We start from the raw sequence: 41,829 nt of genomic DNA, 5'->3' as shown, positions 1-41,829 counted from the left end.
AAAACTACCCCCACCCCTCAAACAACCACACCCCACGTGCCGGGGGGGGGGGGGCGGGGGGGCGCCCCCCCCCCCCCCCGCCGCCCCCCCCCCCCCCCCCCCCCCCCGCCGGGTGCCCCCCCCCCCCCCCCCCCCCCCCCCGGGGCTCCAACGTTTCACACCTCTGGGGGGGGGCAGACGCGTGCCACCGGAACCGGCACGCCATGAAAGTCTCACATGGCGTCAACCGCTCTGCGCGGGAGCCAGGATCGCCGTGACCACCCGGTGGAGCGCCCGGTCGAAGGCGGTGTCCGGGTCGGCCGGCGGGCCGGCGGTGGCGAACGCGGCGGCGAGGTGGGGGTAGTCGCCGCTCATGGCGGCCCTGGTGAGGTAACCCACCAGCTCGCCCTGCCACTTGGCCCCGGCGGCGGCCGTCCGCTCGTACTGCGCGTACTGGCAGACGAACCCGTTGAGCAGGGCCAGGGCCTCCATCCGGGTGGTGCCGTCCAGCCCGGTGGGGGCCGTGACGGCGAGGAAGTGGTCCGTGTAGCGCAACGCGTTCGGGCCGATGCCCGGGCGGGCGATCACCAGCGCGGGCAGCCAGGGGTGCCGCCGCATGATGGCGAGCTGCTGGTGGGCGAGCCGGTACAGGCCCTCGCGGCAGTCGTCGGCGGGGGTGGCCGGGGTCGCCGGGAAGTCGTACTCGGCGGTGGCCGCGTCGAGCATCAGGTCGAGCAGGTGCTCCTTCTTCGGCACGTAGTTGTACAGCGACATCGTCCCGGCGCCGAGCGCGGCCGCGACGCGGCGCATGGAGACCGCGTCCAGGCCCTCCGCGTCGGCGATCGCGATCGCGGCGGCGGCGATCGAGGCGCGGCTGTGGGCCGGCTTCGGGCCGCGCCCGGTGCGCTCGGGGCGCAGCCAGATCAGCTCGGGCGCCTCGGGTGGCTCGGGCGTGGCGGGTGCTGCGGGGGGCGCGGACTCACCGGCGGGGGGCTTGCTGGACGGCACTGGACGATCACCTCGGTTTCCCATCTTAGAGACGTACGGCGTACGTAGTAGGATGCGGTCGCGCGCACTTCTACGTACGATGTACCTAGAGAGGGGCAAGAGCCATGCCGGAAACCAGCCGGCCCGCCGTCGAAATGGTGGGCGTGGAGAAACGATTCGGAACCACCGAGGCCCTGCGCGGCCTCGACCTCGACGTCCCGGCCGGCACCGTCTGCGGACTGCTCGGCCCGAACGGCGCCGGCAAGACCACCGCCGTCCGCGTGCTCGCCACCCTCGTCGCCCCCGACCGCGGCACGGCCCGCGTCGCCGGCCACGACGTGGTGCGCGAGGCCGAGGCCGTCCGGCGCAGCATCGGGCTGGCCGGGCAGCACGCGGCCGTCGACGAGGGCATCACCGGCCGCGACAACCTGCGCCTGTTCGGCCGGCTGCACCACCTCGGCGCCCGCACCGCCCGGACCAGGGCCGACGAACTGCTCGAACGCTTCGGCCTCGCCGAGGCCGGCGACCGGCTCGTCCGCACCTACTCCGGCGGCATGCGGCGCCGGCTCGACCTCATCGCCAGCCTCGTCACCAGCCCGCCGCTGCTCTTCCTGGACGAGCCGACCACCGGGCTCGACCCGCGCAGCCGCCAGGAGATCTGGGACGCCGTCAAGGAGCTGGCCGCAGGCGGGACCACCGTGCTGCTCACCACCCAGTACCTGGAGGAGGCCGACCGGCTCGCCGACGACATCGTCGTCGTCGACCACGGCACCGCCATCGCCACCGGACCGCCGCACCGGCTCAAGGCGGCGATCGGCACCCGGCTCTCGGTCACCCTCGCGGACCCGGACCAGCTCGGCACCGCCGCCGTGGTGCTGTCCGCGCTCGCGGGCGGGGAGGCGGTGGTCGACCCGGCCGAGCGGACGGTCGCGGTCGTCACCGCGCCGGGGTCCGACGTGCTGCTCCCGGCCCTGGTGAGGGAGTTGGACGCGGTCGGGGTGGTGGCGCAGGACGTCGCGCTGCGCCCGCCCTCGCTGGACGACGTGTTCCTCGCGCTCACCGCCGACCGCGGCGCGGGCCGTGGCGCGGGCCGTTCGGCCGGCCGGGCCGGTGGCCGTACCGCCGAACGCGTCTCCGACCGCACCGCCGACCACTCCCCGGGGAAGGTCCTCTGATGGCCGTCTGCACCGCGCCGCCCGTCCTGTCCGCCCCGAGCCGCCTGGTGAGCGACACCTGGTCCTCGATGCTCCGGATCCTGCTCAACTACCGCCACTCGCCCGGCCTGCTGGCCGCCTCGCTGGGCGTGCCGGTGGTGATGGTGGTGGTGTTCGGGTACGTGTTCGGCAGCGCCATCGCCGTGCCGGGCGGCGGGAACTACCGCGAGTTCCTGATGCCGGGCCTGTTCGCGATGGTCGCCGTCAACGGCGTCATGCCCACCATGGTCGGCGCCGCCCGGGACGTCGGCCGCGGCGTGACCGACCGGCTGCGCTCGATGCCGGTCTCGCGCACCGGCCTGCTGCTCGGGCAGACCCTGGCCGACCTGCTGGTCAGCGTCCTGGTGCTGGCGCTGCTGGCCGCCGTCGGCCTGGCGGCCGGCTGGCGGATCCGGGGCGGACTCGCCGACGCCGCGGGGGCGTTCGGCCTGCTGCTGGTGTTCCGCTTCGTGATGACCTGGGTCGGGACCTGCCTCGGCCTGATGGTCGGCAAGGAGGAGGCGGCCGGCCAGCTCGCCGTCGCCGTCTTCCCGTTGGCCATGGTGACCAACGCGTACGTGCCGACCGGCGGAATGCCCGGCTGGCTGAGGGTGATCGCGGACTGGAACCCGGTCAGCGCGGTGGTGCAGGCCTGCCGCGAACTGTTCGGCAACCCGTCCGCGCCCGGGCCGTCCTGGCCGATGCAGCACGCGGTGCCCGCCACCGTGCTCTGGAGCGCGCTGCTGCTGGCGGTCTTCGGCCCGCTGGCCGTACGGAAGTTCGTCACGCACGGGCGGTGATCCGCCGGGCCCCGGCGTGGACCGACACGGAACTGACACGGAACTGACACGGATGGGCGGGGCGTTGGCGCGGAGGGGCGCGGATGGGCGCGCGGACCGGCGTGTTTCGGTACGGATCCGCCGCTGTTCCGCCGCTCCGGTGAAATGAGCTGGACAGCGGGGCCGGTGGGACAGATGGTGGGCGGCATGGAGTTCACCCATCTCGGCCGCACCGGCCTGACCGTCTCCCGACTGTGCCTGGGCACCATGAACTTCGGCCCGCACACCGAGGAGTCCGACGCCCACCTGATCATGGACACCGCCCACGAGCGGGGCATCAACTTCTTCGACACCGCCAATGCCTACGGCCGTGACAACGAGGGCAATCTCAAGGGTCGCACCGAGGAGATCATCGGGCGGTGGTTCGCCCAGGGCGGCGGCCGCCGCGAGCGGACCGTGCTCGCCACCAAGGCGTACGCCCCGATGGGGGACTGGCCCAACGAGAGCCGGCTCTCGGCCCTCGCCATCCGCCGCGCGGTGGAAGGCAGCCTGCGCCGGCTGAACACCGACCACATCGACCTCTACCAGATGCACCACATCGACCGGGACACGCCCTGGGAGGAGGTGTGGCAGGCGATGGAGGTGCTGGTCGCCCAGGGCAAGATCATCTATGTCGGCTCCAGCAACTTCGCCGGCTGGCACATCGCCCAGGCCCAGGAAGCCGCCCGTTCCCGCCACTTCCTCGGCCTGGTGAGCGAGCAGTCCCTCTACAACCTGCTCGACCGGGCCATCGAACTGGAGGTCATCCCCGCCCTCCAGTTCTACGGCCTCGGCCTGCTGCCCTGGTCCCCGCTCCGCAGCGGCCTGCTCGGCGGCGTCCTGCGCAAGGAACGCGAGGGCTCCCGGGTCCGCGGCGCCATGGCCCACGCGAGCGAGATCCTGGAGGAGAACCGCGACCGCATCCAGGCCTACGAGGACTTCGCCGCCGAACTCGGCGAGGACCCGGCCGACATCGCCCTCGCCTGGCTCCTCACCCGCCCCGCCGTCACCGCCCCCATCGTCGGCCCCCGCACCCTCGACCACCTCGACGGCGCCCTCCGCGCCCTGGACCTGACCCTGGACCAGAAGACCCTCGACCGCCTCGACGAGATCTTCCCCGGCCACCAGCCCGCCCCGGAGGACTACGCCTGGTAGATCCGGCGGACGCGCCCGGACCACCGGCCCACCCGGGCCGCGCCCGCACCCCGGGCGCGGCCCTTCCGGGCGCGGGCCGGCCGGGAGCCGGCGCCACTCGCAGCCGCTGCCGTCGACGTAGCGGACCGGAGCCCTGGAGAGACGCCACTGTCAGCCTGATCGACATGATCAGGGGGTTCAAGCAACGGGTACCCAGCGGGCCGGCCTCCGGTCCGCAGCGAGCTCTGATCATCGCCAGTTTCGTCAGCAGGGTGGGCAACGGTCTCTTCAACACCGCTGCCATCCTCTACTTCACGCTCGTGGTGCACCTGCCCGCCACACAGGTCGGAGCGGGTCTGACGATCGCCGGCCTCAGCGGCTTGGCGGCCGGCATACCGGCGGGGAATCTGGCCGACCGGTACGGACCACGCACGATCTGGCTGACGACCCTCGCCTTGCAGGCCGTCACCATGGCGGCTTTCGTCTTCATCGACAGCTGGCTCGCGTTCACGCTCGTCGCCACACTGGACCGGCTGGCTGCCACGGCAAGCGGCGCCGCGGGCGGTGCGCTCATCGCAAGGGTCGGCGGTGAACGCCCGGCCGCCTTCCGGGCCAGACTCCGCACGTTCGTCAATCTCGGCGTCGTCATGGGCACCCTGGGTGCGGCCTTCGCCATCCAGATCAACACTCGCCCTGCCCACACCGGGCTGATCCTCGCCAACGCCGCCAGCTTCGCCTGTGCCGGACTGATCGTGTTCATGGGCGTCCCGAACCACCGGCCTCTGCCCCGGCCCGAGGAGCACCGTCAGTGGTCCGTCCTGGCCGACCGGCCGTACGTGTCCTTCGTCGCGCTCTTACAGTGCCATGGGCCTGCAGTACCAAACCGTCTCCCTCCTGCTGCCGGTCTGGCTCACCGCCCACACCGACGCACCGCGCTGGACCGTGGCAGTGGTCTACGCGGCCAACAGCGGCGTCTGCGTGCTGCTGCAGAGCAGACTCGGCTCCAAGGTGGAGACCCCACGGCAGGGCGGCCGCGCATTCCGCCTCGCCGGGCTCCTGTTCCTCGTCAGCTGCCCGTTGACGGCACTGACAGCCGATGTTCCCGCCTGGGTCGCGCCGGCACTCGCCGTCCTTGCCGTGTGCATCCACAGCGTCGGAGAGGTGTGGGAGTCCTCGGCCGGCTTCGCGCTCGGCTTCGGCCTCGCACCCGACCATGCCCAAGGGCAATATCAGGGCCTCCTCGGTGTCGGCTTCGACGCAGGCCAGGCCCTCGCCCCCGTGATCCTGACCGGAGCGGTCCTTGCGCTCGGACACCCGGGATGGCTGCTCCTCGGCGCATTCTTCGCAGGCCTGGGCGCAGCAGGCCCCCCGGTGGCCGCCTGGGCCGAGCGAACCCGCCCCGGGTGGGCCGGAACCACCCAAAAGACTTCACAGATCGCCCACTTGGCCGACGGTACGACAGACGTGCTCATTCGGAGCCTGATCACTGACTGTTCGGGCCGCTGGGAACAGCGGTTGTGTCCACGGCTCCGACAGCCGTGATGTGCAGGTGGTTGTCCGAGGGGGTGCTGAATCACGGTGGCTGACAGCTGTCTAAGGTCACGTACATGTCGAGGACCACACCGCCGCGCCCACTCGATGTCGAGGCGCTCTTCCCGGAGCTGACGGCCTACCGAGGCGCCACCACCCGGCTCCATCCGAGCCCGGGGCGACCGGACGTAGCGGCGAGTTCCGTAGGTGGCCCGCTGCTGTGGCCGTCGAATGAACCCTGGCCGGTGTGCACCGAGCCTCACAGCCACGCACGTGGCCAACGGCCGGCTGACATCCACCAGCGACGCCGGATCCTGGCATCAGCATGGCGCCGTGAACCGAACCCCGGCCCCACCGACGAAGAACGGCAGCTGCTCAAGGAACTCGACCGGCGCCACCGTGTTGAGGAGGCTACTGCGGCCGATCCGCTGCCACTGATCGGCCTTGCGCAGCTGTACCGGAGAGAAATCCCCGACCTGCCGGCCGGGCCGGATGACTGCGATCTGCTCCAGGTGTTCTGGTGTCCATTCGACGCACACGGCCCAAGCGGTGCCGGCATGCTGCTCGACCTTCGCTGGCGCCGGTCGTGGGAGGTCACCGACGTGCTGACCGCACCGCCGCAGCCGCAGGTCGTCGGCTATGAGGGGTACGTGCCGGAGCCGTGCGTGCTGCATCCGGAGCAGGTGGCCACCTACCCGTTCGCCGGCCTCCTTCCGGAGGACCTGCGCGCCCGGATCGATGCCTGGGAGGAGGCCCTGGAGGAGGCCGAGGAATCGGCGGACGAGGATGCCGCAGCGGTGGTCGGCTACCAGTACGACCTGTCGATCCCACCGGGCTGGCGCGTCGGTGGCTTCGCCTCCTGGCACGCCACCGACCCGGCTCCCATGGACTGTCTCACCTGCGCGACACCGATGCACCTGCTGCTGACCATCGACAGTTCGGAGTGGGACGGCGGTAGCGGCAGCTGGAAACCGGTGGAGGAACAAGGCCTGCCCCCGCACCCGGACGCCAGTCCGACGGAGGTCACCGTGGGCCGCTGGGGCGAGCTCAACATCTTCGCTTGCCCCGGGAATCCCGACCACCCGCACCGCTGGAGCATCCAGTAGGACCCTCACGATCGGCGAGCGACTTCCGTCGCGTATGCGGTCCCGGCGGCCCCGGCGGCCCATCGTTCGGCAGCTGTTGGGCTGATACCGAGGAGACGTCGGAGGACCGCCGGGGGGGATCTGGGTGCAGAGGTCGAGGAGGGCCGCGCATCGGCCCGACTCGGGCGGGAGTCGATCGCCGGCGCCTTGCTGGTGTCGTTCGGAGTCCTGACCGAGCCCAGGGTCTTCGCCATCAACTGCGTGATCCGATCGTGGTTGTGCGGGCTGCTGGGAGTCGGGTGACCCGGCTGGCCGCCGCCGCTGACGGCAAGTCGTGATCCTTGGCGCTCGGGCGTCCTGCCGGCGATTCCGGATGCGGGACGGACTTCGACGGCCGACGAGGTCGTCCTCGGATTCGTCGGCTCCTCGCCGGTGGTGGCGCGGTGCCCTTGCGGAGGGCAGGCCGGCGAGGGCACTCCGGGTGAGTGGGTGTCGCGCGGTGGTGGTGCCCGGGGGGCGTGAGAGCGTCGGGGCATGGCAGATGGCAGCGGCGGGGCGGCGGTCGTGCACGACGTGCCGTACTACGCGCAGTGGGAGTCCGCGGGGCTGGTCCGGGAGATCGTGACGGGGGCGGTGAGCGCGGCCGACGATCCGCGGTGGGGGGAGTCGGGGGCGGCCACGCCGGAGGAGTACGAGTACTGGTCGTGGCGGCTCTGCGGGGTGGCCTGCCTGCGGATGGCGCTGGACCACTGGTGGGGGGTGGCGCCGGCGGCGGTCGGGCTGGTGGGGGAGTGCCAGGCGGCCGGGGCGTACGTCAGGGACGGGGAGCGGCTGCGCGGCCTGATCCACACGCCGTTCGCCGCGTACGCGCGGGATCGCTGGGGACTGGCCGCGCAGGCAAGGGAGTTGACGTCCGAGGAGATCGCGGCGGAGGTGGCCGGCGGGCGGCTCGTCATGGTGTCGGTGCACCCCGCGATCCGGAACCCGGACGGGCCGGAACCCGGACGGCGGGGCGGGCACCTGGTACTGGCGGTCGGCACCACGGGCACGGCGCTGGTGATCCACAACCCGTCCGGGTTCGCGGGCGAGTCGCAGGCCTTCGCGCACGTGCCGTGGCGGCGGTTCGAGCGTTTCTACGCGGGCCGGGGGATCGTCCTGGGCCCGCCCGAGGGCTGAGGGCCGCTGCTACGCCGAGGCGGCCGGCAGACCGATCGGGTTGATGGGCGGCATCGAGCCGCGACAGAGGGCCGAGATCGGCTTGAGGGCGGCGGCCAGGCGGTCGAGTTCGGCGCGCGGGTGGTGCTCCCAGACGCGGGCGGCGGCCAGATCGGTGGCGGCCTCCAGCGACTGGTGCCGGATCCGGCCGCACTCGGTGATCGTCCCGCGCTCGGTCAGCCAGCCGCGCTCGACCAGCCGGGCGGCGGCGGCCTCCCACTCCTCGTCGCTCCAGCCGCGCAGCGGTTGCAGGACCTCGCGGCGGACGTCCAGGGCGCAGCGCACCACCAGCGCCTCGCAGCCGTCCAGCCCGGCCGAGACCAGCGCGGCGACGTGCCCGTCACCCCGGTGCTCGCGCATCACCGTGGCGGCCTGCCAGAGCCGCCCGTACAGGCCCTCGGGCCGGGGGAGGGCGGTGTTGGCGGCGGCCAGCACCCGACCGGCGCAGTCCAGGCGGGCCACGGCCTGCTCCAGAAGGTCCGCCACCAGTTCGACCTGTTCCGGCTTCACGTGCTCCAGCAGCCGGGCGAGCGCCGCCGAGGAGCCGTCGAGCCGGGCGGCGAGCGCGGCGTCCGGTCCGGCCTGGGACCAGACGTCCGGCAGGGCGCGCTCGACCGTCGCGGGCGCGAAGCTGAAGAACGCGGCGATCACCGGTGCCGCGTCCACCGCGCCCAGCGGCGCCGAACGGCCGGCGAAGTAGCCGCGCCAGCCGCCGCGCAGGCCGGCCTCCTCGAACGCGGCACGGCCCTCGGGGGAGAAGTAGGTGACGGCGTGCACCGGCTCGAAGAGCCACCACAGGGCCCGGGCGGGATGGACCAGATCGGCCAACGGAAGACCTTCCTCGGGGGGACGGGGATGGGGCGGGGGTCAGGAACGGGAGGCGGGGTCGTTGTACAGGGCTGATGACCACGGCGGCGGTCACGATAACCCCGGGCGGGGTGTGACGAGGGTCACGGGGAGGTCTCACTGTTCACTTCGCGCCGGCGGCCCGCGAGATGATGGGGCCGGGTGCCAGCTCCCGGCACCCCTACCCTCCTGTGAAGGCAACGGAAATGGCGCAGATCAACCCCAGCATCCTGTCCGCGGACTTCGCCCGGCTCGCGGAGGAGGCGGAGGCCGTCAAGGGCTCGGACTGGTTGCACGTCGATGTGATGGACAACCACTTCGTGCCCAACCTGACGCTGGGCGTTCCGGTGGTCGAGTCGCTCGCCCGCGCCACCGACATCCCGCTCGACTGCCACCTGATGATCGAGGAGCCGGACCGCTGGGCCCCGCAGTACGTCGAGGCCGGAGCCGGGTCCGTCACCTTCCACGTGGAGGCCGCCGCCGCACCCGTCCGGCTCGCCCGCGAGATCCGGGCCAAGGGCGCCCGCGCCTCCATGGCGCTCAAGCCGGGGACGCCGATCGAGCCGTACGAGGACCTGCTGCCCGAGCTGGACATGCTGCTGATCATGACGGTCGAGCCGGGCTTCGGCGGCCAGGCCTTCCTGGACATCATGCTGCCGAAGATCCGCCGCACCCGTCAGCTGATCGACAAGCACGGCCTGGAGCTGTGGCTGCAGGTGGACGGCGGCGTCTCGGCGAGCACCATCGAGCGCTGTGCCGAGGCCGGGGCGGACGTCTTCGTGGCCGGCTCGGCGGTGTACGGCGCGAAGGACCCGGCGGGCGCCGTGCGCGACCTGCGCGCGCTCGCGGACTCGGCGACGGCGGAGGCCTGGTGGACCTGCGGGCACTGAGCGGCGGGGGCGGCGTCGCGCGGCTCCGTCTTCGTCTCCTTCTCCCCGGCCTGTGGCGTCGGGGTGTCGGGGTGTTGACCGACGGGGATGGACATGGTGAGGTGCCGGTCGGCTGAGGGTGGGGGAGGGGCGGCGTGGGCCTGGACGATGACGGTGGTGGTGGCCGCGGGAGCGGTGCGGCCGCAGACGGGGTGGGCCCGGGCGGGTTCGGCCCCGGGACGCCCGGGCGGCGCCGACTGCTGAGGGCCGCCCTCGGGACCGGCGGGCTCGCCGTGGCCGGTGCCGGGGCGGCCGTGGCGCTCTCCGCCGGTCGCCGGCCCTCCGGCCGCTTGCCCTCCGGCCCCGCTCCCTCCGGCCCCTCGCTGCGCACCGAGGAAGAGCGCTCGGCGGCCCGGGGCGGCGCCCTGGTCACGATGATCACGATCGTCCCGCAGGGCGTCGCCCGCCCCGCCGGCCTTCCGGTCTGCGTCGCCCTGCACGGCCGCCGTGCCACCGCCCGGGCGTGGACGGACCTCGGGCTGCCGGCGATCCTGGACGCGGCCTTCGCGTCCGGCGTCCCGCCGTTCGCGGTGGTCGCCGTCGACGGCGGCGACGCCACGTACTGGCGCCGCACAGCGTCCGGCGACGACCCGCAGCGGATGCTGCTGGAGGAAATGCCCGGTCGGCTCGCCCGGCAGGGCCTGCGCGCGCCGGACGCGGCGATGGGCATCTCCATGGGTGGCTTCGGCTCCCTGCGCTACGCCCGCAACCGGGGCGCCGGTTTCGGGCCGGTGGCGGTGCTCAGCCCCGCGCTGTTCCGCAGCTGGGCCGACGCCGACGCGGTGGGCGTGTTCCGGGACGAGGCCGACTGGCGCGCACACGAGCCGCTGCTCCACCAGGACCAGCCGCACGGCCGCCCGACCGGTGTCTGGTGCGGCACCGAGGACCCGTTCTGCGCCGCCGCCCGTGAGCTGACCGGCGACCCGGTCCAGGCCCGCTTCACCCCCGGCGGGCACGACGCGCCGTACTGGCGGAAGGTGCTCCCGGACGTCGTCTCCTTCCTCGGCCACGCGCTCGCCGCCCGAGGCGGTTGACCGCATGGCGCCTGACCGCATGGCGGCGGGGCGCGCGGCGGCCGGACGCGGGCCGCGGGTGGAGGAACGGGGCCGGCTGGTGGATGATCGTTGGCGACGACCCCCGGCCCCGGCCGGCCCCGATCCGTACGGTGGTGGACCCGCGACATGAGCAACCTCGATCTCAAGCCCGAACCGACCCGCTGCGGCGGTGAGGCCGGCACCGGTCCGGTGAAGGAACTGCTGACCGGTCGTCAGGTCAAGCTCGGCGAGAGCACCATGGTGCGCCGGCTGCTGCCCAACCTGGGCCGCCGGATGGTCGGCGCCTGGTGCTTCGTCGACCACTACGGCCCGGACGACATCGCCGACGAGCCCGGCATGCAGGTCCCGCCGCATCCGCACATGGGCCTGCAGACGGTGAGCTGGCTGCACCAGGGCGAGGTGCTGCACCGCGACAGCCTCGGCAGCCTGCAGACCGTCCGCCCCTACGAGTTGGGCCTGATGACCTCCGGCCGGGCGATCTCCCACTCCGAGGAGTCCCCGCGCGAGCACGCCCGCTTCCTGCACGGCGCCCAGCTCTGGGTCGCCCTCCCGGACGCCCACCGGCACACCGCCCCCGCCTTCGAGCACCACGCCGAACTGCCCGTCGTCGCCGCCCCCGGCCTGCGCGGCACCGTCATCATGGGCACCCTCGACACCGCCACCTCGCCCGGCACCACCCACACCCCCCTGGTCGGCGCCGACCTCGCCCTCACCGCGGGCGCCGACCTCAGGCTCCCGCTGGTGCCCGACTTCGAGTACGCCGTCCTCTCGATGTCCGGCAGCGTCGACGTCGACGGCGTCCGCGTCGAACCCGGCTCGATGCTCTACCTCGGCTGCGGCCGCCGCGAACTCCCCCTCCTCGCCCGCACCGACGCCGCCGTCCTCCTCCTCGGCGGCGAACCGTTCGAGGAGAAGATCGTCATGTGGTGGAACTTCATCGGCCGGTCCGGTGAGGAGATCCAGCAGGCGCGGAGCGACTGGGAGAACACCCCCCGCTTCGGCGAGGTGCACGGCTACGACGGCGATCGGCTTGCCGCGCCCGAGCTTCCCCAACTGCCGCTGAAGCCACGGGGAAGGGCACGCTGACCTGGGGCTATGCACCCAAGGCGGGCGCGCCGAGTCCCGGTGGATTGCTGTTTGGACGGTCTGCGATCCATCGCTCTGATGGGACGTCCCTGCCGCAGCGTGATGGCTCCGGTGATCGGCCGCGAGTTTCGGGTGCGGCCATCTGTAACCGGGTTCAGTCAGGCCGATGCTGACTCAATGCCCACTTTGCTGACGTCTCGTCAGGTGCGGGGTGGGGGATCGCGTTCTCGACGCGGCGTCGCCGCGGCTGGAACGGGCGCCGGTGGACAGGCGCCGGGCAGGGCTGCCGCCGCCGTGCTGCGGGCGGTGGAGGGGGCGTGGGTGAGAGCGTCTGGGGCCGTGCGGCGGATTTGTGTGTTGCCTACAACCGTGAGTCGAGGTGGTAGACGCGGATCCCTCGCTCTTGGCTTGGTGAACATTGATGCACACGTTCCGTGGGCGTCAGCCAGTTGCAGCCGGTGTCCTTGGTATCTGTGGATGCGACCTGTCCGACGTCCTATGGGCCCTGATCGAGCCGAAACTGACGGCCTGGAGGAAAGCTCGGCTCGACCGCAGGCCCACCGGACAGCCGGCAAAGGTCGAACTGCGCGACGTGTTCAATGCGATCCTCTACGTCAACCGAACGGGAATCCCCTGGAAGTACCTCCCACACGACTTCCCGAACCACGGCACCGTCTACGCCTACTACGCCGCCTGGCGCGACGAGGGAATCTTTGCCCAGCTCAACTACGACCTGACCGGCCTGGCCCGCGTGAAGGAGGGACGCAACCCCGAGCCGACAGCATCCGCCATCGACACCCAGAGTGTGAAGACCTCCACCAACATGCCCCTGACCAGCCAAGGAACCGACGCAGCGAAGAGAACGCCGTGGTCGAGCACGGAGCCAGCCTGGGAGTCGACGTCGAGGTCGTCCACCGCAAATCCGACGCCCCTGGATTTCAAGTGGCGAAAAGGCGGTGGGTGGTCGAACGAAGCCTGGGGTGGATCATGCTAAGACGGCGCCTCGCCCGCGACTACGAGACCCTGCCGGCCAGCTCCGAAGCCATGATCCACATCGCCTCGATCGACAACCTCGCCAAGCGCATAACGGACGAGACCACACCAACCTGGCGAGGGACTTACCAGGGTATAAAGGGCAATCCGCTCACATCAAACGCCCACTGAGTGCCTGACTGTAAACCGGTGACTGTGCAGATGGTCAGCGCCATTCGCCGACGACGAGGCCCGGGAGCGTCCAGGGAACTCCACCGCGCTGTACGGTCGGGCGAGTACCGCAGCTGTCGACACAGGAGCCGAGATGGGACCGGATCATGTTTCTGATTGGTTCTGGGAGGTCCTGGAAGCGACACGACCGCGTCTGTCTGCTCTGGAGTTGTGGTTGGAGTCCCACTCGCGGGAGGTGCTTGAAGCCTTCGCGCTCGCATACGAGTCCGCGGCGGAATCGCTGGCCGACTTCTCGGAAGGTGTGAGCGTGGATGGGGACGTCTGGTCCGAAGACAGCACCGAAGATCTGTGCATGTGGGTGGTCGGGCAGGGCTACGGGCTGTGGAGCTCGGTGGTTGTGGGAGAACTGCGGCTGGAAGAAGTCGCTCAGATGTATCTGGGCCGTGCTCCGCTGCTTCCAGAAGGCGTGGCGCCGTGGGACGGGGATGTCTCGGACCCTGAGCACAGGGGCTACCAGTCTCCCGGGGCCATCGTCCACGGCGTCTACCGGACGCGATTCGCCGAGGAGCTCCATGAACGGCTTGAGGGTATGTGAGGAGATTGCCCGGGCCGGGCGGGTAATGCGGGCGGGGCTCCTGGCGGATGCGGAGGCCCACTTCGGCCCGCTGCGGCAGTTCACCCTGGCCAACTCCCACCACCGCAGTCACCCCGCGCAAACCCAGGCACTGCACCGCTACCTGCGCTGGCGCAACACCAACGCCCGCCACCCCGACGTACTCGCCGCCCAACGCAAGGAACGGGCCCGCATCCGCAGCGAAAAGGGCATCCGCTGGGGCGGCGCCCCCTCAACACCGCAGCCTGACCAACCGCGAACAGCAGCCCCCGAACGCCGACGGGGCAGGTTCAGGAGAAGGACAAGCGACAGAAGGATGACTCAGGAGGCGAACGGCTCGATCTCCCCCGCAAAGACGATGACCTGGTCGATGAGGCTCCGCCGCAGATGGACGACATCCGTTCCCGCCAGGCGGGGGCCTCCATCGGGCGTGGTGAAGACCCACTGGTACCGGGCCCACTCGTCAGGCATGTCCACCGCTGAGCAGCGCAGCATCGTGCCGGTCCCCGCCGGGTGGCGCCGGATGTCCAGCACGAACCGCTCGACCGCCGCGATTCCTTCGATGCGGCCCAACGGCCCCCAGAAGACCACGTCTGAGGTCAGGGCCTGGGAGAGCAGGGCAGTCACATAGCTGTCGTCCGAGGCGTTGAACGCGGAGATGAACGTGTCGATCGCGGAGCGTGCGGTCTCTTCCTGCATGCCCCAGTAATACCAGCCGTTTCGCGTGCGCGCTCATCCCGCGAGCCGCCTTCCGATCACGGTGAACCATCCCGGTCACAGCACTAGGGCGGGTATCGGGTCGCGATCAATCTGTGGGAATCGCCCTCACGGCGAGGCCTGATCAGGTAGATCATGTCGCGTGACGCGAGTGCAACTGACGGATGCGGAATGGGAGTTCATCGAGCCGTACCTGCCGATCGGCGAGTACGGCCCGTACCCGGAGCGGCTGCGGCAGCAGTTCGGGGGCGTGATCTGGCGGTTCAGGACCGGAGGGCAGCGGCGGGAGATGCCGGCGGAGTTCGGCGCGTGGTCAACCGTCTCCGATCGCTTCCGGCAATGGCGTGACGCGGGCGTCTTCGAAGCCCTGCTGGAGGGCACGATCGCGGAGGCCGCGAGGCGGGGCGAGAACGACGACGTGCCCGGCGGCGGCGCAGGCTCCGGCTGAAGGCCGCCCTGCCCGGACGCTCCAGAGGCGGGCAGGCCAGCAGGATCCATGTCGCCGGTGAGCGGAAGTGCCGACCGCTGGTGTTCGTGCTGACCGAGGGACAGGCCGCCGACAGTCCGCAGTTCATCCCCGTGCTCAAGAAATTACGGGTTCACGGGCCGGTCGGCCGTCCCCGCACCCGGCCCGACGCGGTCGCCGGGGACAAGGCCTACTCGTCCCGCGGCAACCGCGCCCACCTGCGTCAACGCGCGATCAAGGCCGTCATCCCGGAGAAGGAGGACCAGGCCGTCAACCGGACGAGGAAGGGCAGCCGTGGCGGCCGGCCCGTCAGCCACGACGCCGACCTCTGCAAGAGCGCAACACTGTCGAACGGCTGATCAACAAGTTGAAGGCCTGGCGAGGCATCGCCACCCGCTACGACAAGACGTTCGCCGGCTACCTCGCCGGCCTCCATCTCCGCGGCGCGATGATCTGGATCAAAGACCTCAACAGGATCACCCCTTGATCGCGACCAAATACGCTCCCTAGCCTGCGCGTTTCACTTGCGGGTGCGTCTGGGTCATGATCAGAAACGCGAAAGTGCCTTCTGTACTGGGATGATGAGGCTTGTCGAAGGTCTCTGTCAGCCCAGCAGGAAGGCACTTTCTACGTGCACACTACCGGGTCACGTCCCCGGCTCGTCGTCTCCGCCGACGGGCGCGGTGTAGTCAGCCATGCCGGATCCCGCCTGCTGGCGGATCTTGCCGAGGCCACCGGCCTCACACAAGCCTTCAGCCACGCCCTGCGCCGGCTGCGTCCGCGCGGCACCGGCCACGACCCGGGCAGGATCGCCGCCGACCTCGCGGTGATGCTCGCCGACGGCGGCGAGGCGATCGCCGGCCTGGCCCTGCTGCGCGACCAGCCCGAGGTCTTCGGCCCCATCGCCTCCACCCCGACCGCACGGCGACTGCCGGCCGGCATCGATGCGGCCGCGCTCAGCGCCCTGCGCGCGGCCCGGGCCGCCGCCCGCGAGATCGCCTGGCTGCAGGCCGGCGAGACCCGGGAAGCAATACCCGCCTCGCACGCGGGCGGACGTCAACTGCCCGGCCACGGCGTTCGATGGGCCGGGTCGGCTCCAGTTACGACAACGCGATGGCCGAGTCGTTCTTCGCCACGTTGAAGCGCGAACTGCTCTACGGCTCACGCTGGCTGAACCGGGCACAGGCCCGTATGGCGGTCTTCGCCTGGATGGCCTGGTACAACCGAAGGCGGCGTCACTCCGCCCTCGGATACCGCAGCCCCGTCGACTATGAACGGCAACACGCCGCGAGCGTCATTAACCTGGACTTGGTCGCATAACAGGTAAGTGTCTATAAAATAGGGCAAAGCCTGCCTCACCTGGGACATCAACAACCGTCTGCCGCAGATCGCCACCGAGACCGACGGCTCAGGCGCACTGATAGGCGACTACACCTACGACCCACTCGGACTCCCCCAGAGCCAGCACACGCCATACGGCACCTCCCACTTCCACCACGACTGGCTCGGTTCGACCACCGACCTCACCGGCTCCACCGGCGAGCAGAAGAGCCGAACCGCCTACGACCCCTACGGGCAAGCGGGCACCGCCACAGTCGCGACCAGCGCCCCGCCCACACCGTTCGGCTTCGCCGGTCAGTACAACGACCCGGCCCTGCAGGGCAAGCAATACCTCCGGGCTCGCGAATACGACCCCGCCAACGGCCGCTTCAACACCCGCGACCCCCTCGCCACCCCGGCGAACTCCCCGTGCGCGTCCAGGTACACCTACGCCGCTGGTGCACCCACCATCTACACCGACCCCACCGGCCTGTCCCCGAAGACGACAACCCCGACGACGTAACCCTCGGAAACGTCGGCGGCTGGCTCGCTCAAGGCGCCAAAGCCCCCTTCGAGTTCGTCGGCGACGTCTTCAACGCCGTCACCGGCCGCAACGGCGGCGCCGGCGCCTTCGTCGACAAGTACTTCCCCGTCCGCCCCGCCTACGCGATGTATGTCGCCGCAGCCAAACTCCGCGAATTCGGCTGCACCAACGTCGCCGATCTCGTGGAAAAGAACGCCGACGCACTCGCCCAACAAGTCGCGGTAGCCGGTCTCGGAGGCCTCAGTAGGTGGATGACTGGCCGAGGGAAGCTCGAAGCATCGGCGATAACTGATCAACTTTCCAGCCTTGAGCGCGAGGTGGCTCTTCAACGGGCCAAGCGGACCGGCTCTGGACCCAAGCTACTCATGAACACGGACGTAATCCAAGCCACCGCAAAGAAGTTCGGCATCGACTACAGCAACATTACGGTGGAACTATGCAAGGGGACCGCCGGGCTTGGAGGCTTCACTAGGCCGGATCAGACAGTCGTACTCGCCCGCGATGCCTTCCTGAACGAAGAGACACTGGCCCGCACGCTATTTCATGAGAAGATCCACGTCGACGATATTCGACGCGGCATTCCCTACCCCAAGTCGCAGGAGGAGGCGGAACCATGGGAGGACCGCGCATATGCCCAGGAGGAGGAGTGGTGGCAGAATATGGGGAAACATATCCGCTAGACAAACTCGGGCCGCAGGAGACAGGTAGAATGCAGAGCAAGCGCGCAGATTGGGAAAGCTGGCTGAACAGCTACCAGCGAGCCATCAAATCTCACCCTAGTCGCATCGAAGACGAATGCCCAAACTGCGGAAGCCGCTCCCTGAAGCTGGTTTTCATTGGGCCGCTGGGGCTCGGGGCCGCGTCCGCGCACTTCTGGTGCGAATACTGCCTCCGGGGAATCATCATCTCGCGGTGCCAGATCCCTGAAGGCGCACACTTCATCCCGTCCGATCAACCGCGAAGTCGAGATTCCGGATGGCCTCCAAACTTTATTCTGGTAACCCCGGAATAGCCATCTGAATTCCACACCTTCGGCAGGCGAGGGCACCCGCCCTCGTCTGCCGTTTTCAGCTCACTCCATGCGCAGCAATCTTCCAGCGGCTCACCGGCTCCGCCTCTTCCGGCTCAGTGTCCGGTTCGGAGGACGGCGTCAGGCCGGAAGCACGCACAGAGCATGGACGAATCCGTCGGGGTGCGTGGCCTTCCCAGTCGTCGTCCCAGGTACGAGACAAGCCGACCTGCCACACCCCTTCCAGGCCAACATCGCACACCGTTCTCTCCTGCAGCTCACAGGTTGTGCTGCCGGCCTCGACCGCGCGCTGCAGTTCGGTGCCGATCGGTTGGCGGTTGCTAGCCTGCGCGTTTCATCCGGGGTCGCGTCCGAATCATGATCGGAAAAGCGAAAGTGCCTTCTGAGCTGCAACGATGAGGCTTGTCTAAGGTCCCAGTCGTTCCAGCAGGAAGGCACTTTCTGCGTGCACCCTACCCGCTCACGCCCCAAGCTCGTCATCAGCGCCGACGGGCACGGAGTGGTCAACCACGCCGGCTCGCGTCTGCTGGCGGATCTGGCCGACGCCACCACCCTGACCAGTACCTTCTCCGACGCCCTGCGCCGGCTGCGACCACGCGGCACCGGGCACGATCCCGGCCGTGTCGCGGTGGATCTGGCGGTGATGCTCGCCGACGGCGGCGAGGCGATCGCCGACCTGGTCGTGCTGCGCGACCAGCGCGACGTGTTCGGCCCCGTCGCCTCCACCCCGACCGCCTGGCGAGTCCTGTCCGGCATCGACACCGCAGCCCTGAACGCCTTGCGGGCAGCGCGGGCCAGGGCCCGCGAGGTCGCCTGGCTGCAGGCCTCCGAGACCGGACGCGACATACCCGCCTCGCATGCCGGAGGGCGTGAACTTCCGGGCCTGGTCCTGGACATCGACGCCACCCTGGTCACCTGCCACTCCGAGAAGGAACAGGCCGCCCCCACCTACAAACGCGGCTTCGGCTACCACCCGCCGCTGTGCTTCCTGGACGACACCGGCGAAGCCCTCGCAGGTCTCCTGCGGCCGGGCAACGCCGGAGCGAACACCGCCACCGACCACATCACCGTCATCGACCAGGCCCTCGCCCAGATCCCCGACGCCCACCGCCACGGCACCCCGATCCTCGTCCGCGGAGGCTAGGCCGGTCGCATTTGCCAGGAGCTCCTTGTGTCCTTTGACCCTGCCGGGACTGGTGAGACCAACTCTGAACCGGCTCCGGCGTGTTGTTGCGTGGCCTGCCGGTTCGGCCGCGGTGGCGCGCACCCGCCGCGGCCGCGTCGGTATCCCTCGGACATGAGCGATGCGGAGTGGCTGGTCACGGAACCGCTGCTGCCCCTGGCGGCGTGGCGGTGGTGGAAGGGCGGGCGTCCGGAAGAGCACTGCCGCCGGGTGATCGTGGATGCGATCCGGTACGTGGTGGACAACGGCTGCAAGTGGCGGGCCCTGCCCGCGGACTTCCCGCCACACGCCACCGTCTACTTCTTCTTCGTCCGTTGGGAACGGGCCCAGGCCGTCGACGACCTGCACGATCGGCTCCGGGATCGGCTTCGCCGACGGGAGGGCCGCGATGCCGAGCCGAGCGCGGCGATCGTCGATTCGCAGTCGCTGCGGGCCGCCGAGACCGTGGCCACCACAGGCCGCGGCTGGGACGCAGGCAAGAAGGTGAACGGAACCAAGCGGCACGTCGCGGTGGACACGCTTGGTCTGTTGCTGGTCGTGCTGGTCACCGCCGCGAGCGTGCAGGACCGCGACGGCGGTCGGCCGCTCCTGATGCGTCTGCGGCAGATCCACCATCGTATTCAGCGCGTGTGGGCGGACGGCGGCTGTGCCGGCAGGCTCGTGACCTGGGCGAAGGCGCGGCTCGCGCTGACCGTGGAGATCGTCGAACGCAGTGACGACATGACGGGATTCGTCGTGCTGCCCCGTCGCTGGGTGGTCGAGCGGATGCTGTCGTGGATCTGCCGCAGACGCCGCTGTGTCCGCGACTACGAGCGGCTGCCCGACCACCACGAGGCCATGGTGAAGTGGTCGGTGATCATCCTCATGACCCGCCGACTCGCCCGATCATCAGCCGTTTCCCGCGCAACGTGACCGGTTCTCGGTCAGGCGCTCAGCGGCCCATCACCCGCAAAGGAGCGGACACCATCTGATGCCACGCCAGGTGGGAGCCCAACCGCGCGCCGACAAGGCCTATGACCACCACTTCGTCCGGGTGTTCCTCCGCGAGCGCGGCATCGCGGCCCGCGTCCTGCGGCGAGGCCGGGCCCGGCGAGGGCGAGCAGCTCGGCGGTGGCTGGCTGCTTCGGCGGCCAGTCGTAGGTCGGCCACGGCCGAGCGTGCCGAGGAGGCGGTGGTGCCGACCAGGACCACCAGGAGCCGCGGGAAGGTCCGCCGGTGCAGCTCCCACGCCCGCCCCGCCCTTCGGGCCCGGCTGCTCCCACAGCCGCGCGCAGGCGGCCAGCTGCGCCGTGCGGTGCTCGGCGCCCGCACCGGGGCGCGGTGGTGTGCCGGTCAGGGCGACCAGCGCGCTCGGGAATGCCCGTCGGCGCCGCTCCCATGCCCGCTCCGATCCGTCCGGGACGCGGTCCGGCCCGGGCCACCGGCGGGGCCGTGTTCGGGCCCTGACGGCCGCTCCGTAAGGTACACGCATGCGTCTCATGCGTTTCCCGGTTTTGGTCACTGCCGTTCTGTTTCTGGCCGCGGCCTGCTCCGGCAGCCCTGATCCGGTGTCCCCGTCGCACGCCCGCCCCTCCTCTCTGCCCGCTCCGGATGCCGAAACACAGTCGGAACCCGCCCGGATCGCCTTGCGCGACCTCACCTCGGCCGAGTTCCAGCACATGTGGTGGAACTGGGCCGCATCGACCGAGGCCTCGCAGAACCCGGTCATGGACACCGACGGCCGGTTCTGCTCGCGGGGCCAGCGAGACGAGGGGATCTGGTTCCTGGCCGGGACCTTCGGCAGCGCGGCAACACGCACCTGCACAGTGCCTGAGGGCGCGTCGGTGGCGTTTCCACTGGTGAACCGGGTCAGCGGGGAGTCCTCGGACTGCCTGAGCTTCATGAACGAGGCAAAGGGAAGCGCCGTTCTCGACAGCCGCACGCTGCCGCACGAGGAACTCGCCTCCACTCGCATCAGGCTGACGCCCGTCGAGGGAAGCCCGATCAGCGAGCCACCGGGCATCTTCACCTGGTCCTGCGGCCTGTGGGTGCGGCTCGACCCACTCACTCCCGGAACCCATGAGCTGAGCATCCGTGGTTCCTCGGGGACCTTCTCTGTCTCCGTCGACTACAAGCTTCTCGTCTCCAAGCCGAAGCCGACGGAAGCGGTCTGACGGTCGGCGCCCGTACGGCCGTCGCATCAACTGGGCCTCGCTCAACAAGCCGGCCGAAGGCTCGCTCGACCATCCAGCCGAGAGACCGGACGACGAATCCTCTGGTGGCCGGGTCGCGGTGGACGATTCCGATGTCGCTGCCGGGGCTTGCCGGGAGCACCGGTACCTTGGCGCCGGGGTCGCGCAGCACACCTCTCCGGAGGGCCTCGCCATGCCGTCGTCATGGGACAAACTCACCGCGGACGATCGCCAGGAGTTCCGCGAACTGCGGGATTCGCTGGCCGCCGCCGGCATCATGACCAGCATTACCCAGGTGGCCGCCAACGAACAGGACGTCCGGCAGTGGGGCCGCCGCGTAGCGCAGCCGGCCCGTGCCCGCCCGCCGGGACCTGGGCCGGGCGATTCTCGACTCTGCACTGGTGCGTGGTGCGATCTGGCTGCGCTGGTCGGGCCACGACGGCATCCGTACCCTGCACCACGGTGCCGGCCTCGCCCGCGGCTGGGTGGAGAAGGACATCGACGGCCTGGCCGGCTGGGCGGCCCTGGTCGACGGCCGGCTCGTCGTCACCCGGGACCGGGACGGACGGGAGCAGCCCGTGCTGCACGCCGAGGCGTGGGAGGCCGGATCGACGTCGCACGCCGCCCTCGCCCAGTACCCCGCCCACCCCGGCGACGAGGACGAGTCCGGGGATCAGGACGAGGACCAGGAGCACCAGCTGCTCGGCGACATCCGCACCCGGGTCCGGCGCCGGGCGGCCGGGCTCACCCTGGCCGCGCCGCCGAGGCCGCCTACCAGGCCCGGCAGAGCGCCGATGCCGCGCACCGCCGACCCCCCTCTACACGGCCCTCGGCCGCGCCGGCCTCCACACCCTCACGAGGTCTTCACGTTGGTCAGCGGTGTCGGGACGGTGTCGGTCACGGTGTAACCGCTGGAGTTACCGGGCCCGTTGTTCTTCACCGTCAGCGTGTACGTCACGGCCGCACCCGGCTTGACGATCTCCGGCCCAGGTGACACTGCCGGAGGCGCCGGTGATCGCCTTGTAGGGCCGGGTCGGCACGTCCTGCCCGATGAACACCTGCGGTTCGGCCGGATCGAACGGGTCACCGGCCGCCGCGTGCGACTGAGGCGCGATGACGACCGGGGTCGCGAAGGCGCCTGCTCCGATGAGCAAGGCCATCAACAGCAGTCCTGTGAGCGAGCGGCGCGGGCGCCCTCTGTGCCGCCCTGAGCGGCGAACTATGGTGCTCATTCAGTACCTTCCGGTCTCTGTCGCGGTATCCCGCGAAGAACGTTTCGTGCTCGATGCAACTGCCCTCTGCCGGGCCACTCCGAGGCCTGCTCGGCGGCTGCGCCGGCAGAGGTCTCCGTTCGGCCGGAGGCCTCCGCGGGGACGGTCGTCGAAGACTCGGTGTCGTCCTGTGCCGCTTCCGGCGGCGGTGGCGTCGACGACGTGACGGGATCGGACATCGGCTGGACCGGCTCCGGTACCTCCTCGGGTCGGCCTCGCCTGTCCGCGCCGGGCCGGGACTCCGGCTGCCGCGGTGGCGGTCTCTCCCCGGGTCCTTCGGCGCCAGCTCGCAACCACCGCTTCAACCAGCCCACTTACGGGACACCCTCCTGATAGGAAGCCACGGCGCGCGCAGTATCGGACCCCGTCCACGCACCGGAATCAGGCTGGCAAGCACCCGATTCTGAAGGGGAGTAAAGCACTGGTTTATTCAAACTTGTCGTATCTGCGCATGTTTTGCGTCTGCGTTTCGCCCCCCACTTGAGATCGCGGCGGGTTGAAACGATCCGCGTGTCATCGGCCGGCTGTCGAAAAGTGCCGAGGGGTGAGTGAACACCAATGGGGCACCGGGGAGTTCACCCCGCCGTGCGATCTCCGGCGACTTGCCGGCGACCGGTGCCGCCGTGCCCAAGGGGCAAGTGGGCGAACATGACGGCTGGCCGGTTTTTTCGGTTCTGCGTATGTTCCTTGGGGGGATCAGGGATGAGGAGGGCGATGTCATGGCTCGGCGTGATCGGCGTATGGGCCGCAATGAAGTACCCGGGGGGATCCAGAGGGCCGAGTCGGGGTGGCTCACTCGAAGGTCGGGTGGCCGGGCGCTCGTGATCCTCCTGCGACCAGGCAACGCCGGAGTGAACACCGCCGCCGACCACATCACGGTCGACGCCGCCCTCGCTCAGATCCCCGACGCCCACCGCCACGGCACCGAGATCCTCATCCGCGCCGACATCGCGGGCAGCGCCAAGGCATTCCCAACCCACCTGCGCACTCTCAGGCAGCGCGGCATCCCGACCACCTTCTCCCCCGGACACGCCATCGCCGCCGAGTTCCGCAAAGCCATCCGCGCGCTGCCCGAGCAGCTCTGGCACCCCACCCTCGAACAGGACGGCTCCCTCCGCACCGGGGCCGAGGTCGCCGAACTGACCGGCATGGTCGACCTCGCCGGCCACCCGGACGGCACCCGGGCCATCGTGCGGCGCGAACGCCCCCACCCCGGCGCCCAGCTCTCGCTCTTCGACTTGGACGAAGGGATGCGCCACCAGGTCTTCCTCGCCGACGCGCCCGCCGCCGGTGGAGGCTCGCCGCAACACCCGGAGGTCCGCCACCGCGCCCACGCCGGAGTCGAGGACCACATCCTCCCCCAGACTCCGTCCGGGGACCCCCAGCGGCAAGACCACCGGCTTCGGGCGCCTCTCCTCACGCCACTTCGCCATCAACGCGGCCTGGCCGGAGCTCTCCCTGACCGCCGTCGACCTGCTCGCCCGGGCGCGGACCCTGCTGCTGGACGGCGAGCCGGCCACCGCCGAGCCGAAGAAGCTCCGCTACCGGATCCTGCACACCGCCGCCCGGATCACCCGCGCCGCACGACGCATCCGCCTTCGAGTCGCCTCCGCCTGGCCCTGGCGCCACGAGCTCACCCTCGCCTTCGCCCGCCTCGCAGCGCGGCCCCGCACGGTGACCTGACCCGACGACACCGCCACCGACCACCCACGACCCGAGGACCCAAGGACCCAAGGAGCACCCGACCGCGCGTCGGGCCCTCGGCATGCCCACCCCGCCCCGAACAGGCCGAGCACCACCACCCCAAAGATCGACCCGGCTCGGCCAGCCCCAACCGAAACGCGAAGGCCAGGGCCGAACTCGGCCGAAAGAAGCAGAGGAAAGCAATAGTTGACGATCAGTCAGACAGCTGTGGCGCGAGCCGCCGCGCGCCCGGCCGCCCGGCCCGAGAAGAGGCAGGTGCCGAGGAAGGTACCCTCCAGCGCGTTGTATCCGTGGACCCCGCCGCCCCCGAAACCGGCCACCTCACCCGCCGCGTACAGGCCTTCGACGGGCCGCCCGTTCGGGCCGAGGGCCCGGGAGTCGAGGTCGGTCTGGATGCCGCCGAGGGTCTTGCGAGTGAGGACGTGCAGCTTGACGCCGATCAGCGGGCCGGCCGCCGGGTCGAGGATGCGGTGCGGCGCGGCGGCGCGGCCGAGCCGGTCGCCGAGGTGGCGCCGGGCGTTGCGGATGCCCTGGACCTGCGAGTCCTTGCCGAAGGGGTTGGCCACCTGGAGGTCGCGCGCCTCGATCTGCCGGCGTAGCAGCGCCGCGTCGAGCAGGGGATCGTCGGTGAGCGCGTTCATCCGCTCCACGAGCTCCTGCAGCGTGCGCGCGACCACGAAGTCCGCACCGCGCCGCTTGAACGCCTCGACGGGCGCCGGCGCGCCCGTTGGGCCGCGCGGGGATGGTTGAGTGTCCGCGTACCGGTGGCGGCGGTGTGGACGCGGGGTGGTGCGGGTGGCGGGCGAGGGCGGCTTCCCGTCGCGCGGGGTGTGGCGACGCCCCGCGCTGCGCTGGGTGGACGTGCTGGTGACGGCGGCCCTGCTCTCGCTGCTGTACGGACTGCTACGGCCGGCCGGTAGGGTTCCAAAAGTCCTGCACATGCGCTGAGCTGCGTGTTCGTCAGCTGCTCTGGTCTTCGTCAAGCGGTGTTGTGGTACTCGTGGATGAGTCCGTCGAGGACGTCGTGGCGCTGGATGTGCGGTGCGGGGAACGGGATGACGTCGGGGTTGTCGGCAGGAGCGCGAAGTTGCAGCGCTCGGTGCGGCCGGGCGGAGTTGTAGTGCCGGGCGTATTCGGCGAGCAGGTGCCGCAGGTGCTGCTCGTTGTAGATGAGCAGCCGGTCGGTGCACTCGGACCTGGCGGTGCGTATGAACCTCTCCGCGTGGGCGTTCATCCGTGGTGTCTGCGGCGCGCTCTTGAGGATTTCGATGCCGTCGGCGGTGAAGACGGCGTCGAATGCGTGGGTGTAGCGGCTGTCGCGGTACGCGGCGGGTAGCGGAAGCCTGCGGCCCGTTCGCCGAGGTCGGCGAGGAGGTTGCGGGCGAGCCGGGTGACCCGGGCGGCGGTCGGGTGGGCGCTCTGCCTGGCGCCGGTTGTTCGTTGAAGGTCTGTCGCGCGGTGCACGCCGGGTGCGCGATTCTCCGGCAGCGGGTGCTCTCGGTTCGTGCAGTCGGCGGCGCAAGTCGGTCGTCTGGGCGCCAGTTTCGAACATCGGCGGCTTTGCGGCGGGGGTGTGCGTTTCGCTCGTCCTCGTTGTCGTGATCCCGACCGAGGAGCTGACGGTGACGACAGGTGAGATCGGGACGGCCCGCCCGGGCGCGGCCCGCAGGCTGGAAGCGGTGGACGGGTTCGCGGCGGCCCGGGAGCGGGTGTGCGCGAGCCTGAGTGTGGCCGTCGGCCCGGACGGCGCGGTGCGCAGGCCGTGCACCAGCCGGACGCTGGAGTCGGCGCTGTTACTCGTACTGCTGCGCCGGCGCGGTGACCACCCGCGGCAGGAGCGGGAGCTCGCGGAGTTCCTGGCCGCCCCGCAGGCGCAGGCCGACGGGTTCGACGCGGCGTTGGTGCAGGCGGTCCTGCACGGCCGGACGGTCGGCGCCGATGTGGTCGGCGGTGAGCTGCTGGCCGGGTTCGACCACTTCTCGATGGCGCGCAAGCGGCTGCTGTTCGACGTCTGCCTGGCCGTGGCGGGTGCTGTGCCGTTCGACGCGTCGATGCTGTGCCCGCCACGCGCGGCGGACCGGGGCAGCGAGAACGGGGACAACACGGTCACCTGGGTCGAGATGATCATGCTGAGTGTGCGGGTCCTGGTCGCGCACGGTCTCGGTACGGGTGCGCAGGTCGACGCTGGGGAGCGCGAGCGCCTGCTGGAGCTGTTGGGCTCCAGCCGGGCGCCGGTGTGGGAGAACTACCCCGCCGCGCACCTGCTGGCGCTGCTGGCCGTCCAGGAGTTCGCCCCCGGCCACCGGCTGGTCGAAACCGGCGTGGCCGCGGTGCTGGTGTGCCGCAACCCGGACGGTGGGGTGCCGAGCATGTCGGACCTGGACGTGTTCAGCACCGCGCCCGCCGGGATCGCCCTGACCCGGGCGGGAGCGGACCGTGCGCTGCTGCACCGCATGTGCGACTACCTGATCGGCCAGCAGATGCCGGACGGCGGCTGGGCGTTCGGTGAGCACATGCGGCACAACGACGTGGACGACACCTCCTACGTCGCGGCCTGCCTGGCAACCGTCGACCCGGTGCGCCACCGTGAGGCCCTGCTGCGCGCCGGCGGGTACCTGCGGGGCATCGTCGGACGGGACGGCGGGTTCCCGACCTACGTGAAGGGCGATCCGTCGGAGGTCGGCATGACCGCCGGCGCGGTCAGCGCGCTGGCATGGAACGGGACCGACCACGGCGACCTGCTGGACGGCGCGGCCCGCTGGCTGCTGGACTCCCAGCACGAGGACGGCACGTTCGAGCGCAGCTGGAGCCTGAGCGAGGCGAACACGATCTGGCGGGCGATGTGGGCGCTGCACTCGCTGCCCGAACCGACCCGCACCACCCTCCAGGAGCGCATCGCCGATGCGAGCGCCGCCTCCCACCGGTTCCTCGCCCGGGCGCAGAACGAGGACGGCGGCTGGGGCTACCGGCCCAAGGACCCCAGCGACACCACCAGCACCTGCTACTCGCTGATGGCCCTGGCCGCCATGGGCCGACGCCCGCAGGACGACGCCGTCGTGCGGGCGGGCGTGGCCCATCTGCTGTCCCGACAGGGACCCGACGGCGCTTTCACCGCACTGCCCGACCAGGTCGCCCCCCGCCCCCTGCTGTTCGACGCGCCCATCTTCACCGACACCTGGGTCCTGCTCGCCCTGACCGGCTGCGACAGCGACGAGACGCGGTGACCGGGCGCCCTGCACAGGCGAGTACCACCCGCGCACCGAGGCCCCTGCCCGTCGACCGCCCCTGCCCGCTGGACCCGCCCGCCGAACTCCAGTACCTGCGCACCGAACTGCCCGTGGCGCCGCTGGCCTTCCCCGACGGCCCACCGGGATGGCTGGTCACCCGCTACGACGACGTCCGCACCGCCCTCGCCGACCCCCGGCTCAGCTCGCGGCGCCCCCACCTCAACTCCCACATCCGGGCCAGCCTCATCACCCCCGCCGAAATGGCCGCACTGCGCCCCAGCGACCTGCTCACCAGCGACCCGCCCGAACACACCCGGTTGCGCCGCCTGGTCAGCGGCCAGTTCACCACCCGCCGGATGGCCCTGCTGGCCCCGCGGATCCAGGACATCGTCGACCAGCACCTCGACGCCCTGGCCGCCGCCCCCCGCCCGGTGGACCTGATGACCACCGTCGCCCTGCCCGTCCCGTCCCTGGTGATCAGCGAACTCCTCGGCGTCCCCTACACCGACCGCGACCGCGACCGCGACCGCGACCGCTACCAGCGCCTCACCGCCGAACTCCTCTCCCTCGACCGCACCCGCGAACAACTCCTGGCCAGCAAGGCCGAGATGAAGGACTACCTGCTGCACCTGATCCGCACCAGACGCGCCGAGCCCGCCGACGACCTGCTCTCCGGCCTCCTCCAGGCCCAGGCCACCGACACCACGCTGACCGACGACGAGATCGCCGCCCTTGCCCAGCTCATCCTCATCGCCGGCCACGAGACCACCGCCAACGTCATCGGCCTCGCCACCCTCCTCCTGCTACGCCCGCCCCGCCTGTGGGACACCGTCCGCCGCCGACCCGACCTCGTCGACGGCGTCATCGAGGAAACCCTGCGCCACGCGACCGTCCTGCAGTTCGGCCTGCTCAGGGTCGCCCGCGAGCCCCTCACCCTCGCCGGACAGCCCATCGCGGCGGGCGAGCGGGTCGTCCTCCACCTGCCCGCCGCCAACCGCGACGGCGCCCGCTTCACCGACCCCGACCACTTCGACCCCCACCGCCCCGACGCCGCCAAGCACCTCAGCTTCGGCCACGGCCCCCACCACTGCATCGGCGACCAACTCGCCCGCACCGAACTGCGCACCCTGCTCACCACCATGCTGCACCGCTTCCCCGACCTGCGACTGGCCACCGACCCGGACGAGGTCGCCACCCACCGGCACCGGGTCGTCCACGGTCCGGCCCGCCTCCCGGTGGACTTCACCCCCTGACCCGTCACCCGCACAGCCGACCCACCAGGAAGGGACCACACGAACGGTGGCGACCACGACTCCTGCCGGCCACGACACGTACTCCGCCTACGCCTTCGACTTCGACGGCACCCTCGCGGACACGGCCGACATCAACCACGGCGCGGTACAGGCCTCACTCGCCGCCCACGGCATCACCGTCACCCTCACCTGGCTCGCCGCCGAACCCGCCTTCACCGCCGGCCAACTGCGCCGCCGCCTCGCCCTCCCGCCCGCCGCCCTGCCCGAGGACACCTTCGTCCAGGCGGCCCGCGCCTACTGGTTCGCGAACACCGACCGGATCAAACCGATCTCCGCGGTCGCCACCGCCGCACGCACCGCCGCCGAACACGCCGCCCTCGCCGTCGTCTCCGCCAACTACAGCGACATCGTCCGCCACGGCCTGACCGTCATCGGACTCGACGACCTCCCCTGGACCATCGTCGGCCGCGACGACGTCGCCCAGCCCAAACCCGCCCCCGACGCCTACCTGCACGCCGCCCACCTGCTGCGAACCGAACCCGGTCACTGCCTCGCCCACGAGGACAGCGACGAGGGCATCACCGCCGCCACGGCCGCCGGCATGCGCGTCATCGACATCCGACACCGACCCTGGTGATGATCCCGGGCAAGTCCACCGGCCGGCAGGAGCATGCCTCGGCATGTAGCAGCTCATGCTCATGGTGCTCGTCGGCGTGCACCATGCTGGCTGCATAGGCCGGCGCCGGGGTTGGCTGGAAGCCTGCCACCCTCTCACCCACATGGCCCCACGCTGACGTGCAATGCGCGGCACACCTCTGCCAATGTGGCTGCGGCCAGATGGATCTTCAGGATCCTGATGATGACTGGAAGGACGCGCCATGACCGAAGCCGAGGCCAGGGAACTGTTCGCAAAGATCGACAGCGACTCCGACGGACAGATCAACGTCGTCGAACTCGCCAACCACTTCAAGAGCGAGGGCCACCAGGGGCAGCTCAAGGAGAAGGTCAAGGAGGCGATGGCGGCGGACAGCAACCGCGACCGCGTCCTCGACTTCGAGGAGTTCTACGCGCTGGTCAAGTAGCACGTGGGCGGACCGCCCCCGGGCGCAGGACAGGAACGAGTCCCGGGGTGATCGCCGGTTCCGCGCGCGGTCGGGTGCTGCTGATCGGGCCGGCAAGGCCGGCACGATCGCGGGGCACCTCCGTGCCGCCCGGGGGTGGTCCGTCGTGCGCCCTACTGGTGCACGTACTCGCGGCCTGGACGCACGTCAAGCACAGGTCAAGCCGCGGATCCGCGTGGACTCGCGGCCGAGCCACTGCTCGGCGCGTGCACCGGCCGCAACCCACGCCGAGTTCGCCGGCCTCCTGAGAGCGGCGGAAACCGCCCGGGACAGGTACATGGTGGCAATCACGGCCTGCTGCGCACCGCGCGTCGACCAGCTCGTGTCACTGATGCGCGAGGACACCCACTGCGTCCCGATCGGCCGGACCGTGCCGGGGCGCCCCTGTCTCCGGGGCCGCATCTCCGTCTGCGGAAGCGGGGCGGGCATCCGAAGGGCGCGGCCAACAAGAACCGCAGCATGGTCATCGTGCCCGTGCCGAGCGCGGTGGAGATGCTCTACGCCGACTGGCTGCGCGAGCGCGGACGGCGAAGACGGCGTCCTGCCACGATCCCCGCTCCTGCCACGTCATGGCCCCGTCGGTGCTCCGCTCGGCGGTGCACCGCAGGTTGACTCTCCGGGTCCTCCAGGCCGGCGACCCGCCCTGCGCCGATACGTCCAGGTCGACGACGTGGTTCCCGCTGCTGAACAGCCCTCCCGGTGCGTCCCAGTCGGGCCCGGTGACGGGCGCGGGGGCGCGGAGCAATCCCGTTTCGGTACCCGCCAGGACGGCTCCCTCGGCAACGGCCGGCGCCGTCACGGAGGCCGCGGCGACGCCGACGCGGTTGAAGGTTGACCTGCTCGGTGACGCGGTAGACGTCGTCGGCGACGATGTCGGCGAGGTTCACCGCGAAGGCCTCGCCGTTGCGCAGACCGCAGCCGCTCATCGGGTCGACCACCAGGAGGAAGGTGTCGTCGCCGGCGGTGCGTATCGCCTGGAGCTCGGCTGGGGAGGGTATGACGGCGCGCTTCGGGTCGTGCTGGGGCGGCTTGACGCCGTCGAACGGGTTCTCGTCGTGGAGGCCGAGGCGGTGGGCGTCGAGGAGGATCGACTTCAGCTTGTCGAAGGCGTTGGACTGGGTAGCGAGGCCGACGCCGTTGCGCTCCATGGTCTGGATGAAGGCCTCGACGACCTTGTGGTCGAAGGTGCCTATCCGGCGGCTGCGGAAGGCGGGGTAGAGGTGGCCGGTCCGGTGAGGAGGTCCAGCAGGCGCGGAGCGACTGGGAGACCCCCCGCTTCGGCGAGATGCACGGCTACGACGGTGCCCGACTGAGGGCTCCGGAGCTTCCCGACATCCCGCTGAAGGCGCGGGGTCGGGTGCGCTGAGCTGCGGTAGCGCCCGTATAGAGGTGCGCGTGTGAGGTTGCGGGTCTGGTCGCCCGGAGGTGCTGAGAGGCGGTCGCCCGGGTTGCCGTGCGGCCTTTCGGGCTCGGTTGGGATGGGTGTAGCAGGGTCACGTCGGAGGGGAGGTGGAGCTGCCCGGTGACGGTGGACGGGCCGTGGCCGGTCCGGGCGGCCGGCAGGGTGAGCGGCGGCAGGTCGTCGTCCTGGGCCGGCGAATGTCCGGTGCCGGATACGGGCGGCACGTATGGAGAAGCACGCGCGGGGCCGCGTCCGGAAAATGAACGCGGGATCGGATTGAGCGCGCTTCGGCAAGGAAGGGAATGGCCACATGACCGCAATGCAGGACGTCTGCGCCGACCTGGCGACGGAAGGGGCCGAACTCGCCCGGCTGGTGACGGGCCTGTCGCCCGACCAGTGGTCCGCGCCGAGCCCGGCCGCGGGCTGGACGGTCCGGCACCAGGTGGCGCACCTGGCGCTGGTCAGCCACCTGATCGACCTCGGGGTGCGCGACCCGGTCGCTTTCGAGGCCGAGACCGCGCCCATCCGGGAGGACTTCGGGACCGGCATGGCGGCCCGGCTCGCCGAAGGCCTCGCCGAGCCCGTCCCCGACCTGCTGCGCCGCTGGGCCGAGCAGAGGGCCGCCGCCGAGAAGGGGCTCGCCGCCGCTCCCCGGCGCGAACCGGTGCCGTGGCTGGCCGGTCCGCTGCCGGCCGGCGTGCTCGCCGCGGTCGCGTTGATGGAGCTGTTCGCGCACGGCCAGGACGTCCACGAGGCCCTGGGCGTCCCGTACGCCTTCACCGATCGGATCGGCCACATCGCCTTCCTCGGCACCAGGACCCGGGACCTGGCCTACCGGGCCCGCGGCCTGGAGCCCCCCGCCGAGCCGTTCCGGTTCGAGCTGACCGGCCCGTCCGGCGTCTCCTGGGCCTTCGGCCCCGAGGAGGCCGAGCAGCGGATCTGCGGCCCGGCCGCGGACTTCTGTCTGCTCGTCACCCGTCGCAGGCACCGCGACGACCTCGCGCTGACCGCCGTCGGCGCGGCGGCCGACCACTGGCTGGGCATCGCCCAGACCTACCTCGGCCCGCCCGGCGAGGGGCGCGGCCGCATTGGGCAATATCGCGTATAGATCGGCCACTCGGCGGCTGGTTTCCTCGCTGTCGGGCCGGTTCGGCCCGCCCGCCACGAGGGACCAGGAGGCGCCGTGCCAGAACAACGAACGAGTCGGTGGCTGCCGGCCGGACGGGCCACGCCACGCTCCCGGCGGCCCGGCTCGCCGACGCCGTGCAGCGCTGGTGGGCCCGGCACATCCCGGCCGAGTTCGGCGCGGCCTGCACCTGCGTCCACGCGGTGCCCGCCGTGGCGGCCGCCACGGCCGGCGGCCCCGTGCCCCGGCCGGTCGAGGAGGCGATGGCCGACACCGTCCACCAGCTGTACCGTACGGGTCTGCTGACGCGGCGCCAGGCGGGCGCCGCGGGCGAACTGACCACATCATGACGGCGGCGCCGCGCGACGCCCCGGAACCAGAGGAGACGACCGTGACAGCGGCGCAGACCCAGCACGATCCGGCCGAGCAGCACTTGGCCTACCGGCGCAGCCGGAAGGCGATCGCCACCCTGGTGGCCGGGCTGCCGGACCCGGCCGCCGTCGGCGTGTCCGCCTGTCCGAACTGGAGCGTGCGGGACCTGATCGGGCACCTGGTGCACATCTGCGAGTCGTTCGTCGCCCTGGAGGACAGCCAGATCGACCTGGGCCCGCTGGAGGGCGTCCCGGCGGCCGAACTGCTCGACCGCTGGGACGGGTTGGACGGCGCGCTGCTCGAGGCCCTGGGCCATACCCCGGAGCTGCGCCGGCGGATCCTGCTGCTCGACGTGTTCTCGCACGAGCTGGACCTGCGGCTGGGGCTGGACGCGCCCGCCGAGCCGACCGCGCACCCCGCGTTCGACGGTGCGCTGGACCTGAGCACCATGGGCTTCGGCCTGGCGGTGCACGGCGGCGGGCTGCCGGCGTTGCGGATCGAGACCCCCGGGCGGGCCTGGGTGGTGGGCGAGGGCGCCCCCGCCGCTACCGTGCGCGGGGTGGCGGTGGACGTGTTCCGGTCGCTGACCGGCCGCCGCACCTGGCCGCAGATCGAGGGCCTGGAGTGGTCCGGGGGATCGGCCGGGAAGTGGGCGGAGGCGTTCGCCTGGGGCCCGTTCGCGCCGCCCGCGGCCGAGGTGGAGCCGCTCGTCGGGCGCTGAGCGGGTCCGGCCGCCGCGCGCCGTGCGGCGGCCCCTCACGTCCCGGTCAGGGCGGGCGCGTGTACCGGGGCGGTGCCGGGGGCGGGCCGCCGCAGGGAGTCGGGCTCCGGCAGTGCCGGCAGGTCCGGCGCGGTGAGCAGCGCGAGTTCGCCCACCGGGCGTTCGCCCGACGGCAGTTCGCCCAGCGGGGCGTCCAGCCGGGCCCGGCCGAGGCCGGGGTCGGTGCCGTCCCGGCGGGCTGTTTCGGCGACCACCACCTCCCGGACCGGCTCGGGCACCGGTTCGGCGCCGACCCGGTCGACGGCCGCCGTGCCGCGGGCCGGCGCGTCGGCGATCCGCGGATCGGCCGCCGCCCGGTCCAGGTCCGGCGGCAGCGGCGCGGCCGGCAGCAGCGACAGCGACGTGCCCGGCGTGGCCGTCGCCCGGACGGACGCGCGCATCAGGCCGATCAGCACCCGGAGCACCGGGCCGAGCGCCTGGCCTGGCCTGGGCGTTCGGCGGCAGCGGGCCCAGGAAGATAGTGACGGAGGACATGCCGGTGCTGGAGGAGGCGCCAGTCAGCAGGACCGCGGGCGAGGGCCGCTCACCTGCCTTCCGCCAGGCGCTCCTCGGAGACGGTGGCGTCCTCCGGCTGCGAGGCGATCCGGCTGCGGGTCACCGAGTTGCCCAGGCCCAGGCCGTCCACCAGGCGGTTGATGAAGGCGAACAGGGCGGCGGTGAACACCGCCTCCAGCATCTCCTCGTTGCTCCAGCCGGCGGCCTCGGTCGCAGCCCAGTCCTCGTCGGTGATCCGGAAGGCGCCGGTGCCGACCTTGGTGACCAGGCGCATCAGCGCCTTGGTGCGCTCGTCGATCGGCAGCTCCTCCACCGAGGGGGAGTTCTCGATCGCGTCGGTCAGCTCCTGGGGGCCGCCGAACTGGGCCAGGAACCAGTTGTGGGTGCCGACGCAGTACGGGCAGCCGTTGACCTTGGAGCTCCAGGCGGAGATCATCTCGCGGGTCGCGCGCGGTAGCACCCCGTCGTTGAAGACTCCGCCGTATCCGGCGATCACGACCTCCAGCAGGTCGGGGCGGCTGGAGACCAGCCGGAACATGTCCGGCACGAAGGGGATGCCCATCCGCGACTTGATCGCGTCGTACAGCTCCTTCGTCCGGCCCTCGGCCTCGGCCTCCTCCACCAGCGGGACGCGAACCGTGCTCAGCACATTCGGATCGGTCATGGGTAATCGCCTTCCCTTTCGACGGTACGGGTCGCCCCGCAGGCCTTTCCGAATACCGGGGGGACGCGTGGAATTCCTGCCCGGCGGGCAACTTCGTGGTTCTCCCCATGGTGGCAGGAACACTGCGGGCTTCTCGTCTCTCAGATTGCCCTGGATGCGCCGGCCCCGGACGCTGTCCGCCCGGCCCGGCGGCACGGGACAGAGCCGCGGGGTCTCGGGATCGGGTCCGGTCGGCGGCCGGACCGGGGCCGGCGCATCCAGGGGCAACCGTCCCGTCGCCGAGGTGGGATACCGTGCACCGTCATCGAGGGGCGATACAGGGGTTTGTCATGGGACGACGGGTCGAGAGCGCGCAGCCGCAACTACGCCGTCAGCTGGGCGTGTTCGACGCGGTGGTCGTCGGTCTGGGGTCGATGATCGGCGCGGGGATCTTCGCCGCGCTGGCTCCGGCCGCCGCCGCGGCCGGGTCAGGCCTGCTGCTGGGACTGGCGCTCGCGGCGGTGGTGGCGTACTGCAACGCGACCTCCTCGGCGCGGCTGGCCGCCCGGTATCCGCAGTCCGGCGGGACGTACGTCTACGGGCGGGAGCGGCTGGGAGCGTTCTGGGGCTACCTGGCGGGCTGGGGGTTCGTCGTCGGCAAGACCGCGTCCTGCGCCGCGATGGCGCTGACGGTGGGCGGCTACGTGTGGCCCGGCCAGGCGCACGCGGTGGCGGTGGCCGCGGTGGTGGCGCTGACGGCGGTGAACTACGCGGGCGTGCAGAAGTCCGCATGGCTGACCCGGGTGATCGTCGCGATGGTGCTCGCGGTGCTCGCCGCCGTCGTGGCGGCCGCGCTGACCTCGGGCGGTGCGGACGCGGTCCGGCTGGACATCGGTGCGGACGCCACGGCGCACGGGGTGCTGCAGGCGGCCGGCCTGATGTTCTTCGCGTTCGCCGGCTATGCCCGGATCGCCACCCTCGGGGAGGAGGTCCGCGACCCGGCCCGTACCATCCCCCGGGCCGTCCCGGTCGCGCTGGGCATGACGCTCGTCGTCTACGCCCTCGTCGCCGTCGCGGTCCTCCTGGTGCTCGGGTCCGAACGCCTGGCCGGCGCCGCTGCGCCGCTGGACGAGGCGGTGCGGGCGGCGGGCGCGGACTGGCTCACCCCGGTGGTACGGGCGGGGGCGGCCGTGGCCGCGCTCGGCTCGCTGCTCGCCCTGATCCTCGGGGTCTCCCGCACGACGCTCGCGATGGCCCGCGACCGGCACCTCCCGCACGCTCTGGCGGCGGTCCACCCCCGGTTCCAGGTGCCGTACCGTGCCGAGCTCGCGGTCGGCGCCGTCGTCGCGGTGGTGGCGGCGACTGCGGACGTGCGCGGGGCGATCGGGTTCTCGTCCTTCGGGGTGCTGACCTACTACGCCGTCGCGAACGCCTCGGCCTGGACGCTGACCCGGGCCGAGGGCCGCCCGCCGAGGCTGGTTCCCGTAGTCGGTCTGGCCGGCTGCCTGGTGCTGGCGTTCGCCCTGCCGGCGTCCGCGGTCGTCTCGGGCGCGGCTGTCCTGGCCGCAGGGGCCGCCGCCTACGCGGTGCGCCGGGGCGTCTCCTCGTAGGCCGGGGTCGTCGAGTGCGCCGGCCTGGGTTCCGGAGGCCGTCGCCCGGACGGTCGAGCTCCTCGGACGGCCCCGCCGCCGGGGCCGGACGGCCGCCCTGTGGGTGGGTCGCGCGGCCGAGCGGGTCTGGCCGTGAGGGGCACGTGAAAGGTGCGGCGGGGCGCCGGCATCGTTGCCGAGGCCGCCGCGGTCGCGACGGAGAGCCAACCCGGCCTCGACGAGTCGCCGGAGCCGGTCGTCGGTCGTCGGGCGTCCGGCGACCGTGTTCATCGGCGCGGGCCGGTCGCTCGGCCCGTCAGTCGGCGAAGAGGTGCGGGTTGAGCGGTACGGGCGCGGCGGGGGCCTCGTGCTCGTGGCGGAAGTGGTGGATCCGGGCGTCCGGGCCGGGGAAGTACTCCGTCACCCGGTCGCTGTCGGACCAGCGCACGTCGTACGGCGGGCTGCCGTCCGGGTGGTGCAGGCCGATGATCTCGCCGTCCCTCCTGGTGGCGCCCGGCCGGGTGCCCTGGACGATGATGCGGTCTCCCACGGCGGCTTTCATGCCGTCCTCCTGCGGTCGGTACGGGACGGGGCCGGCCGCCCGTACCTCCATGACACCACCGGAGGCCGGGCACGGCAGGGGCCGGAAGGTCCCGGGCCGGTGGCCCGTCCGGCCCTGGGAACGCGGCTCCGGGCCGGAGAACACACACCGTCACCGCCGTCACCACAGGCCCGGCTCGGCCTCCCGGCCCGCCCTTCGGCCGGTGCGCGGTCGGACGGTACGGGGCCAGGACACCGTTCGGCCGGGCGGGGCCGGTCGGCCCTCCCGTAGCGCAGGGCGGGCGGGGAAGCTGGAGGAGACCGATCGGCGAGGCCGAGGAGGCGTGCCATGTCCACCGTCCATCCGCCGCGCACCACCGCCGAGGCCCTGCTGGCCGACGGCACCACCGTCGGGATCCGTCCGCTCGGCCCGCAGGACCACCAGGCGGTGCTCGATCTGCACGCCACCGGGATGTCAGAGGAGAGCCGCCGGATGCGGTTCCTCGGGGTCAGCCGCAACGCGCCGGGGCAGGCCGCCGACCGGCTGTGCGGTCCGCCGGTGACCGGCCTGCTGGCGCTGGGGGCCTGGACGGGGGAGGAGCTGGTGGGCGAGGCGGACTGCGAGCTGCTGGACGACCCGCCGGAGACGGCCGAGCTGGCCCTCGCGGTGGCCGACCGCTGGCACCACCGGGGCGTGGCCACCCTGCTGCTGGAACACCTGGTGCATGCTGCCCGGGCCGCGGGGATCCGCTGGTTCGAGGCCGACACCCTGTGGGGCAACCGGGCCGTCCATCGAGTCTTCGCCGACCTCGGCCTGCCCGTCCAGCGCCGCTACACACAGGGTGAGGTCAGGATCCGGGTGCCGCTGGACGAGAGCGACGAGCACTACCGTTCGGCGGTGGACGAACGCGGCCGCCGGGCCGACGTGGCCAGCCTCGCGGCGCTGCTGCGCCCGGCCTCGGTCGCGGTGGTCGGGGTGTCGCGCCGGGAGGGGTCGGTCGGGCGGACCGTCCTGGCGAAGATCCGGCGGGGCGGATTCGTCGGGGCTCTCTGGGCGGTGAACCCGCACACCGGGCAGATCGACGGCGAGCCCGCGTACCCGTCCGTCGGCGAGCTGCCCGCCGTGCCGGACCTCGCCGTGCTGGCCGTGCCCGCCGCCGCGGTACCCGGGGTGGCCGAGGAGTGCGGCGCCGCCGGGGTCCGGGCGCTGGTGGTGCTCACCTCCGGACTCTCGGCGGAGGAAGCCCGGCGGCTGATGCGCGCCTGCCGCTGCCACAGCATGCGCCTGGTCGGGCCGAACAGCCTGGGCATGGCCCAGACCGATCGCTCCATCCGGCTGGACGCCGAGTTCGGAGGCGCCTTCCCCCGGCCCGGCACCGCCGGGGTGGCCGTGCAGAGCGGTGGCGTGGGAATCGCGCTGCTGTCGCGGCTGGCCTGGCTGGGCATCGGGGTGTCGAGCTTCGTCTCGCTCGGCGACAAGTACGACGTCAGCGGCAACGACCTGCTCCAGTGGTGGGAGACGGACGGCCGGACCGACCTCGCGCTGCTCCACCTGGAGTCCTTCGGCAGCCCGCGCGCCTTCGCCCGTACCGCCCGCCGCGTGACCCGGACCGTCCCGGTGCTCACCGTCGACGCCGGACGCTCGACGGCCGGCCGCCGGGGCGCGGCCTCGCACACCGCGGCCGCCGCCACCCCGACCGTGACCCGGGAGGCGCTGTTCCGACAGGCGGGCATCACCGCCACCCGGAGCATCGAGGAACTCGTCGAGGCCGCCGCCCTGCTGCACGCCCAGCCGCTGCCCGCTCCACGCGGAGCGGTCGCGGTGGTGTCCAACGCGGGCGGCATCGGCATCCTGGCCGCAGACGCCTGCGCCGAGGCCGGACTGGTGCTGCCGGAACTCCCTCCGGGACTCGGGAATCTGCTTCCGCCCGGCGCCTCCGTCCGTAACCCGGTGGACACCACGGCAGCGGTGCTTCCGACCGAACTCACCCTTTTCCTCCGCGCGTTGGAGCAAGAGGAGGCCGTCGACGCGATCCTGGTGTGCCTGGTGCCGACGGCACTGTGCGCCACCCCCGCGCGCGAACCGGTGCGCGCCCTGCTGGAGGGCCCGGCCCGGCGACGCGTCCCGATCGCCGCCGTGCTGCTCGACCAGCAGGTGCCCGTCCGCTACCGGACCTGCGCCGACGGCGGCGTGCTGCCGGCCTACTCCGACAGCCTCGCCGCCGCCCGGGCCCTCGCGCACGCCCGGGACCGGGCCCGGTGGCTCGCCGAAGCCCCCTCCGCACCCGCCGAAGCCCCGGACTGCGACCGGCGTACCGCCCGCAGCCTGATCGACGGCTACCTCACCGCCCACCCCGACGGAGGCTGGCTCGACCCGCTGTCCACCGCCGACCTGCTGGAGGCGTACGGGCTGCCGCTGGCCACCTCGGTGTGGGCCCGGGACGAACACATGGCCTCCGTCGCCGCCACCGGTCTGCGCCGGCTCGGGTACGAGGGGAAGGTGGCCCTGAAGGCGTACTGGCCCGGCCAGGTACACAAGAGTGCACTGGGCGCCGTCCGGACCGGCCTCGCCGCCGACGCCGAAGTGCGCGCCGCCTACCATGAGTTCACGCGGAAGTTCGGTCCCGAGCTGGCCGGAGCGGTGGTCCAGCCGATGGCGGCGCCCGGGGTGGAACTGCTCGCGGGCGTGGTCCAGGATCAGGTCTTCGGCCCACTCGTCGTCCTCGGCCTGGGCGGCACCGCCGCCGACGTCCTGGCCGACCGGACGGCCCGGCTGGCCCCGCTCAGCGAACGCGACCTGACCACCATGGTCGCCGAACTCCGCAGCGCACCAATGCTGTTGGGGAACGGCGGCGCGCCCCCGGTGGATCTCGCCGCCGTGCGGTCCGTGCTCGCCGGGCTGTCCCGGCTGGCCGACGACTTCCCGGAGCTCGTCGAGGCCGACCTCAACCCCGTCATCGCCCGCCCCGACGGCGCGGTCTGCGTGGACGCCCGGGTCCGTCTCGAACGCAGGCCGTCCTTCGACCCCTACCTGCGGCGGCTGCGGCGCCCGGCGACCGCCGAAGGGACGTGAACACCGTGAAGCACAGCATCCTCGACGGCACGGCGGCCGACACCTTCCCGTCGTCCCATCCCGCACCGCCCGCCGCCCGCACCCGGGTCCGCGACTGCATGAGCCGCCCCGGGGTCGCCGTCACCCCCGGGACGGACTTCGCCACCGTCGCCGCCGTGCTGAGCGCCTCCCGGCGGGGCATCGTGCCCGTGGTGACGGCGGACGGTACGGTCACCGGCGTGGTCGCCGTCTCAGACCTGCTCGCCGCCTACGCCGAGGAGGACCCGCAGCGGGAACTGCTGGCCCGCGACCTGATGGCCGCCCCGGCGGTCACCGCCACCGAGGACCTGAGCACCGCCGAGGCGCTCGCCCTGCTGAGCCGCAAGTCCCTGCACCACCTGCCCGTCGTGGACGCCGACGGCCACCTCACCGGCCTGCTCTCCTCGCACGACCTGCTCGACGCCCTGCGCCGCGACGACGAGGAGATCCGTGCCGAGGCGCTCACCCTCGCCCTCACCCCTGGTACTGGCATCGTCCCCGGCGCACTGCACATCCGTTGTGAGCGCGGCCGCGTCTGGGTAGCCGGCCGCACCCGCACCCGCAGCGACGCCGGGGCGCTCTGCCTCCAGATCGCCCGCATCGAGGGACTCACCGGCCTCGCCGACCACCTCGCCTGGGACCTCGACGACGGCGGGCCACCGGCCGGCTGACCGCACCCCGGCCCACAGCGGAACGACCGCCACCGGGCACGAGTTCGGCCGCGACGGTGAACCCGGGACGGCGGGCGCGTCGCCACCCCGCACGGTCAGGGAGCGCCCGCCACGGCAGGCCCGGGCCCGCCGGTACCGGAATGCCGGCGCGTCAGCCGTACCGGACGGCCGCCACCGGGCAGCGCGTGTGGCGGGGCAGCGCCGACAGGTCAGGACGGCGGGAACGGGGCGTTCGTGGCCGCGTCGGTGACACCGGCGCGGAGCAGTTGGTGTCCGAGGTCCACCAGGGCCCGCCCCGCCGCGTACTCGTCGCCGATCTCCGGTACGGGGTCGTCGTGGGGGTTGCGACGGGCCGTGGTCCGGCTCTCCAGCGTGTTGTCGCCGGTGTCGAGTACGGCGTGCACCTTGGTGACGTCCCCCTCCTCGAAGAGGTCCAGGCGAAGGGTCCACCGTTTGGTGCGGGCCGGCTGGGGTGCGGTGCCCTCGTTCATGTTCGCGTCCGTTCGTTCGGGGGCGGGCCACGCGGGCCCGTCCACGGGGACCGGTGCCGCCGGTGTGTCCGCGCGGCCCGCCGGGACGGGGGCGAGGCGTGTCCGGTACCTCCATCGTGGGACCACGGGCCGCGAGTCCGCGAGGGGAGCGGGCCCGGCGGCGGACGGACCGGCCGGGACCGCGACGCCGGTGGTCAGCGTCCGCCGCCCGGGGCGGAGGGCACTGTGACGACCGGGCAGTGGGCGCGGTGCAGCAGGCCGTGCGGGACGGACCCGAGCCGCATGCCGGTGAACCCGCCACGCCCACGACGCCCCACCACGACGGCGAGCGCGTGCTCGGAGGCTTTGGCGAGTTCCTCGACGGGGTGGCCGCGGATCACCTCGTGCGTGAGCGTGACATCGGGGTGGACGGCCCGGCGTCCGGCCGTGGTCTCGCCCAGCCGCCGCCGCAGGGTCTGGACGGTCGCGCCCTCGTCGACGTGGCCGTCCAGGTGCGACTGCCAGACCCAGACGGCGCGCAGCGCGGCCTGCCGCCGTTCGGCGAGGTCGAAGGCGAAGTCCACGGCCGCCCCGGACGACGGGCTGCCGTCCACACCGACCACCACGTACGGCGGCTCCTGGGTGACGTGCTCGGGTTCGCGGACGACCACCACCGGGCAGTGGGCCTGGGCGCTCACCGGGACGGTCACCGAGGACGTGCTCAGCACCTCCTCCAGCCGGTTCAGCCGGCGCGAGCCGAGGACGACGAGTGCGGCGTGGGCGGACTCCCGGCAGAGGAGCGGGGCGGGTGCCGCCTCCTTGACGGCGGTGGCCACCGACAGGTTCGGGTGCCGTCGGCGGGCGAAGGCCGCGGCATCGTCCAGGGCCCGGTCGCCGCGCTCCCGCAACTCCTTGAAGGCATGCGGATCCTCGGACACCGGCGGAAGGGCGTGGACCATCCGCAGAGAGAGTCTGCGGCGGTCGGCCTCGTCGGCCGCCCAGGCCACC

41 protein-coding genes and 6 pseudogenes (1 of these 47 only partly in view) are annotated in these 41,829 nt (G+C 72.1%); 35 read left to right on the top strand and 12 right to left on the bottom strand.

Going from position 1 to position 41,829, the window contains the following annotated elements; genetic code table 11:
• Positions 1-222: 222 nt before the first annotated feature.
• Complete coding sequence (locus ACIP82_RS05465) at positions 223-987, bottom strand: TetR/AcrR family transcriptional regulator (RefSeq protein WP_400651127.1); 765 nt, start codon at positions 985-987, stop codon at positions 223-225.
• Positions 988-1,091: 104 nt separating this feature from the next.
• Between ACIP82_RS05465 and ACIP82_RS05460 the strand changes: the two genes are divergently transcribed.
• The 7 genes and pseudogenes from ACIP82_RS05460 to ACIP82_RS05430 all read left to right on the top strand — a co-directional run bounded on the left by ACIP82_RS05460 (position 1,092) and on the right by ACIP82_RS05430 (position 7,902).
• A complete protein-coding gene (locus ACIP82_RS05460; protein ID WP_400651125.1) occupies positions 1,092-2,141 on the top strand; it encodes an ATP-binding cassette domain-containing protein in 1,050 nt (349 codons plus the stop codon).
• Entirely contained in the window at positions 2,141-2,959 is an 819-nt protein-coding gene (locus tag ACIP82_RS05455; RefSeq protein WP_400651124.1) for an ABC transporter permease, read from the top strand. The genes ACIP82_RS05460 and ACIP82_RS05455 overlap by 1 nt, the downstream gene beginning before the upstream one ends.
• A 186-nt stretch (positions 2,960-3,145) precedes the next feature.
• On the top strand, positions 3,146-4,132 hold the full coding sequence (locus ACIP82_RS05450; RefSeq protein ID WP_363612212.1) for an aldo/keto reductase: 987 nt from the start codon (positions 3,146-3,148) through the stop codon (positions 4,130-4,132).
• A gap of 164 nt (positions 4,133-4,296) precedes the next feature.
• Positions 4,297-4,890 (top strand): annotated as a pseudogene (locus ACIP82_RS05445) (MFS transporter); the annotation flags it as partial.
• Between the two features lie 85 nt (positions 4,891-4,975).
• Positions 4,976-5,653 carry a hypothetical protein gene (locus tag ACIP82_RS05440; protein WP_400651164.1) on the top strand — a complete coding sequence of 226 codons (678 nt, stop codon included), beginning with the start codon at positions 4,976-4,978 and terminating at the stop codon, positions 5,651-5,653.
• A gap of 65 nt (positions 5,654-5,718) precedes the next feature.
• The gene (locus ACIP82_RS05435; RefSeq protein WP_400651121.1) at positions 5,719-6,747 is read left to right on the top strand and encodes a hypothetical protein; all 1,029 of its coding nucleotides are present in this window, start codon (positions 5,719-5,721) and stop codon (positions 6,745-6,747) included.
• Between the two features lie 513 nt (positions 6,748-7,260).
• A complete protein-coding gene (locus ACIP82_RS05430) occupies positions 7,261-7,902 on the top strand; it encodes a C39 family peptidase (RefSeq protein WP_400651118.1) in 642 nt (213 codons plus the stop codon).
• A gap of 9 nt (positions 7,903-7,911) precedes the next feature.
• Here the strand turns inward: ACIP82_RS05430 and ACIP82_RS05425 are convergent, their stop codons facing one another.
• Positions 7,912-8,769, bottom strand: coding sequence for a hypothetical protein (locus ACIP82_RS05425; RefSeq protein ID WP_400651115.1), 858 nt, complete (start codon positions 8,767-8,769; stop codon positions 7,912-7,914).
• Between the two features lie 224 nt (positions 8,770-8,993).
• On the opposite strand from ACIP82_RS05425, the gene rpe reads away from it, so the two are divergent.
• The 6 genes and pseudogenes from rpe to ACIP82_RS05395 form a co-directional block, all read left to right on the top strand.
• Positions 8,994-9,677, top strand: a complete 684-nt coding sequence (gene rpe / locus ACIP82_RS05420; RefSeq protein ID WP_363612224.1) for a ribulose-phosphate 3-epimerase — start codon at positions 8,994-8,996, stop codon at positions 9,675-9,677.
• 134 nt (positions 9,678-9,811) lie between these two features.
• Positions 9,812-10,750 (top strand): alpha/beta hydrolase, encoded by a 939-nt coding sequence (locus ACIP82_RS05415; protein ID WP_400651112.1) that lies wholly within the window; start codon positions 9,812-9,814, stop codon positions 10,748-10,750.
• Positions 10,751-10,897: 147 nt separating this feature from the next.
• The gene (locus ACIP82_RS05410; protein WP_400651110.1) at positions 10,898-11,857 is read left to right on the top strand and encodes a pirin family protein; all 960 of its coding nucleotides are present in this window, start codon (positions 10,898-10,900) and stop codon (positions 11,855-11,857) included.
• 421 nt (positions 11,858-12,278) lie between these two features.
• A pseudogene (locus ACIP82_RS05405) lies at positions 12,279-13,021 on the top strand (transposase).
• A 133-nt stretch (positions 13,022-13,154) separates the two neighbouring features.
• Complete coding sequence (locus ACIP82_RS05400) at positions 13,155-13,616, top strand: hypothetical protein (protein ID WP_148836477.1); 462 nt, start codon at positions 13,155-13,157, stop codon at positions 13,614-13,616.
• Between the two features lie 52 nt (positions 13,617-13,668).
• Positions 13,669-13,866: pseudogene (locus tag ACIP82_RS05395) on the top strand (IS630 family transposase); the annotation flags it as partial.
• Between the two features lie 89 nt (positions 13,867-13,955).
• On the opposite strand, the gene ACIP82_RS05390 reads toward ACIP82_RS05395, so the two are convergent.
• On the bottom strand, positions 13,956-14,333 hold the full coding sequence (locus tag ACIP82_RS05390; RefSeq protein ID WP_363612767.1) for a nuclear transport factor 2 family protein: 378 nt from the start codon (positions 14,331-14,333) through the stop codon (positions 13,956-13,958).
• 160 nt (positions 14,334-14,493) lie between these two features.
• On the opposite strand from ACIP82_RS05390, the pseudogene ACIP82_RS05385 reads away from it, so the two are divergent.
• The 9 genes and pseudogenes from ACIP82_RS05385 (at position 14,494) to ACIP82_RS05345 (ending at position 21,973) form a co-directional block, all read left to right on the top strand.
• Positions 14,494-15,304: pseudogene (locus ACIP82_RS05385) on the top strand (IS5 family transposase).
• Between the two features lie 144 nt (positions 15,305-15,448).
• Complete coding sequence (locus tag ACIP82_RS05380) at positions 15,449-15,958, top strand: transposase (RefSeq protein ID WP_400651106.1); 510 nt, start codon at positions 15,449-15,451, stop codon at positions 15,956-15,958.
• Positions 15,931-16,137 carry an integrase core domain-containing protein gene (locus ACIP82_RS05375; RefSeq protein ID WP_400651104.1) on the top strand — a complete coding sequence of 69 codons (207 nt, stop codon included), beginning with the start codon at positions 15,931-15,933 and terminating at the stop codon, positions 16,135-16,137. Before ACIP82_RS05380 ends, ACIP82_RS05375 begins: the two co-directional genes overlap by 28 nt.
• A gap of 46 nt (positions 16,138-16,183) precedes the next feature.
• Entirely contained in the window at positions 16,184-16,660 is a 477-nt protein-coding gene (locus tag ACIP82_RS05370; protein WP_400651159.1) for an RHS repeat-associated core domain-containing protein, read from the top strand.
• Positions 16,567-17,361: a hypothetical protein gene (locus ACIP82_RS05365; RefSeq protein WP_400651101.1), complete on the top strand. Its 795-nt coding sequence runs from the start codon at positions 16,567-16,569 to the stop codon at positions 17,359-17,361. The genes ACIP82_RS05370 and ACIP82_RS05365 overlap by 94 nt, the downstream gene beginning before the upstream one ends.
• A gap of 732 nt (positions 17,362-18,093) precedes the next feature.
• Positions 18,094-18,846: pseudogene (locus ACIP82_RS05360) on the top strand (transposase); the annotation flags it as partial.
• 162 nt (positions 18,847-19,008) lie between these two features.
• A complete protein-coding gene (locus tag ACIP82_RS05355; RefSeq protein ID WP_400651098.1) occupies positions 19,009-19,806 on the top strand; it encodes an IS5 family transposase in 798 nt (265 codons plus the stop codon).
• Positions 19,807-20,363: 557 nt separating this feature from the next.
• Entirely contained in the window at positions 20,364-21,047 is a 684-nt protein-coding gene (locus ACIP82_RS05350) for a signal protein (protein ID WP_400651095.1), read from the top strand.
• 419 nt (positions 21,048-21,466) lie between these two features.
• On the top strand, positions 21,467-21,973 hold the full coding sequence (locus tag ACIP82_RS05345; protein ID WP_400651092.1) for a hypothetical protein: 507 nt from the start codon (positions 21,467-21,469) through the stop codon (positions 21,971-21,973).
• Here ACIP82_RS05345 and ACIP82_RS05340 read toward each other — a convergent pair.
• The gene (locus ACIP82_RS05340; protein ID WP_400651089.1) at positions 21,919-22,062 is read right to left on the bottom strand and encodes a hypothetical protein; all 144 of its coding nucleotides are present in this window, start codon (positions 22,060-22,062) and stop codon (positions 21,919-21,921) included. The two genes, ACIP82_RS05345 and ACIP82_RS05340, sit on opposite strands and share 55 nt — an antisense overlap.
• A gap of 849 nt (positions 22,063-22,911) precedes the next feature.
• Positions 22,912-23,595, bottom strand: a complete 684-nt coding sequence (locus ACIP82_RS05335) for a hypothetical protein (protein WP_400651087.1) — start codon at positions 23,593-23,595, stop codon at positions 22,912-22,914.
• Positions 23,596-23,626: 31 nt separating this feature from the next.
• Here ACIP82_RS05335 and ACIP82_RS05330 point away from each other — a divergent pair, with 31 nt between their 5' ends.
• Positions 23,627-24,019, top strand: a complete 393-nt coding sequence (locus tag ACIP82_RS05330) for a transposase (protein WP_400651085.1) — start codon at positions 23,627-23,629, stop codon at positions 24,017-24,019.
• Between the two features lie 218 nt (positions 24,020-24,237).
• Here the strand turns inward: ACIP82_RS05330 and ACIP82_RS05325 are convergent.
• Positions 24,238-24,765: pseudogene (locus ACIP82_RS05325) on the bottom strand (FAD-binding protein); the annotation flags it as partial.
• 25 nt (positions 24,766-24,790) lie between these two features.
• Here ACIP82_RS05325 and ACIP82_RS05320 point away from each other — a divergent pair.
• Positions 24,791-24,988 carry a hypothetical protein gene (locus tag ACIP82_RS05320; protein WP_400651162.1) on the top strand — a complete coding sequence of 66 codons (198 nt, stop codon included), beginning with the start codon at positions 24,791-24,793 and terminating at the stop codon, positions 24,986-24,988.
• A gap of 31 nt (positions 24,989-25,019) precedes the next feature.
• On the opposite strand, the gene ACIP82_RS05315 is transcribed toward ACIP82_RS05320, so the two are convergent.
• A complete protein-coding gene (locus ACIP82_RS05315) occupies positions 25,020-25,274 on the bottom strand; it encodes an integrase core domain-containing protein (RefSeq protein WP_400651082.1) in 255 nt (84 codons plus the stop codon).
• 388 nt (positions 25,275-25,662) lie between these two features.
• Here ACIP82_RS05315 and ACIP82_RS05310 point away from each other — a divergent pair, with 388 nt between their 5' ends.
• From ACIP82_RS05310 to ACIP82_RS05275, 8 genes are all read left to right on the top strand, one after another.
• Positions 25,663-27,264, top strand: coding sequence for a prenyltransferase/squalene oxidase repeat-containing protein (locus tag ACIP82_RS05310; RefSeq protein ID WP_400651079.1), 1,602 nt, complete (start codon positions 25,663-25,665; stop codon positions 27,262-27,264).
• Positions 27,261-28,520, top strand: a complete 1,260-nt coding sequence (locus ACIP82_RS05305) for a cytochrome P450 (RefSeq protein WP_400651076.1) — start codon at positions 27,261-27,263, stop codon at positions 28,518-28,520. The genes ACIP82_RS05310 and ACIP82_RS05305 overlap by 4 nt, the downstream gene beginning before the upstream one ends.
• Positions 28,521-28,566: 46 nt before the next feature.
• Complete coding sequence (locus ACIP82_RS05300) at positions 28,567-29,157, top strand: HAD family phosphatase (protein WP_363612787.1); 591 nt, start codon at positions 28,567-28,569, stop codon at positions 29,155-29,157.
• 241 nt (positions 29,158-29,398) lie between these two features.
• Positions 29,399-29,602 carry an EF-hand domain-containing protein gene (locus ACIP82_RS05295; protein WP_363612789.1) on the top strand — a complete coding sequence of 68 codons (204 nt, stop codon included), beginning with the start codon at positions 29,399-29,401 and terminating at the stop codon, positions 29,600-29,602.
• A gap of 863 nt (positions 29,603-30,465) precedes the next feature.
• Positions 30,466-30,954, top strand: a complete 489-nt coding sequence (locus ACIP82_RS05290) for a hypothetical protein (RefSeq protein WP_400651072.1) — start codon at positions 30,466-30,468, stop codon at positions 30,952-30,954.
• Between the two features lie 399 nt (positions 30,955-31,353).
• The gene (locus ACIP82_RS05285) at positions 31,354-32,151 is read left to right on the top strand and encodes a TIGR03084 family metal-binding protein (RefSeq protein WP_400651069.1); all 798 of its coding nucleotides are present in this window, start codon (positions 31,354-31,356) and stop codon (positions 32,149-32,151) included.
• Between the two features lie 98 nt (positions 32,152-32,249).
• The gene (locus tag ACIP82_RS05280; RefSeq protein ID WP_400651066.1) at positions 32,250-32,519 is read left to right on the top strand and encodes a hypothetical protein; all 270 of its coding nucleotides are present in this window, start codon (positions 32,250-32,252) and stop codon (positions 32,517-32,519) included.
• A 41-nt stretch (positions 32,520-32,560) separates the two neighbouring features.
• Positions 32,561-33,262 carry a maleylpyruvate isomerase family mycothiol-dependent enzyme gene (locus ACIP82_RS05275; RefSeq protein WP_363612800.1) on the top strand — a complete coding sequence of 234 codons (702 nt, stop codon included), beginning with the start codon at positions 32,561-32,563 and terminating at the stop codon, positions 33,260-33,262.
• Positions 33,263-33,297: 35 nt separating this feature from the next.
• Here the strand turns inward: ACIP82_RS05275 and ACIP82_RS05270 are convergent, their stop codons facing one another.
• Complete coding sequence (locus ACIP82_RS05270) at positions 33,298-33,726, bottom strand: hypothetical protein (RefSeq protein ID WP_400651064.1); 429 nt, start codon at positions 33,724-33,726, stop codon at positions 33,298-33,300.
• A 119-nt stretch (positions 33,727-33,845) separates the two neighbouring features.
• On the bottom strand, positions 33,846-34,481 hold the full coding sequence (locus tag ACIP82_RS05265; RefSeq protein WP_363612804.1) for a peroxidase-related enzyme: 636 nt from the start codon (positions 34,479-34,481) through the stop codon (positions 33,846-33,848).
• A 329-nt stretch (positions 34,482-34,810) separates the two neighbouring features.
• On the opposite strand from ACIP82_RS05265, the gene ACIP82_RS05260 reads away from it, so the two are divergent.
• Positions 34,811-36,070 (top strand): APC family permease, encoded by a 1,260-nt coding sequence (locus ACIP82_RS05260; RefSeq protein ID WP_400651060.1) that lies wholly within the window; start codon positions 34,811-34,813, stop codon positions 36,068-36,070.
• 295 nt (positions 36,071-36,365) lie between these two features.
• Here ACIP82_RS05260 and ACIP82_RS05255 read toward each other — a convergent pair whose 3' ends face one another.
• Complete coding sequence (locus ACIP82_RS05255; RefSeq protein ID WP_363612808.1) at positions 36,366-36,611, bottom strand: DUF1918 domain-containing protein; 246 nt, start codon at positions 36,609-36,611, stop codon at positions 36,366-36,368.
• Between the two features lie 327 nt (positions 36,612-36,938).
• Between ACIP82_RS05255 and ACIP82_RS05250 the strand changes: the two genes are divergently transcribed.
• Together ACIP82_RS05250 and ACIP82_RS05245 are read left to right on the top strand one after the other, a co-directional pair.
• Positions 36,939-39,662, top strand: coding sequence for a GNAT family N-acetyltransferase (locus ACIP82_RS05250; protein ID WP_400651057.1), 2,724 nt, complete (start codon positions 36,939-36,941; stop codon positions 39,660-39,662).
• Positions 39,663-39,667: 5 nt separating this feature from the next.
• The gene (locus ACIP82_RS05245; protein ID WP_400651055.1) at positions 39,668-40,351 is read left to right on the top strand and encodes an HPP family protein; all 684 of its coding nucleotides are present in this window, start codon (positions 39,668-39,670) and stop codon (positions 40,349-40,351) included.
• 209 nt (positions 40,352-40,560) lie between these two features.
• On the opposite strand, the gene ACIP82_RS05240 is transcribed toward ACIP82_RS05245, so the two are convergent.
• Positions 40,561-40,842: a dsRBD fold-containing protein gene (locus ACIP82_RS05240; RefSeq protein WP_363612810.1), complete on the bottom strand. Its 282-nt coding sequence runs from the start codon at positions 40,840-40,842 to the stop codon at positions 40,561-40,563.
• A gap of 194 nt (positions 40,843-41,036) precedes the next feature.
• Positions 41,037-41,829: the 3' portion of a universal stress protein gene (locus ACIP82_RS05235; RefSeq protein WP_400651052.1), read on the bottom strand. 68 nt of this gene lie beyond the right edge of the window; 793 of the gene's 861 nt are visible here — the last part of the coding sequence; its start codon lies off the right edge, out of view; it ends in the stop codon at positions 41,037-41,039.

Origin of the sequence: Kitasatospora sp. NPDC088548 (assembly GCF_044753005.1) — a bacterium.
GTDB lineage: Bacteria > Actinomycetota > Actinomycetes > Streptomycetales > Streptomycetaceae > Kitasatospora.
Note: the sequence above shows the minus strand (reverse complement) of the source record. Positions and strands in the feature narration are given on the sequence as shown.

Coding starts and splice junctions, on each gene's coding strand:
- ACIP82_RS05250 (WP_400651057.1), top strand. CDS start 36,939: ATGTCCACCGTCCATCCGCCGCGCACCACCGCCGAGGCCCTGCTGGCC.
- ACIP82_RS05295 (WP_363612789.1), top strand. CDS start 29,399: ATGACCGAAGCCGAGGCCAGGGAACTGTTCGCAAAGATCGACAGCGAC.
- ACIP82_RS05410 (WP_400651110.1), top strand. CDS start 10,898: ATGAGCAACCTCGATCTCAAGCCCGAACCGACCCGCTGCGGCGGTGAG.
- ACIP82_RS05285 (WP_400651069.1), top strand. CDS start 31,354: ATGACCGCAATGCAGGACGTCTGCGCCGACCTGGCGACGGAAGGGGCC.
- ACIP82_RS05435 (WP_400651121.1), top strand. CDS start 5,719: ATGTCGAGGACCACACCGCCGCGCCCACTCGATGTCGAGGCGCTCTTC.
- ACIP82_RS05350 (WP_400651095.1), top strand. CDS start 20,364: ATGCGTCTCATGCGTTTCCCGGTTTTGGTCACTGCCGTTCTGTTTCTG.
- ACIP82_RS05375 (WP_400651104.1), top strand. CDS start 15,931: ATGGCCGAGTCGTTCTTCGCCACGTTGAAGCGCGAACTGCTCTACGGC.
- ACIP82_RS05255 (WP_363612808.1), bottom strand. CDS start 36,611: ATGAAAGCCGCCGTGGGAGACCGCATCATCGTCCAGGGCACCCGGCCG.
- ACIP82_RS05315 (WP_400651082.1), bottom strand. CDS start 25,274: ATGAACGCCCACGCGGAGAGGTTCATACGCACCGCCAGGTCCGAGTGC.
- ACIP82_RS05240 (WP_363612810.1), bottom strand. CDS start 40,842: ATGAACGAGGGCACCGCACCCCAGCCGGCCCGCACCAAACGGTGGACC.
- ACIP82_RS05440 (WP_400651164.1), top strand. CDS start 4,976: ATGGGCCTGCAGTACCAAACCGTCTCCCTCCTGCTGCCGGTCTGGCTC.
- ACIP82_RS05400 (WP_148836477.1), top strand. CDS start 13,155: ATGGGACCGGATCATGTTTCTGATTGGTTCTGGGAGGTCCTGGAAGCG.
- ACIP82_RS05355 (WP_400651098.1), top strand. CDS start 19,009: ATGAGCGATGCGGAGTGGCTGGTCACGGAACCGCTGCTGCCCCTGGCG.
- ACIP82_RS05260 (WP_400651060.1), top strand. CDS start 34,811: ATGGGACGACGGGTCGAGAGCGCGCAGCCGCAACTACGCCGTCAGCTG.
- ACIP82_RS05430 (WP_400651118.1), top strand. CDS start 7,261: ATGGCAGATGGCAGCGGCGGGGCGGCGGTCGTGCACGACGTGCCGTAC.
- ACIP82_RS05265 (WP_363612804.1), bottom strand. CDS start 34,481: ATGACCGATCCGAATGTGCTGAGCACGGTTCGCGTCCCGCTGGTGGAG.
- ACIP82_RS05455 (WP_400651124.1), top strand. CDS start 2,141: ATGGCCGTCTGCACCGCGCCGCCCGTCCTGTCCGCCCCGAGCCGCCTG.
- ACIP82_RS05390 (WP_363612767.1), bottom strand. CDS start 14,333: ATGCAGGAAGAGACCGCACGCTCCGCGATCGACACGTTCATCTCCGCG.
- ACIP82_RS05460 (WP_400651125.1), top strand. CDS start 1,092: ATGCCGGAAACCAGCCGGCCCGCCGTCGAAATGGTGGGCGTGGAGAAA.
- ACIP82_RS05450 (WP_363612212.1), top strand. CDS start 3,146: ATGGAGTTCACCCATCTCGGCCGCACCGGCCTGACCGTCTCCCGACTG.
- rpe (WP_363612224.1), top strand. CDS start 8,994: ATGGCGCAGATCAACCCCAGCATCCTGTCCGCGGACTTCGCCCGGCTC.